The organism is Nocardia sp. NPDC056952 (assembly GCF_042674185.1).
In the GTDB taxonomy this organism is placed as follows: domain Bacteria; phylum Actinomycetota; class Actinomycetes; order Mycobacteriales; family Mycobacteriaceae; genus Nocardia.
The window spans coordinates 1-57671 of the sequence record NZ_JBHURA010000012.1; the positions used below are offsets into that span (position 1 = coordinate 1).

Sequence of the window (57671 nt, forward strand, 5' to 3'; positions counted from 1 at the left end):
GTGCTTGCTCCTTCGTCGCCTACGCACCGGCGCCTGACCGGCGGCCCGGCCGCGGACCGGCCACTTCGTGGCCGCCGCTCCCTAAGGGTCGCGGGTGCGGGGGTGGGAGTGCGGTCATGGCGGATTCGGAGTTTGACCACGGTGTGGCTGGTGGGGCGGGTGGTCGGCCCATGGTGGCGGGTGTGGCTGGTAGCGCGGTGGTCGGTCAAAATATGTGGGGATGGCTGGTGATGCGGGTGGCCGGCCCTGGGCGTCGGTGGTCAGCGGGGATGGCTGGCCTGGGGTTTGTGGGTGGCTGGGAGGTCCTGGGTACTCCGGGGATGGGGCTCGCTGACGTACCGGTGATGGTGATCTACCGCGGCGGGACTACTCCTGGCTGATCGGTTTCGGGGGGCGGCGACTTGGGTGTGGCGGGCTGTGACGGTGACACGTCGGATCCGGGAACCGGGCCGGTGACGCCGGGCTGGCCGCCTGGGTCGGACATGTCCGGCATGCCTGGCAGCGGAAGTGGTTGTGGCGCTTGGCGACCGGGTGGTGCCGGTGAGGCCGGTTGTTCCGAGGTCGGTGCGGGGGCTTCGGTCGGCCGCGGGGTTTCCACGGTTGGGGGCTTCGGTGCCGGTGGATTCGAATCCTGCTGTGTCGGTAGCTGATTCGGCTGGGTGGGCAGGGGAGCGGGTGCCTCGCTGGGCGCACTCGTCGGCGGAACGGTCGGGCCTTGGCTCTGTGGAGCGGGTTGTTCGGTCGATGGCGCTGGCGCTTCGGTGGTGGGTGCAGGCGGCTCGGTCGTGGGAGCGGGCGCTCCGGTAGACGGTGCGGGTGCCTCGTTGGGGGAACTCGTCGGCGGAATTGTCGGGCCCTGAGTTTGCGGAGCCGGCTGTTCGGTTGGCGGCGCCGGCGCTTCTGAAGTGGGTGCGGCTTCGGTAGACGGCGTTGGTGCCTCGGTTGGCGGTGCGGGCGCTTCAGAAGTGGGCGTAGGTGTTTCGGCAGGCAGCGCTGGGGGCTCGGTCGTGGGAGCGGGCGCTTCGGCGGTGGGCGGCGCGGGTGCTTCGGTAGACGGCGCTGGCGGCTCGGTGGTGGGTGCGGGCGCCTCGGTCGAAGGCGCCGGCGCTTCGGAACTGGGGGCGGGGGTTTCAGGCGACGGAGGCTGTGGAGTGGGGCTCTGGCCTTGGGGCGCAGGGCTTTCCGATGGTTCGGGGTCTTCGCCTGGTGTCACAGTGGCGCCGGGTGCCGGTGCAGCACCGGGCTCCGCGCCAGATTCCGATTCCTGGGGCGATTCCGGTGAATTGCCTTGTGGCGCGGAGGGGCTCGTGCCGGGGCTGGGGGTCGACCCGTTGCCCGGCGAGGGTGAACCGCCTCGGCCCGAAGGCGATTCGGTCTCCCCTGGTGCGATGGGCAGTGCTGGGACGCCCGTTCCGGCAAGCGAATACGCCGGCTTGTAGATCATGTTCATCGCCAGGACAGCTTCTTGGCGTAGCGCCTCGGCCGCCATCTGCGCGTCGATCACCTGCGCGCTCTCCAGCAGGCGGGCGATCGCCCCGATCGGGCCTGAACCGCCCGGCGCCACGACGGCCAGCTTCACGGCTTCGGCGGCCGCGGCGACACCGCCGAGGCGGGCGCCGACCTCGGCCATCACCGCGGCCAGTTCGTCGATGGAGGCGGCGAAGCTGCGGGTGCTCGCGGCGGCGGCATCGGCGGCGGCGCCGGACCAGCCGGTGTCGTTGATCACCCGGTCGGCGCCGGATTTGGTCAGCGGCATCGAGGTGGTGAGGGTGGTGGCGGTCTCCAGCCAGGTCATCGATGCGCCGAGGATGGCACCGGCGTCGATCTGCTGGGCGCGCGTGTAGATCTGTTCGTGCGGCATGGATTCGAAATGTTCCATCGCACTGATGTAGGTGGGGTCGGTGCTCATCCGCGCACCCTCGTATCGACGGCGCGCAGGGCGGCGGCCGCGGCGGCATCGGCTTCCTCGTAGAGGCCCGCGCTGAGCAGGAACGCCTCTTTCATCCGGTAGGCCGCCTCGATGTAGCGATCGAGCAGTTCGGCGGCGTCGCGTGCCTTGTGCGCGAAGCCCGCCTGCAACTGCTGGGCGGAGACGAAGCCGCCGAATCCCTCTGCCTCGGCAGCGTTCTCGAGCCCCTGTCGCAGCTGGGCGAGATGCTCGGCCTGCTGTTCGTAGAGGTCGGCGCACCGGCGCGCGGCATCGGGGTCGAATGTCAGTGTCCCCGCCACGGCGGCGCTGCGGAACCGGGAGATCTCGGCTCTGCTGCTCTCGATCGTCATCGCGTCTCCCCTCCAGATGATGCGGTGGAGTCCAGGTTAGCCGGACCTTCTGCTGTGCGAACTGTGCGCCGGCACCAATCTGCGCTGCAATTGCGCGGCCAGTTGCCCAGTGGATGCGGGCACCACGTGCACGGTTTCGCCCGCTCGCAGCAGGTAGCGGCCGTCGTTGGCCACGTCGATCCAGCTGTAGTGCACCGGTGGGTTCGGCACCGGACGGTCGAGCCCGGTTTCGATGCGGATGTGGCCCTCGGCGGTGTGCGGTCTGCGCAATAATCGCTGGATGCGCGGCACGGCGGGATGGGTCGCGAGCACGGTTTCCTCGTCGCGCACCGCGTCGGTCGCGGCCTCGCGCGCGGGTTCGCGTCCGGGTGGGGTATCGGGCAGGCAGGCGGTGACGCGTGCGCCGATTCCCGCGGTGTGCCCGATCGAAACACGTACGCTGCCACCGTAATCGGGCCGGGTACTGGGTTCCTGCACTACCAGGACCGCGTGGTCGTAGACCGCGCAGGCCAGTAGCCGGATTTCGCTGCCGGGAGTATGGGCGCCGCCGACCAGCACGATCCTGGCGTGCGGTTCGGCGATGATCCGCAGACAGGCGGCGAGGTCGGGGTCGCCCCCACGTAGTCGATCGTCGAGTCCCGCGCGCAATCGGGCCGCGTCGTTCTCGGTGCGCGGCGACTCGAGCACGCGCAGCGGAAACGGCATGCGATCCTGACCCGATTCCCGCCAGACGTGCGCGAATTCGTCAGCGGTGAAGGTCCATCCCATTGCCGATCCCATCCTTACCGAACCAGGACGAGGACAGCCTAACCCGCGCTGTCCGATTCCGGCGTGCCGATCGAGCCTCATACCTCCGAACGGAATCTTTTCCCGCTCCGCGTACCTCGGATGAATATTTCGGTGGACGTCGAGGTCGGCAGAACCCTTCTACGATCGCGGCATGGGCGGTCGGACCTCTCAGTAACCGCGCGCGGTGTCGATGATCGCGTCCAGCGGCTCGCCCGCGACGAACCGCGCCACATTCGCGCCGACATGATCGGCGAACGCCGCCAACCGCAACTGCGGTGGGTTCGAATCGTGCGGGGTGATGATCGCGTTCGGCAGTGTCCACAGCGGGTGCCCGTCGGGCAGCGGTTCCGGGTCGGTGACGTCGAGTCCGGCGCCTCCGATCACCCCACCGGTCAGCGCGTCCACCAGCGCATCGGTGTCGATCAGGCTGCCACGGGCCACATTGATCACCCACGACGACGGCTTGAGCCTGGACAGTTCGTCGGCGCCGATGAGGTGGCGGGTCTGTGCCGTCGCCGGTGCCGCGACCACCACATGATCGGTGTGCGACCACACCCGTGCGAGCTGATCGGTCGGCACCGTCTCGACATCGGCGGGAATGCCGGGCCCGGTCACCGGACGTCCCGACCGGTTCACCGCGATCACATGGGCGCCCAGCGGCGCCAGCATCGGGATCAGCGCGCGACCGATCCCGCCGGCGCCGACGATCGTCACGGTCTTGCCCCGCAACGATCCGACGTGCGGGAAGAACTCTCGCTGCTGCCACGACGTCGCCCGCAACTGTTCGGGCAGGTACCGCACACCGGCCAGCAACAGCATCAGCGCGTGTTCGGCGACACTGTGCGAGAACGCCCCTGCCGCGGAGGTGAACACCACCTCTGGATGCGCGGTGAACACGCCCGCGTCGAAGAAGTCCTCGATCCCCGCGGCGGGCAACTGCGCCCAGCGCACCGACGACGGCAGGGTCGCCGGAAAATCGCTGGGTTTGCCGGTCCAGATCAGTGCGTCGGCCTCCGCCAGCTCACCCACCCGAGCGCCCGCTCCGACGACCGCTTTCTCGAGCAAGCGCGGCGCCGGCTGATCCGGGGCGATCGCGATCGTGGTCGCGGATTCCTGCACAGAGACCTCCTGGGTCGATCGGCTGCCGGTGCCGCACTGCGGCTCGAGCGCTGTCCTGGGCACCGCACGCGGTACCGGACTCTGATTCTTCCTCGTCGCTGTCGACGGCGCCCCCGCACCCTCCCGGTCTCGCGAAGTGGTCCGGGACTGCTCACTATTCGTCGAGGTCGACGAGTTCCTCGACGCCGTGCCGGTCGGCCAGTTCCAGCAGGGGCGCGATATCGAAGACGGCGTTGTCCATGTCGGCCTGGAGGTCGCCGAGTTCGGCATAGCGGGCAGGCACGGTCTGGATGGTGAAGTCGCGGGGCACGATGTCGTCGATCTCGGTCCAGCGAACCGGGGTCGACACGGTGGCCTCCGGCACGCCGCGCACGGAGTAGGCGGCGGCGATGGTGTGGTCGCGCGCGTTCTGGTTGTAGTCGACGAACAGCTGCGCGGGATCGCGGTCCTTGCGCCACCAGGCCGTGGTGACATCCTCGGGCGCACGCCGTTCGATCTCCTGCGCGAACGCGAGCGCGGCCCGGCGAACCTCCTGAAACCCGTACTCCGGCGCGATCCGCACGTACACGTGCAGTCCGGACCCACCGGAGGTCTTCGGCCAGCCGACCGCGCCGAGCTCGTCGAGCACCTCGTGCACCACCCCGGCCACCCGCTGCACCCGCGACCACGGGCAGTCGGGCATCGGATCGAGGTCGATGCGCCATTCGTCGGGCGACTCGGTATCGGAGGCCCGCGAATTCCAGGGATGGAACTCCACGGTGGACATCTGCACCGCCCAGATCACATCGGCGAGCTCGTGCACGCAGAGCTCGTCGGCATGCCTGCCGTAGCGCGGAAAATACACGCGCACGGTCGGGAGCCAGTCCGGCGCGCCCGCGGGCACCCGCTTCTGGTGCACCTTTCCGCCCGGCAGTCCCTTGGGGAATCGGTGCAGCATGCAGGGCCGATCCCGCAGGGCGTTGACGATCCCGTCCCCGACGCTCAGGTAGTACTGCGCGAGGTCGAGCTTGGTCACGCCGAGCTCGGGGAAATACACCCGGTCGGGATTGCTGACCCGCACCGTGTGCTCACCCACCGGTAGTTCGACCGCAGGCGCCGCAGACTTGGCCACCCGCCCAACGATAGACGAGCAGGCCCGCCCCCACTGGGGAGCGAGCCTGCGTCGGTGTGGCCGTTACCAGCGGCTGTGCTCCGTCGGTGGGGTGTAGTAGCTCTCGGCGTAGGAGTGCTCTGCCCAGCGGGACTTCGCGTCCGCGTCGCTGTCACCACCGTGGCCGGGCCACCACGCGCGCCGCCCGAGCAGCGCGGTCACCGCGGGAGTGAAGAACAGCGCCATCACGAACGCGGCGATTGCGATGCCCACCGAGATGGCGAAGCCCATCTGCGACAGAGTGCTGTTGCCCGCCAGCATCATCGAGGCGAAGGTGCCCGCCAGGATCAGTCCGGCCGCCGCGACGGTCGGCCCGGTGTGCCGCACGGCCAGCGCCGCCGCTTCGCGTGGCGTGTGCCCCTCGCGGGCTTCCTCTCGCAACCGGGCGACCATCAGGATGTTGTAGTCGGTGCCCAGCGCGACGACGAACAGGTACATGATCACCGGCAGCGTGAAGATCAGGCCGTTCTCGCCCTGGATCTGCTGGAACACCAGCACCGTCGCGCCCAAGGTCGCGGCGAAGCCGAGGAACACCGAGGCCATCAGGTACCACGGTGCGACGAGACTGCGCAGCAGCAGCGCCAGCACGAGCATGATCAGGATCGCGGCCACCGGGAAAACGATCGCGTAGTCGTGGTTCATCGCGTCCTTGAAGTCCACGAACACCGCGGTCATGCCGCCGACCGCCGCCGTGGCCCCCACGGGCGCCGCTTGGTGGGCGACCGTACGCAGCGGACCGGCCACCGTGTCGAGCGCGGCATCGGATTCCGGTGCGTTGGCGAGCGTCACCTGGAAGTTCGCGATCGTACGATCCGGTGACAATTGCGCCTGCCCGACCTGCCCGACGCCATCGACCTGGGTCAACGCCGTTCGGTAGGCCGTGAGCTGGTCCTCGCCCAGCGGTCCGCCGGGCGAGTGCAGCAGCACGTCGGAGGGCTGGGTGGCGCCCGCGGGCATCCCCTTGAGCAGCTCGGTGGTGAAGACCACCGACTCGGAGGCGTCGGAGGTGGAACCCGAGCTCAGATCGAAGGTCGGGTTGAAGCCGACCGCGAACACCCCGAGCGCCACCAGCACTGCGCCGGAGGCGACGGCGAACACGCCGGGCCGCCTGCCCATCGCCGCGCCGATCGCGCCGAACCGTGCGCCTCTCGGCTCGACCTGCCACGCCTTCGACGGCCAGAACACCTTGGTGCCCAGCAGGGAGACGATCGCGGGTACCAGCGTGAGACCGGCCAGCAGCGCCACCGCGACGGCGATCGCCAGCGCGGGGCCCATCGCCCGGAACATGCCGAGGCTCGACAGGGTCAGCGCCATGAACGCGATGATCACGGCGGCTGCCGCCGAGGTGATGGCCTCACCGACGCGGGCCACAGCGTTGATCATCGCGGTCTTGGGATCGTCGCCCGCTCGCAGCCGTTCCCGGTAGCGGAACATCAGGAACAGGATGTAGTCGGTGCCGACGCCGAACAGTACGACCAGCAGGATGGCGCTGATCGAGGTGTCGATGTCGAGGTCGAATGCCTTGGCCGCCATGGCGATCAGGCCGCTGACGGTGCTCGAGATCGCGCCGATGGTGAGCACCGGCAGCAGGGCGATGACCGGGCTGCGGAAGATGATCAGCAGCAGCACCAGGATCAGCACGATCGTGGCGATGCCGATGATCGCCATGCCCTTCTCGCCCTCCTCGGTCTGATCGAGAGTCTGTGCCGCCGTGCCGGTGATGCCTGCCTTCAACCCGGTGTCACGCACCTGTTCCTTCAGCTGTTCGCGCAGGCTCTTCACCGCCTCCCCCTGCGTCTTGTCGGCGGCGTCGGTGAGCTTGGTCATCTGCACCGCGACGACCTGAACCAGGCGATTCTCCGACGGTGGTGTCACCTGAATGCCGGTGACCCCCTTGATATTGCGTGCGGTGAGCGCTGCCGCTGCCGCGTTGACCGTAGTCGTGTCGTCATCGGTGAGTGCCGCGCCGTCCGCGCGGACCATCACGATGAGCGCGGCGGGGGCGGAATGCTGCGGAAATGCTTGCTCCTGCAACTTCATCGCCTGGATCGACTCGTAATGCGAAGGCAGGAACTCGGATTGGTCGGTCGTCGCGGTGAGCGTCGGCGCCGTCGACAACACGGCGACGATCGCGAGCACCCACAGCCCGATCACTTTCCAGGGATGGTGGACGACGACGCGTCCCAGTCTGGCGAACATGTTGGTAGGTCCTTTCCCGGCCCGGCCGGTCAGATGTCGAGGTCGTGGTTGCGCGGGTGCTGGACGCGGTCGACGATCATCAGGTGCACCTTCGGGGAGACCAGTGGGCGCAGCGCGTCGAGCGAATCGACCACCTCGGTGGTGTAGTCGCCCCAGCTCTGCTCGCCCTTGCCGAGGATCGAGCGCCAGTTCTTCCAGTCCACGGTCCAGTCGCCGAGCTCGTTGTAGTCCGACCACGCGGAGGTCTGCTTGTGCACCAGGAAGTTGCCCTTGCGGGTCAGGTAGACGCGGACCGTTTCGATGGCCTTGTGGGTTACCCGGCGTGACTGGCCGACCTGTCGGCCGGTGAAGCGCTGGGTGCGGCCGCCACCTGGACCGACCTTGACGAGGACCGGGGCGAAGCCGTCGTTGTCGGTGTTCGGCTCGGTGGTGTCTACGGCGGTGTCGTACGCGGGTTCGATGGTCATCGATTGCTCCGATTCGATAAGGTAGTGCGCATGTGGGCATGGGTATACGAGCGGCGTGCCCTGTGTTCCGGGCCGTCGTTGTGGGTCTGTGTTCAGTTGTGCGGTAGCAGTACTCGTTCCGTCCGACTCACTATAAGTAGATGTATACGTATAGAGCAAGAGGTAAAAAAGTCCGCACGGATCGACTCCGTGCGGACCGCTGCGTGCGGGGCGGAACTACAGCTCGTAGACGCCGAACGCCCGATTCTGGATGCACATCGGCATCACGTGAACCCGGTCGGTCCATTCGAATCTCGCTGCCGCCTCGACGGTTTCGCGTTCGGCGACGCACACGCTCGCGGTGCCCGGCATCGTCAACGGATTGAGCACCGCCAAGGGGATGCCGGCGTGGACGCCGCTGTAGAGGCCGCCGCTGAAGCACAGCGGAGTGATGGCGATGCCGCGGATCGCGCTCTCGCGGTCGGCGGCGGCCTGGGCGCCGGGGACGCCGGCGCAGTCGAGCGGGTTCTCGTTCGACGCCTGGGCGGGAACGGTCAAGAGGGTGAATCCGGCCGCACAGCCCGCGGCAACGGCCATCAGGGTTCGAGCAAATGTGGTCCTGGTCATAGGCGCATTCAAGCACTGGTGGTGATGGGTGCCCACAATCTGGGCGGCGTGTTGGGCGGTGTTTTCGGCGCGCCGGGCGCGCGTGTTCGCGGCCCCGAGCGGCGACCGGACGCCCATCCTCGGGGTCGGGTCGCTCCGGCCGGGTCAGGTCGGGGTGGCCAGGGCGAAGGGGAGGACCGCGTCGGCGCCGCTGGTGCGCAGGGCATGGGCGGCGACGGTCATGGTCCAGCCGGTGTCGGTGAGGGTGTCGACGAGCAGGATCGGTCCGTCGACCTCGGAGAGGTCGGGGATCTCCCAGGAGTCGAACAGCCCGGCGACCCGATGGGCCGAGTTCGCCGCCGAGACCGGGGGACGGTCGGGTCTGGTGCGGAGGGTGCCGAGGTTGTCGAGTCGGCCGATCTGGGCCAGGCGTTCGGCGAGACTGGTGGTGAGCTGGGGGTATCGGGGGGATTCGAGAGCCAGCACCGAGGTGGGACGGGTGGTCCAGGTCCAGTCGCGCAGTACCGCGACGCAGGCGTCGAAGACCGCGTCGGGGACCGGTGCGTCGGGGGCGTCGAGCAGGGCGCGCAGCCGCATACCCCAGCCCAGGTCGGTGAGTCGGCCGAGGACACGGCCGGTCTCGGAACCGCTGGAGATCTTGCCCGACAACGGGATCCCCAATTTCGCCATGCCGCTGGGCCACTGTTTGCGCGGGGCGAGGTCGAGGCCGGGGCGGTCGAGCCGGGCTCGGGTCGCGGCGATCGCGGCGTCGTCGACGGTGGTGTCGGCGCGGGTGCCGGTGCAGTTGTCGCAGCGGCCGCAATCCAGATCCGCTGTCGCGAGCCCGCCAAGGCCGGGGTCGTCGAGCTGGCGGCGCAGGAAGGTCATCCGGCACGACGCCGTCGACTGATAATCGATCATCGCCTGTTGTTCGGCGTCGCGTGCCGCGGCCAGGCCCTCGTAGCGCTCGGTGTCGTAGGTCCAGTCCTGGCCGGTCGAGAGCCAGCCGCCGCGCACCCGGCGCACGGCGCCGTCGACGTCGAGCACCTTCAGCACCATCTCGAGACGCGATCGGTTCAGCTCGACGAGCGGTTCGAGCGCCACCGTCGACATCGCCCGGTCGGTGTCCAGCGCGGCGAGCACCGAGCGCACGATGTGTTCACGCGGGAAGGCGACGGAGGCGAAGTAGCTCCAGATCCGCGCGTCCTCGGGGCCGGGCAGCAGAACGACCTCGGCTCGTTCGGTACCGCGACCCGCACGACCGACCTGCTGGTAGTAGGCGATCGGCGAGGACGGCGCACCGACGTGCACGACGAATCCGAGATCCGGTTTGTCGAAACCCATGCCCAGCGCCGACGTCGCGATCAACGCCTTCACCTCGTTGTTCAGCAGCGCGGCCTCGAGCACCTCGCGTTCGGCCGGGTCGGTCTGGCCGGTATAGGCGGCGACGGTGTGGCCGTGTGAATTCAGCAGGTCGGCCAGATCGTTGGCCGCCGCGACCGTGAGGCAGTAGATGATGCCCGAGCCCGGCATCCGATGCAGCTGTTCGCCCAGCCACGCCGTGCGTTGCACCGCGTCGTCGAACCGCACCACCGACAGGTGCAGTGATTCACGATCCAAAGTGCCGCGCAGCACCAAGGTATCGGTGCCGATCTGTCCGGCCACGTCGGTGACCACCCGGTCGTTGGCGGTTGCGGTGGTCGCCAGGACCGGCACCTCCGACCCGAGGTCGGCGATCAGCGTGCGGATGCGGCGGTAGTCGGGCCGGAAATCGTGGCCCCAGTCCGACACACAGTGCGCTTCATCGATGACGACGAGCCCGGCGTCGGCAGCAAGGCGCGGCAGCACCTGATCGCGAAAGTCGGGGTTGTTCAACCGTTCCGGGCTCACCAGCAGCACGTCGACCGCACCGTCGGCCACCTGCTGATGGATCTCGTCCCACTCGGTGACGTTGCCCGAATTGATCGTGGCCGCCACCACCCCGGCCCGCTCGGCGGCCGCCACCTGGTTGCGCATCAACGCCAGCAACGGCGACACGATCACCGTCGGCCCACGCCCCGCCCCGCGCAGCAACTTGGCCGCGATGAAGTACACCGCCGACTTACCCCACCCGGTCCGCTGCACGACCAGCGCCCGCCTGCGCTGCACCACCAGCGCTTCGATCGCGATCCACTGATCCTCCCGCAACCGCGCATCGGGTCCGGCGAGCTCGCGAAGCAGCTGTTCGGCTCGTTCGCGCAGGTCAGGAGCCGTCAGGTCGAGCACATCGTTGCCTGCGGGTGAGGTCATGCGCCTATCGTGCCGTACACCTCCGACAGGTTCGATGGGCAACACAGACGATGGGGCGCGGCAGGGTCGTGTCGCGCTATCGCTCCTACTGGTCAGCGCGCCGGCCGGGTTCGCATCAACGCATGGCTACGCCTTCGTCGTCGGGCTGCTGCTAGTCGGCGCGGATGTGGCGGGCACCCTCTGCCGACGATGAATCAACACACGACCGTGTCCCGATCGACTTTGTATGGCAAGCCGTACCGGTGTCGTTGAAGTAGTACTCAACCCGGAAATACCCGAAGTCGCGTATGCGATCGGCCTGCTCCAAACCGATGGATCGCACGAGGGAGATCTGAATGGGAAGGGGCGCATCTCGCTCGAGCTTGCTGTCCGAGATGAGAGCGTTCTGACGCATCTAGCGGCAGCGCTTCCGTGCTACTCATCGATTGGTCATCGAACCAGGGCGACGAATTTCGCGGCTCACTCGGAAACCGCCACGCTGCGGTTTTAAGACCGTGCCACAAGGCGAGCGTTCGCGGAGCTCGGGGTTGCAGTCGGTCGCAAGGCTACGGAGATTCGCCCGCCGCTGACGCCATATTCGGAGGCCGACTACCTGCGTGGACTCTTGGATGGTGATGGTTCCATCGGATTCACCCGGAAGGGCGAGCCATTCGTAAGCTTTGTAACCGCCAGCCCGTCAGCTGCGGAATTCTTCTGCCGCGCCGTGCGAAAAGGCTGCGGGGTGGAGCGGAGCTGTCGTCCGAATCGGCGGGATGGCGTTGCCAACGTGATGGTCCTCAATCACGCTGCCGCGCGGCTCGCGGCATGGACGTGGTACTCGCCTGATGCCATAGGAGTCGAGCGCAAGCGCATCGCCGCAGCTCGCGTTGCTTGTTGGTCCCCGCCGCCGGAGAGAGCTGGGCGTTACGGCGCCCTGCGGAAACGGTGGACAGCAGCTGACGACAGCGTCGTATTGGAGATGGGTCGGCGGAAGCGGCCGAACTGCTGGGCCGCACGGTTTCCAGTGTTTCGGCGCGGCGCTGGCGATTGCGTAATGGTGCAGCTTGATCGCGGTGGCTTGTTCGGTCACTGGGCGTGCAGCGCTGCCGCGATCTCTTCGCGATTGGGGATCGCCGAGCTCGCTCCGAGTCGGGTGGTCGCCAGAGCTCCGGCGGTATTGGCCCAGCTCAGCGCGGTAGGCAGGCCCCGATCCCAGGTTGCGACCAGCGCGCCGGTGAACGCGTCGCCCGCGCCTGTCGTGTCGAGAACCTCGACGGTGCGACCGCCTACGGATCGCTCGTTTCCGTCGGTGTCGCGATAAACCGCGCCGTCCCCACCGAGCGTGCGCACGAGATGCGCGACGTGCGTCAGCTTGTCCGAATACTGCTCGGACTCCAGGGAATTCACGATCGCGAGGTCGACGGCCGCCCATAGTTCCTCGGGTAGCGGCTGAAACGGGGACGGATTGAGCGCGACGACGGTGCCCGACGCGCGGGCGTGCTGTGCTGCGGCGAGCACCGTGTGGATCGGAATCTCCAACTGGCACAACAGGATGTCGGCTTGCGCGATCGCGGCGAGTTCGGCTGCCGTCAGATCGGTCACCCGCCCGTTGGCCCCCGCCACCACGATGATGCTGTTCTCGCCTGCCTCGTCGACAACGATCGAGGCGATCCCGCTGGCGCCATCGACCCTGCGTAGCAAAGTGATGTCGACGCCTGCCTCCGACAGTGTGGCAGCCAGGTCCGTCCCGAACGCGTCGTCGCCGATCGCCCCGAGAAATCGCACCCGCGCCCCGGATCGTGCGGCCGCGATCGCCTGGTTCGCCCCCTTACCGCCGGGCACGGTCGCGAAGTCGCTCCCGAGCACCGTCTCACCCGGCGCGGGCCTGCGCGGGACCGTCGTGACCAGGTCCATGTTGACGCTGCCGAGCACGACGACGGTCGGCGAACCGGTGCGATCCATGACGCCGAATCTAGCGGCGACGGCGTTGCTGTGGACAACTTTGTCGACGGCGTCGCCGAACCTGTGCACAACTCGGTCCCGGTGCCGGTCGGAGGGCTATTCCGGGTCCCGGGTGGCGTCGAGCGCGCGAGGCGGCCTGCGTAGGCTGATATCCATGACGGTAGAAGTGACCCCCGAGCTGGACATCCGCGCAGCGGTGCACGACGCCGCCCGCAGGGCTCGCGTCGCGTCCCGTGTGCTGGCTCAGCTGACCACGGCGCAGAAGAACGACGCCCTGCACGCGGCGGCCGACGCCCTGCTCGCCGCCGCCGATCGCGTACTCGCGGCCAACGCCGAGGACATCGCGACCACGCAGGCCGCCGGTACCGAGGAGAATCTGCTCGACCGGCTGCGGCTCACCAAGGCCCGCATCGACGGCATCGCCTCGGGTCTGCGGCAGGTCGCCACCTTGCCCGACCCGGTGGGTGTCATCGTGCGCGGTTCCACGCTGCCCAACGGCCTCGAGATCCGCCAGACCCGCGTCCCGCTCGGTGTGGTCGGCATGGTCTACGAGGCGCGGCCCAATGTCACCGTCGACGCGTTCGGTCTCGCTCTCAAATCGGGCAACGCGGCGCTGCTGCGCGGGTCGTCCTCGGCGGCGAACTCCAACGCCGCACTGGTCGAGGTCTTGCGCGAAGCCCTTGTCGCCCAGGACGTTCCGGCCGACGCCGTGCAACTGCTGCCCAGCAACGACCGCTCCAGCGTCACTCACCTGATCCAGGCGCGCGGTCTCGTCGACGTGGTGATCCCGCGCGGCGGTGCGGGCCTGATCAACGCCGTCGTCCGCGACGCGCAGGTGCCCACGATCGAGACCGGCACCGGCAATTGCCACGTCTACGTGCACTCGGCCGCCGATCTGGACATGGCAGAGGCCATCGTGCTCAATGCCAAGACCCGCCGACCCAGCGTCTGCAACGCCGCCGAGACCGTACTCATCGACGCCGCCGTCGCCGAGACCGCGCTGCCGCGGCTCAGCAAGGCGCTCGAGGACGCGGGCGTCACCATCCACGGCGACCTGCCCGGTCAGGTCCCGGCCACCGATGCCGACTGGGGTGAGGAGTACCTCACCCTCGATATCGCGCTGAAGGTGGTCGGCGACCTCGATGCCGCCGTCGACCACATCAACACCTGGGGGACCGGCCACACCGAGGCCATCGTCACCGCCGATCTGGCGGCCGCTCGCGAGTTCACGGCCCGCGTGGACGCCGCCGCGGTGATGGTGAACGCGTCCACCGCGTTCACCGATGGTGAGCAGTTCGGTTTCGGCGCCGAGATCGGCATCTCCACCCAGAAACTGCACGCCCGCGGCCCGATGGCACTGCCCGAACTCACCTCCACGAAGTGGATCGTGTGGGGCGACGGCCAGACTCGGCCGGTGTGATCGTGACTCTCGTACAGGAACCGATCTTCACGTCGGTAGACGATGTCATCTCCCGGCTCGCCACCACCGGATACCTGGCCGACAAGGCAACGGCCACCTCGGTCTTCCTTGCCGATCGGCTGGGCAAACCGCTGCTCATCGAGGGCCCGGCCGGTGTCGGCAAGACCGAACTCTCGCGGGCGGTAGCCCAGGTCGCCGATGCCGAACTGGTCCGCCTGCAGTGCTACGAAGGCGTCGACGAGGCTCGCGCGCTCTACGAGTGGAATCACGCCAAGCAGATCCTGCGGATCCAGGCGTCGAGTGAAAACGATTGGGCCGAAACCAAAGCCGACGTCTTCACCGAGGAGTTCCTGCTCTCGCGCCCGTTGCTCACCGCCATCCGCCGCACCGAGCCGACGGTGCTGCTGATCGACGAGACCGACAAGGCCGACGTCGAGATCGAGGGTCTGCTGCTCGAAGTGCTCAGCGATTTCGCGGTGACCGTCCCCGAACTGGGCACCATCACCGCCACCCGCAAGCCGTTCGTGGTGCTCACCTCGAACGCCACCAGGGAACTGTCGGAGGCGCTCAAACGCCGCTGCCTGTACCTGCACTTGGACTTCCCCGACGAAGATCTCGAGCGCCGCATCCTGGCCAGCCGCGTGCCGGAACTTCCGAGCACCGTGGCCGAGCAACTGGTGCGGGTCGTGCACGTATTGCGCGGCATGCAACTCAAGAAGCTGCCCTCGGTCGCCGAAACGATCGACTGGGGCAACACCTTGCTCGCGCTGGGCGCCGCCGACCTCGACGACGCGACCGTGCGCGCCACGCTCGGCGTGGTGCTCAAGCACCGCAGCGATCACCAGCGCGCGCTGGCCGAGCTGAAACTGGCCTGATCGTGACCGCGCCAGCACCCCACGGAATCGGCGGCCACGTCGCCGGTTTCGTCGGTGCGCTCCGCGCCCGTGGCGTGCCGGTGGGACCCTCGGAAACCGTCGACGCGGGCCGGGTACTCACCGTGCTGGATCTGCTCGATCGCGAAGCGGTGCGCGAGGGGCTGGCCTGTGCGCTGTTGCGCAGGCCCACCCATCGCGCCACCTTCGACGGCTTGTTCGATCTGTGGTTCCCCGTTGCCGTGGGTGATCGCACCGCCGAGACCCCGGACCTGCCACGCACCCCCGACGGCCAGATCGACCTGGCCGCCCTCCGTGAGCAGCTCGCCGAAATGCTCGCCGCCGAGGACGGTGGCGAGCGGTTACAAATGCTGGCCGGACAGGTGGTCGAGCAGCTCGGGCAGTACCAGTCCGCGCGCGGACCATCGTTCTCCGCGTACCAGGCTCTCAAAGATCTGGCGCCCCAGTCCTTGCTGGCCAAGGTGCTCGCGGGTCTGTCCCTCCCACCGGACGCGAGCGACCGTGACACCGAGGTTGCCCGCCGCGTTGCGCGGGAACGCATCGCGGGGTTCCGGGCCAGCGTGGAAGCCGAGACCAATCGGCGCGTGGCAGAGCAGATCGGCCGCGATCGCGTCGCGACCTACGGTGTCGCGCGCCAGGCCGAGGACGCCGACTTCCTGCGTGCTTCCGAACGCGAGCTCACCGAACTGCGGCGCGGCACCCAGCGACTGGCCCGGATCCTGGCCTCCCGGCTGGCGGTGCGGCGCAAACGAGCGCGGCGCGGCGAAATCGATCTGCGCAAAACTCTGCGTGCCTCGATGTCCACCGGTGGGGTGCCGATCGACCTGGTGAACCGCAAGCCGCGCCCCGGTCGACCGGAACTGGTGCTGCTGTGCGATATCTCGGGCTCGGTGGCCGGGTTCAGCAACTTCACACTGTTGCTGGTGAGCGCACTGCGGGAGCAGTTCTCCCGGGTGCGGATCTTCGCGTTCGTCGACCGCACCGACGAGGTGACGAGCTTCTTCGAGCCGTACGCGGGTCTCGACGATGTGATGACCCGGATCTTCACCGAGTCGCGCATCATCGACGCCGACGGGCACTCCGACTACGGCTACGCGCTGACCAGCTTCGCCGAGAACTTCGGTGAGGCCGTCACCAGCCGCAGCTCACTGCTGGTTCTCGGCGACGGCCGCACCAACTACCGCAACCCGCAGCTGGACACCCTGCGCGAACTGGTGGGCACCGCCCGGCACGCGCACTGGCTGAATCCGGAACCGAAGAACCTGTGGGGGACAGGCGATTCAGCGGCGCGCGACTACGGTTCGGTGATCGAGATGCACGAATGCCGATCAGCTCGGCAGCTCACCGAGGTGGTCTCCCGATTGTTGCCCGTCTGAAGGAGCTGACGATGAGTGTCGACGTCTTGGCTTACTGCCTGGCCAAACCGGGCGCCTGGGAAGACGAGCCGTGGGAGGGCGACACCGTCGCCAAGGTCGGCGACAAAGTCTTCGCGTTCCTCGGCGCGGGCACGTCGATCGGGCTCAAGTGCGGGCGTGACCGCACCGAAGCCGACGAGCTGGTCGACATCTACCCCGACGACGTCACCGTGTCGGCCTATATCGGCCGCTACGGCTGGAACAGCATCCGCGTCGGCGGCGCGGTGCCGGACGACGAACTATGCGAATTGATCGACGCCTCCTACGACGCGGTCGTCGCCAAGCTCCCGAAGTCGAAGCGCCCCACTGCCTGAGTACTTCAGCCGACGTTAAGCGGCTCACATGGCACGGCTACCAAGATCACGCCCATGCTGGCAGGGGCGTCGCGCGACGACGAGCGATCCGATCGACGGATATCGGATGCAGTGATGGTTCTGCCGGGCTGTGCGCTCGCGCGGTCGGCGAGCTCCGCCCGGTGAACGATGCGTTCGCGAACGAGAACGATGCGCTCGGAGAAGAAGAACCTCACCTTCCGCCTGCCGGTGGCCTCGAGGTGGGTTCGGCCAGAGCAGGACAGGCCACGGCGCTCGCGGCAGGTTCGTTCGGCGCGGATGCCCGTCCTCTCGCGCCGGGTTCAGGGGCGCGGGCGGCGCGGCGGCTGGCCGGTATCGCCGCCGCTCGGCTGGCGGACGCTCCCTCGGCAGCGGAGGAGCAACTGCGCCGGGCCCTGGTTGTCGGCGCGGGTGAGCTGGCCGGGCGCGAACTCGCCGCGATGCGCACGCAGCTGGTGACCGCGGTCGCCGCCCAGCCGGGCCGTGACCGCGACGTGGCCCGCGCCGCCGCCTCGGCCGCTGCCTGCTGGCAGCCGATCTCGTGTGCGGACTCGGTCCACCTGTGGCTGGTCGCGGGTCGAGCCTGGCATCGTGCGGGGCGGCACGGCGAAGCGGTGGTCGCCTTCGACCGACCACTGCTCACCGGCCCCGTCGGCTACCCATCTGCCGAGCTCGCGCTGGTACGCGCCCAGTTCGCCGAATCGCTGAACCACGTCGGTCGCTACCGCCAGGCCGCCTGGCAGTTCACCGAGGCGGCACGGCTGATCGCCGGTACGCCCTCGTTGCGCCGCCGCCATGCCGATCTGGTCTGGTCGGCCGCGGTCGCCCGGGAGTGCTGTGGGCAGGAGACCGAGGCGCTCGGCGGCTACCTGCGCGCCGCGGGACTGTGGGGCGAACAGGACAAGATCGTGCCGCGGGCCCGCTGCCTGCGTGCCGCCGCCTGGTTGCAACTGCGTGGACCGCAGGGGCGTGTGCGTGGGCCTTGGTGGGTAACGATCGATGTGTTGTTGACCGAGCTGGACCGCCGGGTAGCCGCCGAGCCCGCGGCGCACCTCGTCGAAGAGCTGAAACGCACCCGTGCCCAGTTCGCGCAGATGTGCGCGCAGGCGTCGGGACCTCGCGAGCGCCGCGATGGCGCGGAGTAGTCCGGTCCGCCCCGATCCCACGGGCCGGATTAAGCTCAGACCTCATGCACGAAACAGCTCGGCCGCGCCGCAAGCTCGGCGTCATGGGCGGCACCTTCGACCCGATCCACCACGGCCACCTGGTCGCGGCGAGCGAGGTCGCGAACCGGTTCGAGCTCGACGAAGTGATCTTCGTGCCGACCGGCCAGCCGTGGCAGAAGGTCAACAAGCAGGTCAGCCCCGCCGAGGATCGCTATCTGATGACGGTCATCGCCACCGCGTCCAACCCGAGGTTTTCCGTCAGCCGGGCCGACATCGAACGCAACAAGGTCACCTACACGGTGGACACCCTGCGCGAGATGCAAAACGCGCATCCCGACGCGGAGCTGTACTTCATCACCGGTGCGGACGCGCTGGCCAACATCCTGACATGGCAGGATTGGACCGAACTGTTCGAACTGGCGAAGTTCGTCGGGGTGAGCCGACCGGGTTACGAACTGAACACCGATCATCTCGAGGAGCATTTGCGGGACCTTCCCGCCGACGCCGTGACGATGGTCGAGATTCCCGCGCTGGCCATCTCGTCGAGCGAATGCCGCCGCCGCGCCGCGGAGGGTCGGCCGGTCTGGTACCTCGTCCCCGACGGCGTGGTGCAGTACATATCGAAGCGGCACCTCTACGTGCCCGCAGGAACGGAAGGTAGCTGACGTTGAGCCACATGAGCGAGGGTCTGACCCCGCAGGAGGAGACCGTATGAGTGCCTCTACCGAAGCGATCGAGATGGCCACGGTCGCCGCACTCGCCGCCGACGACAAGCTGGCCACCGATGTCGTCGTCCTCGACGTCTCCGAGCAGCTGGTGATCACCGACTGCTTCGTCATCGCGTCGGCGCCCAACGAGCGCCAGGTCAACGCGATCGTCGACAACATCGAGGACAAGCTGCGCGAAGCCGGCCACAAGCCGGTCCGTCGCGAAGGCACCCGTGAGGGTCGCTGGGCGCTGCTCGACTACGTCGATATCGTCGTGCACGTCCAGCACAACGACGAGCGCAACTTCTACGCACTCGAGCGCCTGTGGCGTGACTGCCCGGCGGTTCCCGTCGAAGGCATCGCCGCACTCCCGACTCCGGCCGCGGACGACGACGCGCAGGTAGAGGGAATCAACGAGTGAGCAAGTACGCCCATGTGCGCAACCTGATCCTGTTGCGGCACGGGCAGACCGAATGGAACGCGGCCGACCGGATGCAGGGTCAGATCGACACCGATCTCACCGAACTCGGTCGCCAGCAGGCCAAAGAGGCCGCGCGTGAACTGGGTTCACGCAACGCCATCGCGATCCACGCCTCCGATCTGCGTCGCGCCAAGGAAACCGCGCAGGCACTCGGTGACATCAGCGATCTGCCTGTCATCACCGATCCGCGGCTGCGCGAAACCAACCTGGGCGACTGGGAAGGCCTGACTCACCTCGAAGTCGACGCCGACTACCCCGGCGCGCGCGTGCAGTGGCGTCTCGATGCCACCTACACACCGCCCGGCGGCGAGAGCAAGCTCGAGGTGGGTGCCCGGTCCCTGCCTGTGGTGCGCGAACTGTACAACGAGCGGCAGGATTGGCCCGGTCGGACTATCATCCTGGTTGCGCACGGCGGGCTGATCGCTGCTCTGACGGCCGCGTTGCTGGAACTGCCACCGGAGAACTGGCCTGCCCTGGGTGGGCTGGCCAATACCAGCTGGGTGCAGCTTTCCAGCCACGGCCCGGACATCGATCGACCCGGCTGGCGCCTCGATGTGTGGAACGCAGCGGCGAAGGTAGCTCCCGATGTCCAATGAAGAGCCCGACCGATCAGTACCTGATGAGATGTTCCAGCAGGTGACGGCCAAAGCCGGACGGCAATTGCCGGACGCGCTATTCGGTCCGCCACCCGCTCGGCCCGCGCGCGCAGAGCGCGAGGAGCCGATCCGTTCGGTACCGGACGAGCTCTTCAAGCAGGTCACCGCGCGCAGCGCACGATCGCTGCCCGATGCCCTGTTCGGCCCGGTGCCCCCGCCGGTCGTCGCAGAACCCGAGCCGGTCGACTCGGCGGCGGACGCCGTCGAGTCCGGCTCGGGGACAGCGGATTCCGAGTCCCCGGCCGCCGATGTTTCCCCAGACGGCAGTGTTAGTGCGGTGACCTCGATCGGTGACGATGCCGAGGTCGCCGGCGGCGCTGTCGACGTCGCATCCAGTTCCGCTGTGCAGGAAGCAGACAGTGAGACTTCCGGTGCCACGGCATCGGTGGACGTTGTCGCAGATGACGGTTCGACAGACGAACTCGGCGATGCGGATTCCGGTGCTGCACAGACCGATACCGCCGAGTCCACTGCGGATATCGCCACGGCTGCTGCGGATGCGGTATCGGCTGTCGGCAGCGACAAGTCCGCGGAGCAGTCCGTCGATGACCCGGCCATCGCCGAGTCGATCGTGGATGCCGCCGGATCTACGGATACGGCTGCGCCGCAACCACTCCGACCGGAGGCGACTGATCCGGTTCAGGTCGACGCCACTACCTCGCCCGAAGTTTCTTCGGCTGAGGTGACGGCCGCCGTCGAAACCGGTTCTGCTGACGCGCAGGTCGATCCTCCCGCCGCACTTCCGGACGTGGACCTCGATACCGCGGACAGCCTGCTGACATCTTCGGCAACCCCCGTCGCGGATACCGCAGTCGAGGCGTCCGCGAATCCTGCTGTCTCGCACGGTGAATCGGTCGTTGCGGAGACGGTCGGTTCGCTGCTCGTCGAGGAAGCCGTGTCGCCCAGACCGGTCGAGTCGGCCGCACCGCGTCCAGTGCTGCTCGTGATCGCGGACTCGCTCGCCTACTACGGGCCGAAGGGCGGGCTGCCCGCCGATGACCCACGGATCTGGCCGAATATGGTTGCCGCGGAACTGGATTGGGATGTCGAGCTGATCGCCCGGATCGGCTGGACCTGTCGCGATGCCTACTGGGCGCTGATCGGAGACCCTCGCGTGTGGGCCGCGGTGCCGCGCGCCGGGGCGGTCGTGTTCGCCGTCGGCGGCATGGACACGCTGCCGTCCCCGCTGCCCACCGCGCTGCGGGAGATGATTCGCTACATCCGTCCGCCGCGTCTGCGCCGTGGCGTGCGGGCGTCCTACAACTGGTTGCAGCCGAAGCTGTCGAAACTCGGTCGCCCGGTTGCCCTTCCGCCGAAGGTGAGTGTGGACTACCTGGAGCAGTCGCGGACCGCGCTGAACCATCTGCGTCCGGAGCTGCCTGTCGTGGCGGTGCTGCCATCGGTCCACAAGTGCGATGCCTACGGGCGGGTCCATCGGGGCAGGGCGCGGGCGGTCAAGGCCTTGCAGGCATGGTCGGGCCGCACGTCGGTGCCGCTCGTCGACCTCGGCGAGGCCGTGCGCGACGACATCGAGTCGGGATCGGCGAACCCGGATGGCATCCACTGGGGCTGGGCCGGGCACGCGGCGGTGGCGACGGCGATGACGAAGGCGCTGCAGGAGGTCCGGTAGGCCGTGGCCGTTGTGGTGGTCACCGATTCGGCGGCGGGGTTGTCCGCCGATCTCGTCGCCGAGCTCGGTATCGAAGTGGTGCCGTTGCACGTGCTCGTCGGTGAGCACGAGGTCCGGGAAGGCGTCGACCCGATCGAGATCGACTACACCGCCGACTCGGTCACCACGTCGGCCGCCTCGCCCGGAGAACTGCGCGAAGCCTACGAACGAGCGCTGAGCCAGAGTGACGGAGACGGTGTCGTGGCCGTCCATCTGTCGCGCCGATTGTCGGCGACGTGGGAGTCGGGCCGCCAGGCGGTGCGCGACATGGGCGCCGAAGATCGTGTGCGCGTTGTCGATTCGCTCGGGGCCGGCCTGGCGACCGGTCTGCCCGTGCTGGCCGCCGCGCGTAAGGCGAGGGCAGGCGAGGCATTGAACGATGTCTACGAGCGCGCGGTGTCGGCCGCGACCCGTTCGCGTACGTTCATCCTGGTCAACCGCACCGAGCAACTCCGCAAGGGTGGCAGGCTGAGCAGCGCCGCAGCGTTCTTCGGCAGTGAACTGGTGACGAAACCACTGCTGCAACTGGTAGAGGGCAAGCTCGAAATGCGCGAGAAGGTGCGAACCAGATCGCGCGCCTACGCCAAGCTGGTGGCTGCCGCGGTGGAGGCGGCCGCATCCGATGGTGCGGCCCTCGGCATCCAGCATCTCGGTGCCCCCGATGCCGCCGAAAATATCGCGGCGCAACTGCGTGAGCAGCTGCCGGAGGTGCAAGAGCTCTACGTCGCCGAGTTCGGCCCCGCACTCGGCGTGCACCTCGGTGTCGGCGCACTCGGCGTCGCGGTGTTGCCCGGCGGATGCGTCTGATCTCTGCCGGTTCAGAATCTCGCTGAGGGCAAACAGTCCGGTGACGATGATCCGGTGCCTACCGTGGTTGTCATGGTTGGCAACACTTCCCCACAGACCGACGTTTCGCCACGAGTGCTCGTGGTCGAGTGGGACGACCCGGATGCCGAGTCGCTGCGTGCGGAGATGTCGGCCGAGGTCCGTCCCCGCTACGCCCACCTCGAGCTCGCCCTGCGCGGTCCTTCGCCGATCGCGGTCGACCACGCGACCGTGCACCAGACGTTCGTCGCGTACGTGGGCGCGGAGCCTGTCGGGCACGCCGCGGTGCGCTGGAACGCCGGTGACCTCGAACTCAAGCGGATGTTCGTGCGTCCCGCCTACCGTGGCACCGGAACCGCGACCGCGCTGTTGAACGCCGCCGAAGCATCCGTGCGCGCGGCCGGCCGGCCCCGGATGATCCTGCAGACCGGGCACCTGCAGCCGGAAGCGGTGCGCTTCTACGAGCGCAGTGGCTATCACCGGATTCCGCTGTTCGCGCCATATCACGTCCTGCCGCAGTCGAACTGTTTCGCGAGGAACCTGGACTGAAGTGGTGATCGCGGGGGGATCTACGATTCCCCGATGACCGGATACGACGACTTCGACCACCTCGACGCCGCGAGCCTGCCTCCCCGCAGACAACACATCCTGGCCGTGATCAGGGATTCGGTGCTCGCCCACGGCTACGCGCCGAGCACGCGGGAGATCGCCGACGCGGTGGGCCTGCGCTCCACATCCACGGTCTCCCAACACCTGAAGGCGTTGGAGGAGGACGGGTTCCTGCGCCGTGCCGCCACCATGACCCGCCCCATCGACGTGCGCCTGTTCCTGCGTGGCGCGTCCGCCACCGACTCCGACGCCTCGGTGTCGGTGCCCGTCGTCGGCGACATCGCGGCCGGCACTCCGATCCTGGCCGAGCACAACCCCGACGACGTCATGACCCTCCCGCGTGAACTGGTCGGCCGTGGTGAGGTTTTCGGCTTGCGAGTGCGTGGCGACTCCATGATCGATGCCGCGATCTGCGACGGCGACCTCGTGGTGGTCCGCAGTCAGCGCGAGGCCAACTCCGGCGATATCGTCGCGGCGATGATCGGGGAGGAAGCCACGGTCAAGGTGTACCGCCGCCGCAACGGGCACGTCCAGCTCGAACCGCGCAACCCCGCCTACTCCGTGATCGACGGTGACGAAGCCGTCATCCTGGGCCGCGTCGTGTCGGTGATGCGCCGACTCTGAGGTCGCTACGCCGGGCCGAACCAGTCCAGCGACTGGCCGTGCGGCCCGGCGAAAGCCAATGGCTCGTCGTCGAGGGCGAGCACCAACCGGGCCACTGTGCTCTCGCGTGGGGGCAACCGGTCGGCCAGCGTGCTGAGAACCCCGGTGCCCTCTTGCGAAACCCAGTGGCAGGGCAGGTCCCGCACCGTCGCCCGGAAGTCCGTCCGCGCCTGAGGCGAGAGGTAGCTCAGCACAGCACTGTGGAAAACCACCACGGTGCTGGCGCGTGGTGCCGCGAGCACGAGCTCGGTGACCTGCTCGTTCAGGTCGCCGGTGACGATCGTCGGTGGTTCCGCTGCCGCGATCGCGCAGGCCGAACGCAAGCGCGACAGCCGCTCGTCCTGACCCGGCCAGACCAGCGCGGACAGCCACCGCCGGTCGTCGCTGTTGCCGGCATCGAGCGGGTTCAGATCTACTCCTGCGCGGTGGACGACCCGGGGGAGCCGGTCCGGGATCGGTACCGCTCCGGTTGTCTTGCAGGTCAATACAACCGATGACGGACCGTCGGCCGGATCCAGCGCGGCGGTGTTGTAGCGATAACTGAAACGGTCCGGGTACAGGCACAGTCCGGCCGATGCTCCGACCTCGATGAGCGACAGGGGGCCGGGCAGGCGGGCCAGCACCGGCAGCAGGGTTGCCGCCCGGCCCGCCTCGTTCGTCTGTGTACGTCTGCGCAGTGCGGTCGCGGAGATCGCCGGCCAGTTCTCGCGCAGCTGGTCGCGGAACTCGTGATAGGGATCCGCGGTCGCGCCGTGCACTCGCGCGGCGGCCAGGATCAGGTTGGGTTGCTGTTTGTCCGTGGGCAATTGAGCGATCAGCGCCAGCACCTCCGCGTCCACGCTGATATCCAGCGCTCGTCGGTGATAGAGCGGGGAGTTTCCGAGCGCTTCGAGGAGCGCGAAGTCGCGGAATCGTTGTGCGAGTTCCATGGTTTCCTGAGTACTTCGAATCGGCCATGAGCGCACGGTATCCATTCGGGCAGACGAGATCCCGGGTGCGAAGTCCCGCTGACCGGTGAGTTGTCCACAGGTGCGGAGTTATCCACAGGTTTCTTCGAAGCCCAGGTCGGCGGGGGTTTGTCAGGTCGTCGTCGGCCTAGCGTCGTTGCCATGTCACGACACGAAGAGCACGAGCGAGTACGGCAGCGGCTGGGCGGGCTCGCGGTCCGCGAGCGAGCACGATCGAGTAGTCAGCCGCTGCACGCGTCCGGGATGGAGGCAGGGAACAGTGCTGCGCTCTCTGACGACGGCGAAGGACAGTGGGACGATGACGAACTCGCGCCGCAGGCCGGACCGGCAGGTCCAGTGGGGCCACCCGGGTGGCTCGACGATGGTGGATCGGGTCGGCGAAACCGCCTGGTACCAGCGCGCTTCCGGGACGCACGGCTGGATCCGGGTCGTCGCGGCGCGCTGGTACTCGGGCTGGTCGGGGTCATCGCTGTGGTGCTCACCGGTGTGATGGTCCTGCGAGATCAACCGGTGGCGCGGGCGGTTCCGCCGGTGCCTGTCCTGCGGGCGGAAAGCGTTGCCGTACAGCCCGGCCCGACCACCGCCGTCGCTGCCGTGTCCGGTTCGGCCCCGGCCTCGAGTGCCGATGTCGTCGTCAGCGTGGTCGGTTTGGTCGAACGAGCCGGGCTGCACCGATTGCCGGACGGTTCTCGGATCGCCGACGCCTTGGAGAAGGCAGGAGGGATTCGTGACGGTGCCGACCTGGCAGGTCTGAACCTGGCACAACGGCTGGCGGACGGGGACCAGGTCATAGTCGGAGCCACGGATCCTCAATCCGGTCAACCACGCCTCGGCAGCATCATGATCGGCGCTGGTCGCGCGCCTGTGACCCCGCCCGGCCTCGGCGGCTCGAACACCGCGAGCTCGAAGCAAGGAGGCTCGAGTACCGCCGGCCTCAGTGGCGCTGTCTCGTCCGGCAATTCGCGCATCGATCTGAACACCGCAACCGAAGCCGAGCTGGACGCACTGCCCGGCGTAGGACCGGTCACCGCCAAGGCAATTCTCGCGTGGCGCACCACCAACGGACGCTTCACCGATGTCGCTCAACTCGGCGAGGTAGACGGCATCGGCCCCGCCCGGCTGGCTCGACTCCGCGACCTGGTGACGGCATGACCCACGCGAAGACGTCCTGCGTGGAGGTGATCGCGTGACCTGCCCAGTGTGGCCGTGCGCACGGCTCGGAACCAGGCCCGCCACAGAACAGCCCACCGAAACGGTGGAGGACCGCGCGCCGGGATCAGGCGAGCTCCGTCGACTGACATGTCCACTCGGATCGGGCGAAAATCCTTGTTCTGCGGACGATGTGGTTGACCTGGGCAGCGGTACGCCCCGACCTGACGACACGGCAGGCGGATGAGCCACGCGCCGGGCGAGGGAGCGGTTCGGGAGGAGCAGCGTCGGCGAACGACAGCCGTTCAGCATGTAGGGAAGATGCCGGGCGATTCGAACCGGCGTGGGTGGCCAGGAACGGCTGAACGCGACAGCGCTTCGCAGGAGCGGTCGGGTCGGCGTCGAAGGACGCGAGCAGCAGAGCTCTGGGAGTGGGTGGTGCGGGGACCGGGACGCCGGGTTGGCGTGGGGCGACAAGGAGTGACGGGCGAGGGGGAACCAGAGCTGCAGGTACTCGATATGCGGTTGGTTCCTGCGGCGTTCGGGTGCTGGGTGGCGACGATTGTCGCGGTGACCGCGGGGTGGGTCGCGGGGTTGGTGCTGGCTGTTGCGTCGGTCGTGGTCGCGATCGGGTTGTGGGTTTTGCTGCTGTGGGCGATGGTGCATCGGCGGGAGCGGTGGCGGGTTGTCGCGGTGACCGGGTTGGCGACGATGCTGCTCGGTGCGGGGTTCGCGGCGGCCGGGGCGTGGCAGGAGCACCATGTTCAGGCACATCCGCTGCGAGAGTCGTTCGGCCGGTCGGTGAACGTGCTCGCGGTGGTCACCGATGACGCGAAACCCCTGCGCGCCGGTGGGTTCGGCGGTGAGCGGCGGTGGATTGTTCGTGCGGGTCTGCGGGAGTTCGGTCATGGCCCGGTATGGACGCAGGCCGGCGGTTCGATTGTGGTGCTCGCGCAGGGTAGTGAGTGGGCCGAGCTGTCGCCCGGGCAATGGGTGCGATTCCGGGCCGAGGTCAGCGAGCCGAACCGGGCCGATCTGACCGTCGCCACCCTGCACGCCGCCGACGCGCCGAAGCGGATCGGTGAGCCGCCGTGGTGGCAGCGGGTCGCGGCGAGCATGCGAACGGATCTGGTGGACGCGTCCGCCAAGGCACTGCCACCTGCTGCGGCCGGGTTGCTGCCCGCGCTCGTTGTCGGCGACACCGTCGCGCTGCCGGAACAAGTGCGTGACGCATTCGAAATTGCCGGGTTGCAGCACCTCTGTGTGGTCAGCGGAGCCAATTTCACAATTCTGTTGACGGCCCTGTTGGCGTTCACCCGCCTGCTCACGGCCGGCCCGCGGACCAGTGCCGCTGCGGCGGCGGGGGCTGTCGCGCTGTTCGTCGTGATCGCCCGCCCCGACCCGAGCGTGCTGCGCGCGGCGGCGATGGGCTCGGTGACAGTGCTCGCCCTGCTCACCGGCAGACGCAAGCAGGCGCTGCCGGCACTGTGTGCGGCGGTGATCGGATTGCTGGCCGTGGCACCGCAATTGGCGGTGAGCGCGGGATTCGCACTGTCGGTGCTCGCGACCGCGGGGCTGATCTTGCTCGCGCCCAGCTGGGCGGACTGGTTGCGGGCGCACGGTTGGTGGCGCGCACCCGCGGAGATCGTCGCGGTGTCGGCGGCCGCGTTCGTGGTCACCGTGCCGCTGATGGTTGCCCTGTCGGGGCGGGTGAGCCTGGTGGCGATCGTGGCGAACGCGCTCGTCGCACCGGTGGTCGGGCTGATCACGGTGATCGGCGCGGTGGGCGCGGCCGTGGCCTGCGTCCGGGGTGATGCCGCGGTATGGGTGCTGTGGTGCGCGCGGCCACCGATGTGGTGGTTGCTCGGCGTCGCCGATCGTGCGGCTGCGGTGCCGGGCGCCACGATCACGGTGCCTGGCGGCGTGGTCGCAGGATCGGTCGCGGCAGTGATCGTCGTCGTGGTCGTGGCGGCACTGCGCTGGTCGCACACCCGCAGACTCCTCGCGGTGGTGGTGCTGGGGGTGTCGATCGTGCTGCTCCCGGTGCGCTTCTTGCAGCCAGGATGGCCACCGTCGGGCTGGGTGCTCGCGATGTGTGACGTTGGGCAGGGCGACGGCCTGGCTCTGTCTGTTGCTCCCGGTGCCGCGGTCGTCGTGGACGTCGGCCCGGACCCACGCCCGATCCGGACCTGCCTGGACCGCCTGAAGATCACCCACATCCCGCTACTGGTCCTCACTCACCCCCATGCTGATCACATCAACGGACTCGCCGGCGCTCTCCGAGACCGCACCGTCGATGCCATAGCCACCGCTCCGGGTGAACTCCGCTCAGCGATCGCCGAAACCTGTGCCGCCGCAGACCGCACCGCGGGTCCGACGCCGCCCACATTGGCGACCCCGCCCAGCCTCACCCCGTCGAACGGAACTCCTTCGCATCCGACAGAAGTCGCGGGATACCCATCGCGACCAGTGGAATCGTCACCACGTGCACCGGGTGTAGTCGCCGTGCAGGTGCCCTCTGTGGATTCGGCTGTCCCGCCGTTGCATCCGGACGGCTCGGGCGGAACACCGTCGCGCTCGGCGACACCGACCGTGCCAGGGAGTCCGCAGCCGACGGCAACCTCACATCCGCTGGAGCGATCGTCGACGGTGCGCGCTGAGGTGCGGCTGACGGGAGATGATCATGTCGTGTGCCCGCGTGGGACGCCGGGGGAGAGGCTGGCGAAAAGTGATGGCCGGTCCACGGAACAGACTGTTTTCCAACGAGAATCGCATAGCCACAGTGACGACACCGAGGGAGTCGAGCGGGTGACGGAACTGGCTGGTGCGGCTGGTATCCCGTTGATGGAACTGCACACGGGGCACGAAATGACCTTTGGCTCAGTCGAATTACGCGTGCTGGCACCGAGCAGGGACATACCGACGTCACTGGCGGCCGACGAGGCCAACGATCGGTCACTGGTGATGCGAGCACGCACTCCAGCCGGAACGATCCTGTTCACCGGTGACATCGAGGCCGAGGCGCAGGCCCGGATCATGCGCGGTGGTGATGTCCGGGCCGACATTCTCAAGGTGCCTCATCACGGATCACGCACCACCACACCGGAATTCCTGCGTGCCGTCGGCCCACGCCTGGCGTTGGTCAGTGCCGGGTCGGACAACACCTTCGGTCATCCGCACCCCACGGTGACCACGACCCTGGCCGCGCTCGGCACCACCGTCGCGCGGACCGACCTCGACGGCGACGTCGTGGTCGTGGGAGCGGCCGCCGATCTGCGGACCGTCACGTCTCGACGACGTGCATGGCAGGCGCGGCACACACCCACGCCTCGATGGCATCGAGGAACTCGATCTGGGGCCAGGCACAGCAGAGCGACGGTGCTCGGCGACATGCACGAGGTCGGCGCCCCGGGGTGTCGGTGGGCGTACGTAGGATCGCCTGGTGAGCGAACGCCCTGCCTCGGTGCATCTGGTCCTCGGCGACGAGGAACTGCTGGTCGAACGTGCGGTTGCGATGGTGACCGCGCAGGTGCGGGCCTGTGCGCCCGATCCGGATTCGGTACCCGTCGACCGATTGCGCGCCGGTGACGCCAGCACCGCTGAATTGGCCGAGTTGCTCAGCCCCTCGCTGTTCGCCGAAGACCGGGTGATCGTGCTCGAGTCGGCCGCGGAAGCGGGCAAGGATGCGGTCGCGGTGATCACCGAGGCCGCGGCCGATCCGCCCGACGGTGTGGTGCTCATGGTTCTGCACTCGGGCGGCGGACGGGCCAAGGCGCTGGCACCCGCACTGCACAAGAAGGGCGCGACCGTCCACGAGTGCACCAAACTCAACAAGGGCGCTGAGCGCGTGGAGTTCGTGCGGGGCGAGTTCCGGGCCCTCGGGGTCAAGGTGTCGACCGAGGTCGTGCAGGCCCTGCTCGAATCCGTCGGCTCGGAGCTGCGTGAATTGGCCGCCGCCTGTTCACAATTGGTGTCCGACACCGGTGGCAAGGTCGACGCGAACGCGGTCCGTCGCTACTACTCCGGCCGAGCCGAGGTCACCGGCTTCGACGTCGCCGACCTCGCTGTCGCCGGCGACCGCCCCGGCGCGATGGAAGCCCTGCGCTGGGCCACCGACCGCGGCGTTCCCCACGTCCTGCTCGCCGACGCGCTCGCCGACTCGGTCCATACCATCGCCAAAGTCGGCTCGGCAGGCCGCGGCGACCCGTTCGCCCTCGCGCAGAAGCTCGGCATGCCCCCCTGGAAGATCAAGAAGGCCCAAGCCCAAGCCCGCGGCTGGAACCCCACCACCATCGGCACCGCCCTACAGGTGGTAGCCACCCTCAACGCCGACGTCAAAGGCGGCGCCGCCGACGCCACCTACGCCGTAGAACACGCCCTCGCCCGCATCCTCGACCTCCGCGCCACCGGCTGACCCAGCGGGTCACCTCTGCGCATTTTCTCCGGCCGTCGGTATTCTCTCCCACTGAGCAGGCGCGCCGCACCGCCATCCAATCGGGATCCAATCGCGATGTCCGGTAGCTCTCACGGCTGGCACAGTTGATCATGAGATGGTTGAGCCGAGTGGTAGCCGGGATGGACGAGGCGGGCGCGGTCGACGCGGTCGGGGATCGGCGGGGCGGGTAGCTCGGCGGGTGGTGCAGGTGGTCGCGGCGGTGTTGTCGGCCGCGGTGGTGGTGGTCACGGCATATGGGTGGTCGACGGCGGGGAGTTTCGATGCGGGGTTCCTGCGGTCGCGGGCGATCGGGGACGACGCCCCGCACTCACTCGGGGGCGATCTCAACATCCTGCTGATCGGGTTGGATACCCGGCGCGATCAGAACGGCAACGAGCTCCCGGCCGAGGTCCTCGAGCAACTGCACGCCGGCGACGGTGACGAAGGCGGATACAACGCCAATACCCTGATCCTGGTGCATATTCCGGCCTCGATGGACAAGATCGTCGCGGTGTCGATACCGCGCGACGACTATGTGCCGGTCACCGGGATCCCGGGCTACACCCACGCCAAGATCAAGGAGGCGTACGGGTTGAAGAAGGCGGCCGTGCAGGACCAGTTGATCGCGCGGGGCGTCACCGATCAGCGGAAGCTGGAACAGGCGGGCAGGGAGGCGGGGCGGGCCTCTACCGTGGCCGCGGTCCGGGATCTGACAGGCGTGCCGATCGACAGGTTCGCCGAGGTGACCCTGGCGGGCTTCTACGATCTGGCCGCTGCGCTGGGCAGCGTGGAAGTGTGTCTGAACAAGCCGGTCCAGGACTCCGAGTTCTCCGGCGCCGATTTTCCCGCCGGGCGCCAGCAGCTGAATCCCGCGCAGGCGCTGGCCTTTGTTCGGCAGCGCCACGGGCTGGAGAACGGCGACCTGGATCGAACCCACCGTCAGCAGGCGTTCCTGACCTCGGTGGCCCGCCAGCTTCGTAGCGCGGGCACCCTCACCGACCCGGGCAAGCTCTCGGCACTGATGGATGTGGCGCATCGCAATATCGTGCTGTCGGACGGCTGGAACATGACCGAATTCGTCCGTACCCTGGGCGCCGCCGAGGATCCCGAGGTCGAGTTCCGCACCTTGCCGGTGCTGCGCTACGACGTGATCAACGGCCAGGACGTGAACATCGTCGACCGGTCGGCGATCCGCCGCGAGATGGCCGCGGCCTTCGGTATGCCGGTCCCGGCCTCCACTACGGCCAGACGCACCGGACAACGCACGGAACCGCCTGCCGCCTGGTCGTCGGAGTCGACAGCGGGCGCTTGGCAGACCAGCACGACCGCGTCGGAGCCACAGACTCCCGACGCGGGCAGGCCGGTCCGCAGCGACATCACCTCGGGTCAGGTGCCCTGCGTGAACTGACTACTCGCCGGCGACGACCAGCGAGACGTCGACATCCTCGTCGTCGTCGAGGTCGTCGTAGCGTCCCTCCCACTCGTCGTAGAGGGGAACCTCGTCCTCACGGGTGACGATCCACGCGGCGCCGTAGCCACCGTCCTCGTCGGGCACCATCACGTTTTCGACCTTGAGACCGATACCCAGGATCTCCGCCGCGCGGATCACCTCGGCCAGGTCATCGCCTCGTACCACCGTCTGATTCGCGTACACCGTCAACATGGCGCGAATGGTAGCCGGTGGAAGGGAACGACAAAAGCCGCCGTGGTCATCGAGGCCACGGCGGCTGCGTCTTGCGAAGTATGCCAGCGAGCGCCAGGCTCGCCGTCGATCAGATCTTGTTCAGAGCCAGCGCGAGCGCGGACTTCTTGTTGGCCGCCTGGTTGGCGTGGATGACGCCCTTGGACGCGGCCTTGTCGAGCTTGCGGCTCGCGAACTGCAGCTGCTCAGCAGCCTTTTCCTTGTCGCCGCTGGAGGCAGCTTCACGGAAGTTGCGGATCGCGGTGCGCAGCGCGGACTTGACCGACTGGTTGCGCTTGCGCGCTTCCTCGTTGGTACGGATCCGCTTCATCTGGGACTTGATGTTGGCCACGCCTGTATCCTCTGGTTTCCTGTCGCTGGGTGGTATTCCTTGAAAGCTCGTCGGGCGCGCGCCCACGATGCAGCAGATGGTGCTGAACTACGGGTAACACCGCGCCGAAGATCGAGGTTACCAGCTCGCCACCCCCCGGCGAAATCGGCCCTCATCCGGTCGACCGGGGAGACGACGCCGATTTCACCCGTTTCAGGTGATGCAAAGAATTTACCTGTGTCACACACGACCCTGCTGCCGGGTGATGCACAGTTTTTGTCATGACCTCCACCACTGCGCCGAGTACGGCTCGATCTGCATCACCGGCGATGGTGAGAACGAACGGCCATCCGGCAGCCACCCACACCGGATTGTTCGAGGGATATGGCCCCGGCCGCTTCGCCGACGCGTTCGACGAGATGTTCGACGCGTCGGGAAAGGTCCGGGCGCCCTACAAGGGCATCCACGCCGCGATGGCGGCCAATGACGTCGATGACCTGGCCAAACGATCGGACGCGCTGGACCGCGCGTTCATCGACCAGGGCATCACCTTCTCCCTGTCGGGCCAGGAGCGCCCGTTCCCGCTGGATCTGGTGCCGCGGGTGATCGCCGCCGCGGAGTGGGCCAAGCTCGAACGCGGCATCAAACAGCGGGTCACCGCGATGGAGCTGTTCCTGGCCGACGTCTACGGCGAGCAGAACATCCTGCGTGATCAGGTGATCCCCAAGCGTCTGGTCACCTCGTGCGAGCACTTCCACCGCGAGGCTGCCGGGCTGGTCCCGCCCAACGGCGTGCGCATCCACGTCTCGGGCATCGACCTGGTCCGCGACGAGAAGGGCGACTTCCGGGTGCTGGAGGACAACCTGCGGTCGCCGTCGGGGGTGTCCTATGTGATGGAGAACCGGCGCACGATGGCCCGGGTCTTCCCCGATCTGTTCTCCTCGCATCGGGTGCGCGCGGTGGGCGACTATCCGGGCCACCTGCTGCGCGCGCTGCGGGCCTCCGCGGCGCCCAACGAGGTCGACCCGACCGTGGTGGTGCTCACGCCGGGCGTGCACAACTCCGCCTACTTCGAGCATTCGCTGCTGGCCCGGCAGATGGGTGTCGAGCTGGTGGAGGGTCGCGACCTGTTCTGCCGCGACAACGTCGTCTATATGCGCACGACGGCGGGAGAGCGTCAGGTCGACGTGATCTACCGGCGCATCGACGACACCTTCCTCGACCCGATGCACTTCCGCCCCGATTCCGTGCTCGGCGTCGCCGGCGTGCTCAACGCCGCCCGCGCGGGCAATGTGGTGATCTCGAGCGCGGTGGGCAACGGTGTCGGCGACGACAAGCTCATCTACACCTACGTGCCCAAGATCATCGAGTACTACCTCGGCGAGAAGCCGATCCTGCCCAACGTCGACACCTTCCGCTGCTGGCTGGACGACGAACGCGAGGAGGTGCTCGACCGGGTGGGTGAACTGGTGGTCAAACCGGTCGAGGGTTCCGGTGGCTACGGCATCGTGATCGGGCCCGACGCCTCGCCGCGCGAGCTGGAGGCGATCAAGCGCAAGATCAAGGCCGACCCGCGCGGCTGGATCGCCCAGCCGGTGGTGCAGCTCTCGACGGTGCCGACCAAGATCGGTGACGATCTCGCGCCCCGCCACGTGGACCTGCGCCCGTTCGCGGTCAACGACGGAGACGACATCTGGGTGCTGCCCGGCGGTCTCACCCGGGTCGCGCTGCCGGAGGGCTCGCTGGTGGTGAACTCGAGTCAGGGCGGCGGCAGCAAGGACACCTGGGTGCTGGCCGGGCGCGCGGGGTCGGTCGACCGGGAACTGGCCGGACCCGAACTGGTCAGTGAACCGCCGCAAGCGGATTCGTTCGAGCTCGGGCGCGAACTCAGCACGCCGCAGGCCAATCAGCAACAGCAGCAACAGCAGCAGACACAGCGGTTGATCGGGGAATAGAGACATGCTTGCTCGAAACGCCGAATCCCTCTACTGGATCGGCCGATACGTCGAGCGCGCCGACGACACAGCGCGCATCCTGGACGTGGCGGTGCACCAACTGCTCGAAGACGCCACCGTCGACGCGGACCGCACGTCTCGCGTGCTGCTGAAGGTGCTCGGGATCGAACCGCCCGAGGGCCTTCGCCTCGACGTGTGGTCGGTCACCGATCTCGTCGCCTACAGCCACGACCACGGCGTCTCGATCAGTGACTCCATCACCAAAGCCCGCGAGAACGCCCGCGGCGCACGCGAAGTCACCTCGAGTGAGATGTGGGAGTGCCTCAATGCCACCTACAACGGCATGGCCGCGGCGGAGCGGGCGGCACGTGGCCTCGGTCCACACGAGTTCTTCTCCTACATCAAGGGAAGGGCGGCGATGTTCACCGGACTGACCGACTCGACCCTGAGTCGTGACGACGGCTACCGCTTCCTGCTGCTCGGGCGATCCATTGAACGCGTGGACATGATGGTGCGCCTGCTGCTTTCGCGCGCCGGTGACAAGACCTCCTCGCCCGCCTGGGTGACGGTGCTGCGCTCGGCGGGCGCGCACGACACCTACCTGCGCACCCATCGCGGCGCCCTCGACGCCGCCAGAGTCGCCGAGTTCATCCTGATCGACCGCCTGTTCCCGCGTTCGGTGTTCCACACGCTGCGCGTCGCCGAGGCCTGCCTGACCGAGCTCGATCAGCGGCCGGGCAGTCGCGTCGGCGCGCGGCACGAGGCGCAACGAGTGCTCGGACGCGCGCGCAGTGAACTCGAGTTCTTGCCGCCGGGAGTGTTGTTGGAAGATCTGCAGAGCCGCCTGCTCGCCCTGCAGAAATCGTGCCGTGAGCTCAGTGAAGCCGTGTCACGCCAGTACTTCCATGCCGCCCCGTGGGTGGCGTGGACCGACGTGCGCAGCAAGCAGGACAGCCGCGTGCAGGTAGAGGGAGAGCTATGAGTTGGCGGATCAGGGTGGTGCACACCACCGGTTATGTCTACGACGCGCCTGTGACGCGCTCGTTCAACGAGGCCAGGCTCACCCCGCGCGCCGACAGCAGGCAGAACGTGATCCTCAATCGCGTCGAAACCGTGCCCGCCACAAGGGCTTATCGCTACACCGACTACTGGGGCACCGCGGTCACGGCCTTCGACCTGCACGCACCGCACACCGAACTCGAGGTGACCGGGTCCTCGGTGGTCGAGACCGAACCGTTCGCCGAGCCCACCGAGGAACTGAGCTGGGACGAACTGCAGGGTGGGCGGGTCGTCGACCGGTTCGACGAAATGCTCAGTCCCACCGCCTATGTGCCGCGCGATCGCAAACTGTCGACGGTGGCGCGTCAGCTATCGCGCGGTGAGGAGCCGGCCAAGGCAGTGGTGCGCGCGGCCGAGTGGGTGCACAAGGAGATGGACTACATCGCGGGCACGACCTCGGTGCACACCTCGGCGCTGCAGGCCTTCGCCGAACGTCGCGGTGTGTGCCAGGACTACGCCCACCTGACGCTGGTGTTGTTGCGCAGCATGGGAATTCCCAGTCGCTACGTGTCCGGCTACCTGCATCCGAAGCCGGGTGCGGCGATCGGCGAAACAGTGGCGGGCCAGTCGCACGCGTGGATCGAGGCGTGGACCGGGCAGTGGTGGGGCTACGACCCGACCAACAATCTCGCCGTCAACGAGCAGCACGTGTCGGTCGGCGTGGGTCGTGACTACGCCGATGTGCCGCCGTTGAAAGGCGTGTTCTCCGGCGGCGGCTCGACAGACCTGGAGGTCGTTGTGGAGGTCACCCGGCTCGCGTAGTGTCCGAGAGGCTCGTGCGGACCCCGCTCGCCGCGGGGTTGATTCCTCCCGGAGAGGTGGCGGCCGATGTCTCCCACTGCACAGGAACTCGTCGAAATCGAAGTCGTCCCGGAGCCGAAGAAGTGGGCGGCCGAGGGGCTCGGCACTTTCATCCTCGTGATCTGTGGCGTCGGCACGATGGTGCTGACGGGCGATCGGGTGGGCCCGCTCGGTGTGGCCTTCGCCTTCGGCCTGTCGCTGATGTTCCTGGTCTACGCGATCGGGCCGATCTCGGGCTGCCACGTCAACCCGGCTGTGACGCTCGGGCACATGTTGCTCGGGCGGATCAGCGCGATCGGTGCGGTCGGCTATGTGATCGCCCAGCTGGTCGGCGCGTTCCTCGCCGGCCTCGTGTTGTTCGCGTTGGCGAACAACCTGCCCGCCTACGACCGCCCGGTCGACGGTCTCGGCGCCAACGGCTGGGGTGCGCACAGTCCGTCGGCGGTGACCGGTCCGCTCGGTGAGGTGGTGGTGCAGAACGGGTACGGCTTGGCGGCCACCATCATCATCGAGGTGATGCTCACCGCGCTGCTGGTATTCGTGGTGCTGGCCTCGACCGATCAGATCTCCGACGTGCCGCTGGCCGGGCTCTCGATCGGCGTCACGCTCACGGTGATCTACCTGGTCTCGCTGCCGATCGACAACACCTCGGTGAACCCGGCGCGCAGCTTGGGTGTCGCGCCGTATCAGGACGGGGCGATGGGGCAGATATGGGCGTTCATCGTGTTCCCGCTGATCGGCGGGGCGCTGGGCGCACTGCTCTACGGCCTGATCTTCGGCCGCTCCAAGAACGTGCACGCCTAGCTACGAACACCATCGAACCCCGATCCGGATGCCCGGATCGGGGTTCGATGGTGTTCAGCTCCAGCTGTATTCGGCTACCAACCGGTGCGCGACCAGGTCGAAGGTCTTGCGCTCGACGATCGCGCCCTCGCGCCGGATGCCGTCCTCCGGCACGTCGAGTACCCGGTCCAGCCGTACCCAGCTCGGCCTGCCGTCGTGATCCCACGGCCCGGTGCCGATGCCCACCCAGTTGCGGTCGTGGGCTCGGTCGGCCTTCGACGACAGCATCAGTCCGAGCAGAGTCTTGCGGTCGCGCCCGACCACCAGCACCGGCCGGTCCTTGCCATTGGTCGGGTCTTCCTCGAACGGCACCCAGGTCCACACGATCTCCCCGGGGTCGGCGCGTCCGTCGAGCTGCGGGCAGTAGACGATCTGGCGGGCGCGATGCGCCGTCGGCACGGGGGTCGAGGCCGTCGGGCGTACCGCGACGGCGGGTCCCGGCTTGGTCGCCAGTGCGTCCACCAGCTTCTCGAGCAGTCGTGGCCCCTGCTTGCGCACGATTTTGGGCCCCTGCTCCTTGGCGATGACGCCGAGCTGCTTGCCGAGACTGTTCCAACTGCTGGCCATCTGTGAAATATAACGCCGACTCGCACTTCGGTGCACCGGTGACAGGGCCCGGGTTCGGCGGAATGACGAGGTCTACTCACGGTCGGGTGCACCGGTGCGAGTGGTGTAGCTGGGCGCATGGGACGATGGGCGCAGTTCGCCTATACCCCGCGAGGAGTGGAGTGGCTTCCAGTTTTGCCGATACGACGTTCACCGATCCGTCCCGGATCCGGAACTTCTGCATCATCGCCCACATCGACCATGGCAAGTCGACCCTGGCCGATCGGATGTTGCAGCTGACCGGTGTGGTCGAGGAGCGGGCCATGCGTGCCCAGTACCTGGACAGGATGGACATCGAGCGTGAGCGCGGCATCACGATCAAGGCGCAGAACGTGCGGTTGCCGTGGCAGGTCGACGGCACCGAGTACGTCCTGCACCTGATCGACACCCCGGGCCACGTCGACTTCACCTACGAGGTCTCCCGCGCGCTCGAGGCCTGTGAGGGCGCGATCCTGCTGGTCGACGCCGCCCAGGGCATCGAGGCGCAGACTCTCGCGAACCTGTATCTGGCGCTGGAGAAGGATCTCACGATCATTCCCGTGCTCAACAAGATCGACCTGCCCGCCGCGGATCCCGATCGCTACGCCGCCGAGCTGGCCCACATCGTCGGCTGCGAGCCGGGCGACGTGCTGCGGGTCTCGGGTAAGACCGGCGTCGGCGTGACCGAACTGCTGGACAAGGTGATCGAAGCCGTGCCCGCCCCCGTGGGCGACGCCGACGCACCGGCCCGCGCGATGATCTTCGACTCGGTCTACGACACCTACCGGGGCGTGGTCACCTACATCCGCGTGGTCGACGGCAAGATCTCCCCGCGCGAGAAGATCAAGATGATGTCGACCGGCGCGACCCACGAGCTGCTGGAAGTCGGCATCGTCTCGCCCGAACCCAAGCCCACCCAGGGGCTGGGCGTCGGCGAGGTCGGCTATCTGATCACCGGCGTGAAGGACGTGCGCCAGTCGAAGGTCGGCGATACCGTCACCAGCGCCCGCAACGGCGCCACCGAAGCCCTCACCGGCTACCGCGAGCCGCGACCGATGGTCTACTCCGGTCTGTACCCGGTCGACGGCTCCGACTATCCGGATCTGCGTGACGCGCTGGACAAGCTGCAGCTCAACGATGCCGCGCTCACCTACGAGCCGGAGACCTCGGTGGCGCTGGGCTTCGGCTTCCGCTGTGGCTTCCTCGGTCTGCTGCACATGGAGATCACGCGCGAGCGGTTGCAGCGAGAGTTCGGGCTCGAGCTCATCTCCACCGCACCCAACGTGGTGTACCGGGTGGAGATGGAGGACGGCACCGAACACGTCGTCACCAACCCGTCGTACTGGCCGGAGGGCAAGTCGCGGCACGTGTACGAACCCATCGTGAAGTGCACCGTCATCTCGCCGAGCGAGTTCATCGGCTCGATCATGGAGCTGTGCCAGCAGCGTCGCGGCGAGCTGGGCGGCATGGACTACCTGTCCGAGACCCGCGTCGAGCTGCGCTACACCATGCCGATGGCCGAGATCATCTTCGACTTCTTCGACCTGCTGAAGTCGCGCACCCGCGGCTACGCCAGCCTCGACTACGAAGAGGCGGGCGAGCAGGAAGCCGATCTGGTGAAGGTCGACATCCTGCTCCAGGGTGAGGCTGTCGACGCGTTCAGCGCGATCGTGCACCGCGACGCCGCGCAGGGCTACGGGCACAAGATGACGACCAAGCTGCGCGAACTGATCCCGCGTCAGCAGTTCGAGGTGCCGATCCAGGCCGCGATCGGCGCGAAGATCATTGCCCGCGAGAACATCCGGGCGATCCGCAAGGACGTCCTCGCCAAGTGCTACGGCGGCGACATCAGCCGCAAGCGCAAGCTCCTCGAGAAGCAGAAGGAGGGCAAGAAGCGCATGAAGACCATCGGTCGCGTGGAGGTCCCCCAGGAAGCCTTCGTGGCGGCGCTGTCCTCGGATTCGGACAAGCCCAAGAAGTAGGTAAGTCCCAGAACGACCGCTCAGGCGCCGGTGCTCACCGGCGCCTGAGCTATTTCCACCCGCAGGCGGACGCCGCCGAGCGGGCTGTGGGCGAGTTCGGCGGTACCGGAATGCAACTCGGCCTGCTGGCGAACCAGTGCGAGGCCGAGACCGGAGCCGGGAGAGCCGGGGCGTTTGGCGAAGCGGTCGAAAGCGGTGGGGGACAGGTGTGCCGGTATGCCCGTGCCGTTGTCGTCGATGGTGATCTCGGCGCCGCTGCCGGTAGTCCGTGCGGCGACGGCGACCTCGGTGGCCTGGCCGTGCAGCACCGCGTTGGCGACCGCGTTGGTCACGATCAGCATGATCCCGCCGGGCAGCCCGTGTACCGGGACCGGATCGCAGGCGGTGAGGGCGACGTCGACGCCGGGATTCGCGCGGCGGGCGTTCTGCACCGCACGGTCGAGGGTCTCGCACAGTTCGAACGGTTCGAACGCGCCGTGATCGGTGAGATCGCCGACGGCGAGGCGTTCCAGATCGGTGAGGGTGCGCTCGATCTGGCCCTCGGCGGCCAGCACATCGGCGAGGACGATGCCGCGCTGGTCGGCGGGCAGTTCGGTGCCGGACAGCACCTGCAGGTCGGTGCGCATGGCGGTGAGCGGAGTGCGGAGCTCGTGGGCGCAGACGGCAGCGAAGTCGCGGGCACTGGCCAGTGCCTGCCGGGTCTCGCCGTGTGCGGTCTCGAGGCGTGCCAGCATCCGGTTGATCGCGTCGGAGAGTTCCTCGGCCTCCTTGGCGCCGCGCCCCGACAGCGGCGGCAACTCGTCGAGTGTGTCGATCTCGTGGGTGGCGGTGGCGAGCCTGCGCAGCGGGCGGGCGGCGAATCCGGCCAGCACCCAACCCAATACGGCGGCGACGATCACCCCGGCCACCCCGATGCCGAGACCGATCAGCTGGCTGCGGGTGATGGCGGCGTTGACGAGGTCGCGATCGGGATCGAGCCGGACCAGCATTCCCGGGGCGCCCTGGACCTGGGCGAGCGCGTCATCGGGTGGGGCGCCGGGGACCACGAGGGTGCGCTCACGCGGTATCCCGGTGGCGGGCAACGGAACCGGGGTCCAGGGTTCCTGAAGTCCGGGTGGCTCCGCGGGCGCGCCGTCGTAGCGCTGCGCGATCTGTACCCGCATGCTGGACACGGTCTGATCGAGCTGGCTCGTACCCGTCACCTTCAGCAGCGCGGCGTAGGTCAGTCCGAGGGTGACCGCGACCAGTGCGGCCACCGCCGCCGACACCAGCGCGACCCGAACCCGCAACGACCACGAGGCCTTCACGGCTGATCCCGCAGCACGAACCCGACCCCGCGCACGGTGTGCACCACCCGCGCGACACCGTCGGCCTCCAGTTTGCGGCGCAGATACGAGACGAACACATCGACCACGTTGGTGTCGGTGCTGAAGTCGTAACCCCAGACGGTCGACAGGATCTGCTCGCGCCCGAGCACGATTCCGGCATTGCGCGCCAGCATCGCGAGCAGCTCGAACTCGCGTTTGGTGAGCTCGACCGGTGCCGAACCCGCGTGCACCCGATGTCCGCTCAGATCGATCATCACCTCGCCGACCTGGATCGTGTCGGTCGACGAGGCGGCGGTGACCGGTCTGCGCCGCAACAGCGCGCGCAGCCGCGCGACCAGCTCGCCCAGATCGAACGGCTTGGTCAGATAGTCGTCGGCACCACGCTCGAGCGCGGCGATCCGGTCGGTGACCGCGCTGCGCGCGCTGAGTACACAGATGGGGATGTCGTTGCCCATCGCGCGCAGGGCGGTGACCACCCCGACGCCGTCGAGTTCGGGCATGTTCACGTCGAGCACCATGGCGTCGGGAGCAGCGGTTCCCACCAGGGAGAGTGCGCGAGCGCCGTCGGGCGCGGTGATCACCTCGAAGCCTGAGAGCTCGAGGCCGCGCCGCAGCGACGCGAGCACGCGGACCTCGTCGTCGACGACCAAGATCTGCTGTCCCGTCATGCACTCACCCTAGTGTTTTCCGCTGTTTATGCTGGTCAGAACGGTTGTGCGGGCTGGGTATCGGCAGAACCGGTCGCCGGGGCCGGGACGACGTCGGCGAAGCCGCCGGGCGCGGGGACGATGGTGCGCTCACCATCGGGGTGGATCCGCTGACATTCCACGGGACCGTCCATCGACGGTGCGGGCCTGCCCGGGGCCGCGCGCTCGATGTGGATCCGCCCGGTTTCCTGGCCGGGCGCGCCGGGAACGGTGCGTTCGAGACGGATTCCGGGCTCGGCGGGCAGCGGGGGTAGACCGGGCACGTCCCCGCCGCCCGGCGCGGTGCAGATGATCGTGGTTGCCCGGCCGTCGTCGGGGCGCTCGCCCGGATCGGCGGACGCGACACCCGCCACAGTGGCGGTGATCACGGCGGCACCGCCGAGTAGTGCGGCGGCCTTGACGCGGTGACGGGTGGAGAGTGCGGTCATGATCGGGCTCCTGACTGTGCGTTTCACCGACCTTCTCGGTCGACCGCACCGACGCTAGGGTTCCGATCTTCACGCTCCGTTGAGCATTCGTTAGAGTTCTCTTGGGATCGTGCGCGCCCCTGATTCCCCGGGCTCGCCGAAAGATGTTGCTCGCCATAAGGTGAGCGGGGTACCAACCGGCCTGCACGAAATGACAGGCCGATGTCCGGGAAATAGTGTTGGATGGGCCTCACTTCGCCGCTGTTTGTGGTGGGGAACCACAGCGATGCGAGTGTTGGAGCTTTGATGACGCGTGATCTGCCTTTCGATGACGGTGCCGCGCGCGCAGAGGGGTCGGAGGGGTCGGACACGGCCTACCGGATCGCCAACGGCGTAGCCCGGGTGGCCAGGGCCGGCGCCTATGTCACCGGTGGCGCGTTGGTTGCGGCCAACGGGACCACGCGCGAGCCGGGCACCAGCAATGCCGACAGCAGGTACGCGGGCTGGTCGCAGCAGACCGTCTCCACCGATCCGAGCCCGGACGCACCGAGCCCGATCGTGACCTTCCCCGACTTGGCCGTCGAGCCCCCGCCTGCCCCGGTGATTCCGCACACGGCATTCGCCGCGCCGCCCAAGCCCGACGTGTCGATGGTCGCGGCGACGGACGAATCCCCCCGGCGCCCAGAGGTTCCCGGCTCCGACGGTGATCGTGAATTCCGGATCCCCGGCAGCGACGAGCCGTCCAGCGGTATCGGCATACCGGGCTACGGGCACACGCCCGCCGGACCGGGGTACCACGACACCCCGAACCCGCTGCCCGGCACCACCCCGGATCCCGGCTTCGATCTGCCCGGTTTCGAAGGTCTGCCGGGCCACGGCAACCTTCCCGGGTTCGAGCTACCCGGCACCGGCCACGGTCTGCCCGGTTTCGACGGTCTGCCCGGCGGCGGTATCGGCATTCCGGGCTACGACGGTCTGCCCGGCAACGGGGTCGGCATCCCCGGCTACGACAGCGTCGGGTTGCCCAGTGGCGATTCGGCCGGCGCCGGCGCGCCCGGCGGCATATTCGACGGGATCGGCAACCTCGGCGGGGCGTTCGACGGTATCGGTGGCATGTTCGACGGCGTCGGCGCGATGGTGACCACCGACTGGCAGGTCGACGTCCACGTCGGGCTCGACGGCGTGTGGGCCACCTCGCAGATGAAGGTCGACGTGCAGGTCGGCCAGGTCGGCGATCAGCTCGACGACTACGGCCAGTGGCTCGGTGACGGGCTGAAGGTCCCCGGTGACACCGCAGGCACCACGCCGGCCGGGTCCGGCCTCGGCACTTCCTCGTCCGGCGGAACCGGTCTGGGCAACTCGTCGTCGGGCGCTCCCGGCCTGCCCGGTTCGTCCTCGTCGGGTGTCGGCCTGCCCGGCACGACGGCGCCCGCTGCGCCCGCCCCGGCGCTCGCGGCGCCCGCACCGGCCATCGCGGCTCCCGCACCCGCCCCGGCGACACCGTTCGCGGCGGCTCCCGCGCACGCGCCTGCCCCGATCGCCCCCGTGCCTGTCGCCCCCGCCGCGCCCGCGCCGGTGGCGGTCAACCCCGTGGTCAGCACGCCGTTGCAGACCACCATTCAGCCCGACGCGGCCTCCACCCCGATCGCGAATGTGTTCGGTCATCAAGCCGTGTCGCCGCTGACCGCGCCCGCGGCCTCGGTGCCCGCGCTGTTCACCCCACCCACCCCGACGAAACCCGTTGTGCTGCCCGAAGTCTCCGGTGGCGGCCACACCCCGACGACCGTGCCGGTGACGGTTCCCTCCAAGGTCCCGACTGTCGACCTCGACACCCCGACGACGGTGAAGGTGCCCACGGTCACGGCGCCGACCGCGCCCGACGTCACCACGGTGCCGATCACCGTGCCGCCGACCGGCCACACCGGCTCGACCGCTCCGACCAAGCCGACCACTCCCGACGACGACCTCACCACCAAGCCGGGGACCAGCACCGGCGGTGTGACGACCCCCTCGACCGGGGGGAGTACGCCGACCGTCGATGTGCCCAGCCAGACCACCCCGCACACGAGTGCGTCGGTGCCCACCCAGCAGCCGACGGCGCCGACGAAGCAGCCGACCATCGATCCGCCGACCAAGCAGCCGACCGTCGACATCGACCCGCCGACGGTGGTCACCCCGCCGCCGGTCACCGTGCAGCCGACCGTCGCGCCGGTAAAACCCCCGGTCATCGAGACCAAGCCGATCGCCGCCGAGTTCGACCAGCACGACAGCGGCTACCATGGCGTTTCGGCCGGATTGTTCGATACGGGCTTGGGTGGCGGTGATTTGCACGCAGCCGCGTTTCCCATCGAGCACCACGGGTATGACTTCGTGGTCTGACACGACGATTTCGGCCGTGTCGATGCGACGAGAGTGAGGAACAGGTGTCTGCCGCAGCCGGACTGCAGACCGCGACGGTGAAGCATCCGGATGTGATGGCTCCCGTTGTCGCGCTGGTCGACGAACTGCGGGAACTGGTCCGCTCGGGCGGCCGTAACGACCTCGATGCCCGTCTCGGCATGGTGCGGGCCAGGCTCAGCGATCCGCGGGTCCGGATCGTCGTCGTCGGCGAACCGCAGGCGGGGATGAGCACGCTGGTCAACAGCATGGTCGGGTCGCCGGTCAGTGCCACCGAGGGCAAGCCGAGCGTTCCGGTGATCGTCGAATACGGCCAGGCGCCGAAGGCGACGCTGGTGAAGTCGGCGCCGGGTGGCCGCGTCGAACGGGTGCCGGTCGACCCACTGAATCCGCTTCCCGCCCTGACCGCACTCGGTGTGTTGCGCGCCGAGTTCGCCGAGCCGAGTGGGCTGCTGGCCGATGGTCTCGTCGTGATGGACGCGCCCGGCTCGACCGCGCATGAGGCGGCCGCCTGGTCGATGATCGCCGCCGCCGATGTCGTGCTCTACGCCGCCGACTCCGCCGCCGAGCTCACCGAGGCGCAGCTGGACTACCTGCGCCGGGTCGAGCAGGTGTGCCCGTCGGTGGTCTGCGTACTCACCAAGATCGACCGCAACCCGCACTGGTCGCTCACCCAGCGACGCAATCGCGCGCTGCTCGACGGTGCCGGGCTGAACTTCGCGGTGGCTCCCGTCTCCGGTCTGCTGCATCGAGAGGCCGCCGAGCGCGGCGACCAGCAGCGTGATGCCGAGTCAGGCGTACCCCAGCTCATCGATCACCTGCGGGAATACGTTGTCGCCCAGGCCGATTCGGTGGCCGTGACGGCCGCGGTGCGCGATATCGCGCTGATCACCGACCAGCTCACCGTCACCCTGCGGGCCGAGTCGGACACGCTGCGCGACCCGCGCAGGCGTGCCGAGATCACCCAGCGCCTCGCCGCCGCGCGCACGACCGCCGATCAGCTGCGACAGCGCACCGCCACCTGGCAGGTCACCCTCGTCGACGGCAGCTCCGAGCTCAGCGCCGACATCGAACACGATCTGCGGCACCGGTTGCGCACCTTGGTCCGCGAGGCCGAGGCCGAGATCACCCGCACCGACCCTGCCCGCAAGTGGTCCGATTTCGCCTCCGAACTGGACGCGCGGATCTGCGAGGCGGTCGAGGAGAACTTCGTGATGGCGCACTACCGCGCCGTCGAGCTCACCGAGCAGGTGGCCTCGAAGTTCCCGCCCGACAACCGAACCCCGCCGCTGCCCGAACTGCGGCTGACCAACCCCGGCGAGGTCCTCGAGCCGGTGCAGCCGCTGGAACCCCTCGAAAGTGCCAAAGCCGGTGTGGGACAGCAGCTGCTCACCGCACTGCGTGGCTCCTACGGCGGCATCCTGATGGTCGGTCTGGCCACCAGCCTGCTCGGGATGTCGCTGGTGAACTGGTATTCCGCCGGCGCGGGTGTGCTGCTCGGTGTGAACGCGCTGTGGGACGACCGCAAGAACCGCAAGCATCGCAGGCAGGCCGAGGCCAAGGTGGCCGTCGCGCGGCTGGCCGACGACGTGATCTTCCAGGTGGGCAAGGAATCGCGTAACCGCCTTCGCTCCCTGCAACGTGTGCTGCGCGACCACTACACCGAGATCGCCGCCGAGGTGGGCCGCACCGCCGACGAGGCCCTGCGCGCCGCCGAGGAGACGGGCCTGCGCTACGGCGACCATCGGGAACTGCGTATCACCGAGATCGACGCGGGCCTGCGCACGGTGGCGGGGATACGCGCCCGCGCCGAACGCCTCGCCTACTGAGCGGGCGCCGGGTGGGCCGAAACACTGTGTCCGGCACCGGGCGAAGACGTCGGCGACTCCGGTCTCATGATCGGTGCGAAGGCGAGTGCGCGGGCTGGAACTGACCCGCGTTGCGCTGGTCCTCGGCCCGGATCACGTGGGTCACGGCGTTGATCAGCGCCAAGTGGGTGAAGGCCTGCGGGAAGTTGCCCAGGTGACGTCCGGTGCGTGAGTCGATCTCCTCGGCGTAGAGGCGCAGCGGGCTGGCCAGTCCGAGCAGCCGCTCACACAGATTGGTGGCCCGTTCGAGTTCGCCGATCTCCACCAGCGCCGAGACCAGCCAGAACGAACAGATCGTGAAGGTGCCCTCCTCACCTTCCAGACCGTCGTCGGTGGTCTCGGTGCGGTAGCGCAGCACCAGTCCGTTGACGGTGAGGCGGTCGGCGATGGCGAGCACCGTCGCGCGGATACGCGGATCGTCGGGCGGCAGGAAACGGGTCAGCACCACCAGTAGCAGCGAGGCGTCGAGCGTGTTGCCACCATAGGTCTGGGTGAAGATGCCCTCCGGGCTGACGCCGAATTCGAGGACGTCGTCGCGAATCTCCTCGGCGATCTCGAACCACTCGGCCGCGCGCTCGTGCTGGCCGTGCAACTCCGCCAGCCGGGCACCGCGATCCAGCGCCACCCAGCACATCACCTTCGACGAGGTGAAGTCCTGCGGTTCGCCGCGGACCTCCCAGATCCCGCGATCGGGTTTGCGCCAGTTCGCGATCGCCGCGTGCACGGTGCGTTCGAGCAGCGGCCACAGCGATTCCGGCACCTGCCCGCGCGATTTCACATGCAGGTACACCGCGTCGAGCATGGTGCCCCAGATGTCGTGCTGGTCCTGGTCGTAGGCGGCGTTGCCGACGCGGACCGGGCGCGCGCCGTCGTAGCCGGACAGATTCGGCAGCTCGTATTCGGTGATCTGCCGTTCGCCGCCGATTCCGTAGAGCACCTGCAGGGGGACCGCGTCCCCGTTCTCGCCGGTGGTGACGTCGTCGAGGAAGGCGAAGAAGTCGTTGGCCTCGCGGTCGAGGCCGAGGGTGTACAGGCCCCACAGCGCGAAACTCGCATCGCGCACCCAGGTGTAGCGGTAGTCCCAGTTACGTTCTCCGCCAGGGGTTTCCGGAAGTGAGGTGGTGGCGGCGGCGAGGAGCGCGCCCGTCGGCGCGTAGGTGAGCCCCTTGAGCGTGAGTGCGCTGCGCTGCAGGTAGCTGCGCCACGGATGGTCGGGGAAATCACCCTGGGTGATCCAGCGCCGCCAGCACTCGGTGGTCGCCCACATCTTCTGCGCGGCCTCGTCGTAGGTGGCGGGCGCGGGGAGCTCCGACCAGGTGAGCGCGACGAACACCTGGTCGCCCTCGGCCATCCTGGTGCGGGCGCGTGCCTCCCTACCCTCCAGGCCGAGGCGCAGATCGGTGGTGAGAATCAGCGACGGCCCACTGTCGGGATCGCTCGACGCCCGCGCGGTCGCCTGCTCGTAGACCTTGCCGGTGTACTCCCACTTGGCCCCGCTCTGGTGATAGTCGAACGAGGGCTGGCAGCTCATTTCGAGCTCGACGGTGCCGCTCACACACTTGACGGTGCGCAACAGGATGTGTTCGGCGTCCCAGTCCATCGGGGTGCGCCGGTGGGTCTTGGACCGGGCGTTGTTGTTGTGCCACGGGCCGAGTACCAGTGTGTCGCGCACGATCAGCCAGCCGGTTTCGGTCTGCCAGGTGGTTTCCAGGATCATTCCGCCCGGCAGGTAGCGCCGCGCCGCGGGCACGTTCGTTCCGTAGGGGCCGATCCGGAAATGCCCGGCGCTGCGGTCGAGGATCGCGCCGAAAATGCTGGGGGAGTCCGGGCGTGGCACGCACATCCACTCCACCGAACCGCTGCTGGCGATCAGGCAGCTGGTTTCACAGTCGGACAGGAAGGCGTAGTCGTCGATCGGGGGAAACGCGCCGCGACGGCCGCTGGAGGACACCGGACTCAGAATCGGCAGGCTGTCAGCGCTGGAAGACTCCATACCCCATCATCACGGCGGTGTGGGCGCGCGTCCACCGCTCGGGGCGGCGATCTCGGCGTATCGGCCGGTCGCGGCCGGGAATTCGCCCGCGGCCGTGCGGACGGCGAGGGCGTTCACGGCGACCGACTAGGCTGGACGGCGTGCAACGCATCGCAGGTTGGTGGGACGGGTTCGAACTCTGGGTAGCCGGGCTGCCCTTCATTCCGCAGTTTCTCGTGGTGCTGGTCGGTATGGTCCCGATCAGCTTCGCCATCGCCTTCCTGCTCGACCGCAGCCTGCGCATGGCCTTCCGCCTGCTGCGCCGCGACGATCGCATCGAACCGCCGATGCCGGTCACCCTCGCCGAACGCCCGACCGTCGGCAGCGGTGCCCGCTGATGCCACGTTCTCGCGTCCAGCTCGCGCTCATCGCCCTCTTGGTCCTGGTCGTCATCGCGTGGTTCTTCACGCGCTAGTCGGCGCGAGCACCAGCCCGCGCCGACCCGGCGGCTAGTTCTTGCGCCAGTCGTCGAAACGTTTGCCCAGGTCGGATACCGTGCGGCCGACTTCCTGACCCACCGTGTTCACCGCCGAGCCCACGTCGCGGCCCAGGTCGCGCACCGTGCGGACCAGCAGGTCCTCGGACTGGTCGAACGACTCGCGGTAGTGCCGGGTCGCCTCCTTGACCTCGTCGCTAATCCGCGCGTTCTTGTCCTGCTCGCGACGCGGATAGCTGCCGCCGAGCACCCGCTCGTACTCGCCGGACTGGATCCAGCGGCGCAGCTCGGCCGCGCGCAGCACCGAGAACGGGTGCGACTGCAGTTCCAGGTTGAGCAGCTTGAGCACGCCGTCGCGCAGGTCGCCCGAGCGCATGTAGTCGTCGGCCTGGTCGAGGAACGCGCCGTGGTTCATCTCGTGCAGCCACGCGCCGCCCGCGGTCTTCATGTGCACGCGCACCGAAGCCTCCACGTCCTGGCAGCACAGCAGCCCCGCCCGGTCGCCGGACAGCTCCGACTTGCGGCTCCATTCCATCAGCGCTGCCACGATCGCGCGCAACGCCCAGCCGCCCACCGGCATCCAGCCGACCGAGGCCGACAGCCGCATCAGGTGCATGAGCATCGTGCGATACACCGCGTGCCCGGACAGCGCGTGGCCGAGTTCGTGGCCGACCACGAACCGCAGTTCCTCGGTGTCCATCAGTTCGAGCAGGCCGGTGGTGAGCACGATGAACGGCTTGTCCATCCCGATGGTGAACGCGTTCACCGAAGGGTCCTGGAGCACGAACATCTCCGGGGTGGATTGCGCGTCGAGCACGCCGACGCAGTCCGCGCGCAACTGGTGCAGGGTGCGGAACTGCCGATCGTCGACCCGCACGGCGGTCGCCAGGTACATCAACCGGTGCTGGCGCTCCCGCAACAATCCCGACAGCGCCCGCAGCACCGTATCGAAGCCGCTCAGCGAGCGCAGCGCCACGAGCGCGGTGCGGTCGGCCGGGTGTTCCCAAGCGCGCGTGCTGATCTCCGGAAAACGCGTGCGAACCCGGTCTGGAGCCATGGTCATAGGATGAAATCCCCCCTGGTTAGAGAACTCTCGTCGATTGCGATCATCATGGCGCAATCTGCTACAGTCTGCCTGTGTCGTCGAGTGTCGCCCCGCAGATCCGCCATGAGTTGGCGTTGATCGCTGTCGGCAACCTCGCGGTCGCAGACATTCTCTGTCGATGATCGGCCACCGGACTCGGCTGCGCGTTCTTGCCCAGTAGACTGGCGCGCGCTTTCCTTTCGCAGTCGTAGTCCGTCACTCCGGGGGCCGTTGGGCCCGAGTCGCGCCAACTGTCGTATATCCACGTACGACAGGTCTACCGATCGACACGATCTTCCCTGCCGCCACGAAAATCGTTGCGCCGCAGGTCCTTTCCCGAAAGGTACACCCCGATGTCTCGCAACACCTGGATCGGCTCGCGCCGTCGCGCCGCCGCCATCGCTCTCACTGCTGTCGCCGCGGTCGCCCTGACCGCCTGCGGCGGTGGCGCCAGCGACTCGACCGACGGCGGCGCTACCGTGGCCGACGGCAGCGGGGGCACCCTCAACCTCTACGCCTACGCTGTCCCGAAGCCGGGATTCGACAAGGTCGTGCCCGAGTTCAACAAGACCGACGCGGGCAAGGGTGTACAGGTCCAGGCCTCCTACGGCGCCTCGGGCGATCAGTCGCGCAAGGTCAAGGACGGCGCCGAGGCCGACGTCGTGAACTTCTCCGTCGAACCCGACATCACCCGCCTGGTCGACGCCGGTCTGGTCGAGTCCACCTGGAACGCCGACGCCACCAAGGGCATCCCCTTCGGTTCGGTCGTCACCCTGGTGGTGCGTAAGGGCAACCCCAAGGGCATCAAGGACTGGGACGACCTGCTGAAGCCGGGTGTCGAGGTCGTCACCCCGAACCCGTTCAGCTCGGGCTCGGCCAAGTGGAACCTGCTCGCGCCCTACGCCGCCAAGAGCGACGGCGGCAAGAACCAGCAGGCCGGTCTGGACTACCTGTCGCAGCTGGTCTCGCCTGAGCACGTGAAGGTGCAGCCCAAGTCGGGCCGTGAAGCCACCGAGACCTTCCTGCAGGGCACCGGCGACGTGCTGCTGAGCTACGAGAACGAGGCCATCTTCTCCGAGCGCAACGGCGACCCGATCGAGCACATCAACCCGCCCACCACCTTCAAGATCGAGAACCCGGTCGCGGTGCTGAAGAACTCGAAGAACCTGGCCAAGGCCACCGCGTTCCGCGACTTCCTGTTCACCGCCGAGGGCCAGAAGGCCTGGGCGCAGGCCGGCTTCCGCCCGGTCGACCCGAAGGTCGCGGCCGAGTTCGCCAAGGACTTCCCGACCCCGGCCAAGCTGTGGACCATCGACGACCTCGGTGGCTGGAAGGCTGTCGACAAGGATCTGTTCGCGCAGGGCACCGGCAAGGTCGCCGTCATCTACGACAAGGCCACCAAGTAGGCCGTGACCCGGCTCACACGCGATACTGGACAACTGTGACTGACAGCAGTGGGCCCGCCGGGACCGGGGATACCTCCGATCCCGGCGGCGCCGTGAAACTGGACAAGAAGCCGCCGACCTCGCGCGGACCTCGCTGGGCCTGGCTGCGCGTCACCGGGTCGGTGGGCCCGTTCGGCATCGGTGTCGCCGTGCTGTGGCTCAGCCTCATCGTGCTGCTGCCGCTGGCGGCGCTCACCGTCAGCTCCTTCGAAGACGGCTGGTCCGGCTTCTGGGACGCGGTCACCGCGCCCTCGGCGCTCGACTCGCTGAAGGTGACGATCGGCGTCTCGGTGATCGTCGCCGTGATCAATGTCGTGATGGGCACGCTGATCGCCTGGGTGCTGGTTCGTGACGAGTTCCCGGGCAAGGGCATCGTCAACGCGCTGATCGACCTTCCGTTCGCGCTGCCCACGATCGTCGCCTCGATCGTGTTGCTCTCGCTCTACGGCCCGAACAGCCCGGTCGACATCCACCTCAACGCCACCCAGCCCGGTCTGGTGGTGGCGCTGGCCTTCGTCACGCTGCCGTTCGTGGTGCGCTCGGTGCAGCCGGTGCTGATCGAGGTCGACAAGGAAGTGGAGCAGGCGTCGCTGTCGCTGGGCGCGAGCAACTGGATCACCTTCCGGCGAATCGTGCTGCCCACCCTGGCGCCGGCGATCATCTCCGGCGGTGGCCTCGCCTTCGCCAGGGCGATCGGTGAGTACGGGTCGGTGGTGCTGATCGGCGGAAATATCCCGCGCGAGACGCAGATGACCTCGCAGTACATCCAGCAGCAGATCGAGGTCGACCGGCCGGTCAACGCGGCCGCGGTGTCGGTGGCGCTGCTGGTGATCTCGTTCGTCAGCCTGCTCGTGCTGCGGATTCTCGCCGAACGCACCTCGCGCAAAGAAGAGGCGGCCCGATGAAACTGTCCGCGTTCACCAGGATCTCGCTGCGCACCATCGCGCTGGGCTACCTGCTGATCTTGCTGGTGCTGCCGCTGGTGATCATCCTGCTGCGCACGTTCGAGCGGGGGATCGGCGCGTTCATCGACTCGATCACCACGCCCGCGGCCATCTCGGCGTTCCAGCTGTCGATGATCATCGTGATCATCGTGGTGCCGCTGAACGTGGTGTTCGGTGTGGTCACGGCGCTGGCGCTGGTCCGGAGCAAGTTCCCGGGCCGCAGTCTGATGCAGGGCATCGTCGACCTGCCGTTCGCGGTGTCGCCGGTGGTCGTCGGTGTGTCGCTGATCCTGCTGTGGGGCGCGGGCGGCTGGTTCGGTGGGCTGGAATCGCTCGGCTTCAAGGTGATCTTCAGCCTGCCCGGCATGGTGATCGCGACCATCTTCGTCACGCTGCCGTTCGTGGTGCGTGAGGTGGAGCCGGTGCTGCACGAGATCGGTGACGATCAGGAGCAGGCCGCGGCCACCCTCGGCGCCTCGCGCTGGCAGACCTTCTGGCGCATCACCCTGCCCGCCATCCGCTGGGGCCTGACCTACGGCGTCGTGCTCACCGTGGCCCGCGCGCTGGGCGAATTCGGTGCGGTGATCATGGTCTCCACGGCGCTGCCCGGCAAGTCCCAGACGCTCACCCTGCTGGTGCACGGCCGCTATATCAACGACCACAACACCTTCGGCGCCTACAGCGCGGCCACCCTGCTGATGGGTATGGCGCTGATCGTCCTTCTCCTGATGACTCTCCTCGAACGCAAGCGGGGCACCGAATGATCACCGTGACCAACGCGCGCAAGAACTACGGTTCCTTCGCCGCCCTCGACGATGTCAGCATCGATATCCCCTCGGGCGAACTCACCGCTCTGCTCGGCCCGTCCGGTTCGGGCAAGTCGACGCTGCTGCGCTCGATCGCCGGGCTGGAATCGCTCGACTCGGGCGTGGTGATGATCGCGGGTAACGACGTCACCCACGTGGCGCCGCAGAAGCGCGATATCGGCTTCGTGTTCCAGCACTACGCCGCGTTCAAGCACATGACCGTGCGCGACAACGTCGCTTTCGGCCTGACCATCCGCAAGCGGCCGAAGAAGGAGATCGACAAGCGCGTCGACGAGCTGCTCGGCATCGTCGGACTCGACGGTTTCCAGCACCGCTATCCCGCGCAGCTCTCCGGCGGTCAGCGTCAGCGCATGGCACTGGCCCGCGCGCTGGCCGTCGACCCGCAGGTGCTGCTCCTGGACGAGCCGTTCGGCGCGCTCGACGCGAAGGTGCGCACCGATCTGCGGCAGTGGCTGCGCAGGCTGCACGACGAGGTCCACGTGACCACCGTCCTGGTCACCCACGACCAGGAGGAGGCGCTGGATGTGGCCGACCGTATCGCGGTGATGAACAAGGGCCGCATCGAGCAGGTCGGTTCGCCCGAGGAGGTCTACGACCGGCCCGCCAACGAGTTCGTGATGTCGTTCCTCGGCGCGGTCGCCCGGCTCAACGGCCATCTGGTCCGCCCGCACGACATCCGCGTCGGGCGTGATCCGAGCATGGCGATGGCCGAACACGAGGGCACCGCCGAATCGGCGGGCGTCACCAGGGCCACGGTGGAGCGGATCGTGCGCCTCGGTTTCGAGGTGCGCCTGGAATTGCGCAATGCCGCGACCGGCGACCAGTTCGCCGCCCAGGTCACTCGCGGTGATGCCGCGGCGCTGCACCTGACCGAGGGCGAGACCGTGTACGCCCGTGCCACCCGGATCCCGGACCTTCCCCTGGCCTGATCCTCCAGCGACAACCGGGGCCCCGCGACATCTGTCGCGGGGCCTCGGTGCGTTGTCGAGGGGTTCGCCGGCGGTCCGTGCGCGGTTCGACTGATGTGGATCGGCGCAGGTTAACCGGTACCGGCGGTCCGTAGGCCGGTTCGACGCGCTCGCCGGACAACTATTTTTCGTGTCTCGCCGCGGACCCCCGAAGACTGTGCATGACGCAGTGTCACAGGTAGAGGCATTTTTACTGGCGAGTAGCTTCCTCAACAGGGCTTTCGCCACGCCGGACACGAGAAATTCGGCATGGCATGGAGTTGACGTGACTCGGTGTAGGTGTAACCATTGGAAACAGTAAACGTCCCTAGAGGAGAGGCAGTGACGACGATGTCTGCGCCCACCACCCCTGACGTCGATCCTGTAGTCGCAGAGGCTCAGGCGTACGCCGAGAAGTTGCTGATGCTGTCCGAGGCATCGGTCGATCGCCACTTCGACCCGTTCGAGGACATCGACTGGGACGCCCCCGACTTCGATCCGAACTGCAAGCCCGAGCGCTGGGTTCTGGTCACCTCGGCCGACCCCATCGGTCGCCACCCCTGGTACCAGGCGCTGCCGCTGGACAAGAAGATCGAGATCGGCAAGGTCCGCCAGGCCAATGTGGCCAAGGTCGGCCTGCAGTTCGAGGCGATCCTGATCATCGGCATGATGCAGCACATCTTCAACCTGAAGAACAACGACCCGGAGTTCCGGTACTGCTCGCACGAGATGATCGAAGAGCACAACCACACTCTGATGTTCCAGGAGATGGTGAACCGCGTCGCCGACGTGCCGGGCATGAACCCGCTCGTGCGTCAGCTGCGTCACCTGGCCGCCCCGGCCGGTGCGCTGTTCCCGAACTTCTTCTTCATGGCCGTGCTCGCCGGCGAAGAGCCGATCGACCACATCCAGAAGGACATCCTGCGCTCGGGTGACGACATCCACCCGATCATGCGCGGCGTGATGGCGATCCACGTGGCCGAGGAAGCTCGCCACATCTCCTTCGCCCACGAGTTCCTGAAGAAGAACGTTCCGGCCCAGCCCGCGCTCAACAAGGCTGTGCTCTCGATCGCCATGCCGATCGTGATGTTCATCCTCGGCCGCGCCATCGCGACGCCGCCGAAGACCTTCTTCAAGCAGTTCGACATGCCCGCCGAGGTCCGCAAGGATCTGTTCTACGGTTCCAAGGAATCGAAGCGGACCTTCGCCGACTACTACGTCGACGTGCGCGCGCTGGCCGAGGAGATCGGTCTGATGAACCCGGTCGCCCGCAAGGTGTGGAAGCTGCTCGGTATCGACGGCCCGTCCAGCCGGTACCGCTCGGAGCCCAAGCGCTCCGCGAAGCACGCTGCCTGAGACGATAGCAATATGCCATACGTTGTCACCCAGTCATGCTGTAGTGACGCCTCGTGCGTCTACGCGTGCCCGGTCAACTGCATTCATCCCACCCCGGATGAGCCGGATTTCCGTACCGCAGAGATGCTCTACGTCGATCCGGCGGCCTGCGTGGACTGTGGTGCCTGTGCCACCGCATGCCCCGTCGATGCCATCACCTCGTCGAAGAAGCTGACCGACGAGCAGAAGCCGTTCATCGAGATCAACGCCGACTTCTACCGCGTGCAGCGGGATCGGCCGACGTTGGCCGCGCCGGTGATGCCGCCCGCGATCGACACGCAGCGCTCCCCGCTGCGCGTCGCCATCGTGGGATCGGGTCCCTCGGCGATGTACGCCGCCGACGAGCTGCTCACCCAGCCCGGTGTCGCGGTCACGATGTTCGACCGCCTGCCGCAGGCCTACGGTCTGGCGCGCCTGGGCGTCGCGCCCGATCACAAGCACACGCGTAAGGTCGCCGACCTGTTCGACATCATGTCGAAGCAGGACGACTTCGGTACCTACCTCGATGTCGAGATCGGCAAGCACATCAGCCATGCCGAGCTGCTCGAGCACTTCCACGGCGTGATCTACGCCGTCGGCGCGTCCTCGGATCGCAAGCTGGACATTCCCGGCGAAGGCTTGGCGGGCAATGTGTCGGCCACCGATTTCGTCGCCTGGTACAACGGCCATCCCGACCACGCCGAGGATCGGTTCGACCTGAACCAGAAGCGGGTCGTGATCGTCGGCAACGGCAACGTCGCGCTCGACGTCGCGCGCATCCTGACCGTGAATCCGGCGCTGCTCGCCGACACCGATATCGCGCCGTACGCGCTGAAGGCATTGCGCGAGAGCAAGATCGAAGAGGTCGTGATCCTGGGCCGTCGTGGTCCGGCCGAGTCGGCGTTCACGGTGCCCGAGTTCGTCGGCCTGCTGGCCGCCGATATCGACATCGCGATCGACGGCGAGCTGCCCGCGATCACGCCGGATCTGCCCTACAAGGTCGAGCAGAAGCTGCGCCTGCTGCACAGCGTCGCGAATCGCCCGTTCGGCGAGCGCAAGCGCATCGTGTTCCGCTACCTGTCCTCGCCGGTGGAGATCGTCGGCACCGACACGGTGACCGGGGTACGGGTGGAGCGCAACGAGCTCGTCGCCGATGGTGAAGGTCGCGTGGCCGCCACGCCGACCGGTGATACGACACTGCTCGAGGCGGGTGTCGTGCTCACCTCGGTCGGTTACCGAGGGGTCCCGACCGTGGATCTGCCGTTCGACGACGCCCGTGCGGTGATCCCGAACGACGCGGGCCGGGTGCTCACCGCGCCCGGTGGCGAGGTCTTCCCCGGCACCTATGTGACCGGCTGGATCAAGCGCGGCCCGACCGGTTTCATCGGGACCAACAAGTCGTGTGCGCAGGAGACCGTGCAGCAGCTCGCCGACGATTTCAACAGCGGCAAGCTGCGTGAGCCCACCCGCGCCGCGGCCGAGTTCGACCGTCTCGTTCGCGCCCGTCGCCCGCAGGCGGTCGCCCGCGGCGCCGCGGTGCAGAGGGAACGTTCGGTGAAGCGGCTGTTCGCTCGCAGCTGATCGAAAAGCGAAAGGCCCGCAACGTCACTGGGAGACGTTGCGGGCCTTTCGTGTGCCTACTGCGCGACCGGCTGAGTCCGACGACGGCGTGCTCGGCGACCACATACGGCGCCACGTGCGCACATCGGCGTCGACGGTGACATCGGTCGCGACGAACAGCGCGCGGCCGCCTTGGCGATGCCGGAGCCGGCGCCGTTGACGAGTACGACCTGGTCGGCGCATCGAGTGGGCATGCGTAGTGCCTTCTTTCCCTTGGTTTTTCGAACATCCGGTCGGTGTCTCTCCGTCCTTTCGGTCAACCGGCGTGCGCAGGGGTCGCGCGGGCGGGATTCGGTCGCTGCGTTGACGTGTCAGTGAAAGCGGGCCAACTTCGAAATGGGGGAATGTAATTCGCTACCAGTGAAATCGTGTTGGTAGTAAATGAATTGGTTACCAGCCGGTAAGTGCGCTGAATGTCCGTGATAACAAACTCGAAGAATGTATTCAGTGGGCGCTCTGTCCGATTACTCGCAGGTAGCTGCTTCTCGGCGTCTGCGAATCGCGGGGTGGGTGTTCAGGGGGGTGGATATTTAGGCTTCAACGATCTCACCTGCGCGAATCGCCTTGTGGTGACGCATGGTTGCGGTTTCCGTATCAATCCGGCAGCAATTCGCGGACGCGCCAGTTAATCTAGGCGAGCTGTTTGGAAGACGACCGCGGCCACATGGTGCGCTCGCGTGCTGGACGTGGTCACGGTGCGTTGACGGGATAGCAAAAACATGACCAGAGGTCTGGGCTTGAGTATCGGTGCGGTCAATGCGATTTCGGCGGTAGTCGCCGACGATCCGGCCAAGCCGACGGTGCGCACACG

General features: G+C 68.0%; 51 protein-coding genes (1 of these 51 running past the window's edge). 32 read left to right on the forward strand and 19 right to left on the reverse strand.

Annotated features, from left to right (window positions below):
• Window positions 1–352 precede the first annotated feature (352 nt).
• The 10 genes from ACFTS5_RS29560 to ACFTS5_RS29605 all read right to left on the reverse strand — a co-directional run bounded on the left by ACFTS5_RS29560 (window position 353) and on the right by ACFTS5_RS29605 (window position 12819).
• Window positions 353–1909: a hypothetical protein gene (locus ACFTS5_RS29560; protein ID WP_378637373.1), complete on the reverse strand. Its 1557-nt coding sequence runs from the start codon at window positions 1907–1909 to the stop codon at window positions 353–355.
• A complete protein-coding gene (locus tag ACFTS5_RS29565; RefSeq protein ID WP_378637375.1) occupies window positions 1906–2280 on the reverse strand; it encodes a hypothetical protein in 375 nt (124 codons plus the stop codon). Before ACFTS5_RS29565 ends, ACFTS5_RS29560 begins: the two co-directional genes overlap by 4 nt.
• Window positions 2281–2316: 36 nt before the next feature.
• Window positions 2317–3048, reverse strand: coding sequence for an ESX secretion-associated protein EspG (locus tag ACFTS5_RS29570; protein WP_378637377.1), 732 nt, complete (start codon window positions 3046–3048; stop codon window positions 2317–2319).
• Window positions 3049–3237: 189 nt separating this feature from the next.
• Window positions 3238–4188, reverse strand: a complete 951-nt coding sequence (locus ACFTS5_RS29575) for a D-isomer specific 2-hydroxyacid dehydrogenase family protein (RefSeq protein ID WP_378637378.1) — start codon at window positions 4186–4188, stop codon at window positions 3238–3240.
• A 154-nt stretch (window positions 4189–4342) separates the two neighbouring features.
• A complete protein-coding gene (ligD, locus tag ACFTS5_RS29580) occupies window positions 4343–5299 on the reverse strand; it encodes a non-homologous end-joining DNA ligase (protein ID WP_378637380.1) in 957 nt (318 codons plus the stop codon).
• A 63-nt stretch (window positions 5300–5362) separates the two neighbouring features.
• On the reverse strand, window positions 5363–7537 hold the full coding sequence (locus tag ACFTS5_RS29585; protein WP_378637382.1) for an MMPL family transporter: 2175 nt from the start codon (window positions 7535–7537) through the stop codon (window positions 5363–5365).
• Window positions 7538–7566: 29 nt separating this feature from the next.
• Window positions 7567–8004, reverse strand: coding sequence for an EXLDI protein (locus ACFTS5_RS29590; RefSeq protein WP_378637385.1), 438 nt, complete (start codon window positions 8002–8004; stop codon window positions 7567–7569).
• 216 nt (window positions 8005–8220) lie between these two features.
• Window positions 8221–8610, reverse strand: a complete 390-nt coding sequence (locus tag ACFTS5_RS29595) for a hypothetical protein (RefSeq protein ID WP_378637387.1) — start codon at window positions 8608–8610, stop codon at window positions 8221–8223.
• A 144-nt stretch (window positions 8611–8754) separates the two neighbouring features.
• Window positions 8755–10878, reverse strand: a complete 2124-nt coding sequence (locus ACFTS5_RS29600; protein ID WP_378637390.1) for a RecQ family ATP-dependent DNA helicase — start codon at window positions 10876–10878, stop codon at window positions 8755–8757.
• A gap of 1065 nt (window positions 10879–11943) precedes the next feature.
• On the reverse strand, window positions 11944–12819 hold the full coding sequence (locus ACFTS5_RS29605) for a ribokinase (RefSeq protein ID WP_378637393.1): 876 nt from the start codon (window positions 12817–12819) through the stop codon (window positions 11944–11946).
• Window positions 12820–12973: 154 nt separating this feature from the next.
• On the opposite strand from ACFTS5_RS29605, the gene ACFTS5_RS29610 reads away from it, so the two are divergent.
• From ACFTS5_RS29610 to lexA, 12 genes are all read left to right on the forward strand, one after another.
• Complete coding sequence (locus ACFTS5_RS29610; RefSeq protein WP_378637397.1) at window positions 12974–14239, forward strand: glutamate-5-semialdehyde dehydrogenase; 1266 nt, start codon at window positions 12974–12976, stop codon at window positions 14237–14239.
• Window positions 14236–15114, forward strand: a complete 879-nt coding sequence (locus ACFTS5_RS29615) for a MoxR family ATPase (RefSeq protein ID WP_358071885.1) — start codon at window positions 14236–14238, stop codon at window positions 15112–15114. Before ACFTS5_RS29610 ends, ACFTS5_RS29615 begins: the two co-directional genes overlap by 4 nt.
• A complete protein-coding gene (locus ACFTS5_RS29620) occupies window positions 15111–16508 on the forward strand; it encodes a VWA domain-containing protein (RefSeq protein WP_378637737.1) in 1398 nt (465 codons plus the stop codon). Before ACFTS5_RS29615 ends, ACFTS5_RS29620 begins: the two co-directional genes overlap by 4 nt.
• 11 nt (window positions 16509–16519) lie before the next feature.
• Complete coding sequence (locus tag ACFTS5_RS29625; RefSeq protein WP_378637400.1) at window positions 16520–16861, forward strand: MmcQ/YjbR family DNA-binding protein; 342 nt, start codon at window positions 16520–16522, stop codon at window positions 16859–16861.
• A gap of 161 nt (window positions 16862–17022) precedes the next feature.
• A complete protein-coding gene (locus ACFTS5_RS29630) occupies window positions 17023–18024 on the forward strand; it encodes a hypothetical protein (RefSeq protein WP_378637403.1) in 1002 nt (333 codons plus the stop codon).
• 44 nt (window positions 18025–18068) lie between these two features.
• Window positions 18069–18710 (forward strand): nicotinate-nucleotide adenylyltransferase, encoded by a 642-nt coding sequence (nadD, locus tag ACFTS5_RS29635; RefSeq protein WP_101463962.1) that lies wholly within the window; start codon window positions 18069–18071, stop codon window positions 18708–18710.
• A 46-nt stretch (window positions 18711–18756) separates the two neighbouring features.
• On the forward strand, window positions 18757–19173 hold the full coding sequence (gene rsfS, locus ACFTS5_RS29640; RefSeq protein ID WP_056821472.1) for a ribosome silencing factor: 417 nt from the start codon (window positions 18757–18759) through the stop codon (window positions 19171–19173).
• Complete coding sequence (locus tag ACFTS5_RS29645; RefSeq protein WP_101463961.1) at window positions 19170–19829, forward strand: histidine phosphatase family protein; 660 nt, start codon at window positions 19170–19172, stop codon at window positions 19827–19829. The genes rsfS and ACFTS5_RS29645 overlap by 4 nt, the downstream gene beginning before the upstream one ends.
• A complete protein-coding gene (octT, locus tag ACFTS5_RS29650) occupies window positions 19819–21519 on the forward strand; it encodes a diglucosylglycerate octanoyltransferase (protein ID WP_378637407.1) in 1701 nt (566 codons plus the stop codon). The genes ACFTS5_RS29645 and octT overlap by 11 nt, the downstream gene beginning before the upstream one ends.
• Window positions 21520–21522: 3 nt before the next feature.
• Window positions 21523–22365 carry a DegV family protein gene (locus tag ACFTS5_RS29655; protein WP_378637410.1) on the forward strand — a complete coding sequence of 281 codons (843 nt, stop codon included), beginning with the start codon at window positions 21523–21525 and terminating at the stop codon, window positions 22363–22365.
• 72 nt (window positions 22366–22437) lie between these two features.
• Window positions 22438–22932 (forward strand): GNAT family N-acetyltransferase, encoded by a 495-nt coding sequence (locus ACFTS5_RS29660; RefSeq protein ID WP_378637412.1) that lies wholly within the window; start codon window positions 22438–22440, stop codon window positions 22930–22932.
• Window positions 22933–22965: 33 nt separating this feature from the next.
• Window positions 22966–23616: a transcriptional repressor LexA gene (lexA, locus tag ACFTS5_RS29665; RefSeq protein WP_378637414.1), complete on the forward strand. Its 651-nt coding sequence runs from the start codon at window positions 22966–22968 to the stop codon at window positions 23614–23616.
• Window positions 23617–23621: 5 nt separating this feature from the next.
• On the opposite strand, the gene ACFTS5_RS29670 is transcribed toward lexA, so the two are convergent.
• Window positions 23622–24584: a DUF2332 domain-containing protein gene (locus tag ACFTS5_RS29670; protein WP_378637416.1), complete on the reverse strand. Its 963-nt coding sequence runs from the start codon at window positions 24582–24584 to the stop codon at window positions 23622–23624.
• A 180-nt stretch (window positions 24585–24764) separates the two neighbouring features.
• Between ACFTS5_RS29670 and ACFTS5_RS29675 the strand changes: the two genes are divergently transcribed.
• From ACFTS5_RS29675 to ACFTS5_RS29690, 4 genes are all read left to right on the forward strand, one after another.
• Entirely contained in the window at window positions 24765–25775 is a 1011-nt protein-coding gene (locus ACFTS5_RS29675; protein ID WP_378637418.1) for a helix-hairpin-helix domain-containing protein, read from the forward strand.
• A 516-nt stretch (window positions 25776–26291) separates the two neighbouring features.
• Window positions 26292–29360 (forward strand): ComEC/Rec2 family competence protein, encoded by a 3069-nt coding sequence (locus ACFTS5_RS29680; protein WP_378637420.1) that lies wholly within the window; start codon window positions 26292–26294, stop codon window positions 29358–29360.
• Window positions 29242–30186, forward strand: coding sequence for a DNA polymerase III subunit delta (gene holA / locus ACFTS5_RS29685; protein WP_378637740.1), 945 nt, complete (start codon window positions 29242–29244; stop codon window positions 30184–30186). Before ACFTS5_RS29680 ends, holA begins: the two co-directional genes overlap by 119 nt.
• 220 nt (window positions 30187–30406) lie before the next feature.
• Complete coding sequence (locus ACFTS5_RS29690) at window positions 30407–31615, forward strand: LCP family protein (RefSeq protein ID WP_378637422.1); 1209 nt, start codon at window positions 30407–30409, stop codon at window positions 31613–31615.
• On the opposite strand, the gene ACFTS5_RS29695 is transcribed toward ACFTS5_RS29690, so the two are convergent.
• Window positions 31616–31870 carry a hypothetical protein gene (locus ACFTS5_RS29695; protein ID WP_378637424.1) on the reverse strand — a complete coding sequence of 85 codons (255 nt, stop codon included), beginning with the start codon at window positions 31868–31870 and terminating at the stop codon, window positions 31616–31618.
• A gap of 109 nt (window positions 31871–31979) precedes the next feature.
• Window positions 31980–32240, reverse strand: coding sequence for a 30S ribosomal protein S20 (gene rpsT, locus ACFTS5_RS29700; protein WP_056821462.1), 261 nt, complete (start codon window positions 32238–32240; stop codon window positions 31980–31982).
• A 308-nt stretch (window positions 32241–32548) separates the two neighbouring features.
• On the opposite strand from rpsT, the gene ACFTS5_RS29705 reads away from it, so the two are divergent.
• The 4 genes from ACFTS5_RS29705 (at window position 32549) to ACFTS5_RS29720 (ending at window position 36838) form a co-directional block, all read left to right on the forward strand.
• Window positions 32549–34174 (forward strand): circularly permuted type 2 ATP-grasp protein, encoded by a 1626-nt coding sequence (locus ACFTS5_RS29705; RefSeq protein ID WP_378637741.1) that lies wholly within the window; start codon window positions 32549–32551, stop codon window positions 34172–34174.
• Window positions 34175–34178: 4 nt separating this feature from the next.
• Complete coding sequence (locus ACFTS5_RS29710; RefSeq protein ID WP_101463949.1) at window positions 34179–35156, forward strand: alpha-E domain-containing protein; 978 nt, start codon at window positions 34179–34181, stop codon at window positions 35154–35156.
• On the forward strand, window positions 35153–35995 hold the full coding sequence (locus ACFTS5_RS29715) for a transglutaminase domain-containing protein (RefSeq protein ID WP_378637428.1): 843 nt from the start codon (window positions 35153–35155) through the stop codon (window positions 35993–35995). Before ACFTS5_RS29710 ends, ACFTS5_RS29715 begins: the two co-directional genes overlap by 4 nt.
• Before the next feature lie 66 nt (window positions 35996–36061).
• The gene (locus tag ACFTS5_RS29720) at window positions 36062–36838 is read left to right on the forward strand and encodes an aquaporin (protein WP_378637429.1); all 777 of its coding nucleotides are present in this window, start codon (window positions 36062–36064) and stop codon (window positions 36836–36838) included.
• A gap of 54 nt (window positions 36839–36892) precedes the next feature.
• Here ACFTS5_RS29720 and ACFTS5_RS29725 read toward each other — a convergent pair whose 3' ends face one another.
• The gene (locus ACFTS5_RS29725) at window positions 36893–37444 is read right to left on the reverse strand and encodes a type II toxin-antitoxin system PemK/MazF family toxin (protein WP_358187042.1); all 552 of its coding nucleotides are present in this window, start codon (window positions 37442–37444) and stop codon (window positions 36893–36895) included.
• A gap of 125 nt (window positions 37445–37569) precedes the next feature.
• Between ACFTS5_RS29725 and lepA the strand changes: the two genes are divergently transcribed.
• Entirely contained in the window at window positions 37570–39444 is a 1875-nt protein-coding gene (gene lepA / locus ACFTS5_RS29730) for a translation elongation factor 4 (RefSeq protein ID WP_378637433.1), read from the forward strand.
• 20 nt (window positions 39445–39464) lie between these two features.
• Here the strand turns inward: lepA and ACFTS5_RS29735 are convergent, their stop codons facing one another.
• Genes ACFTS5_RS29735 through ACFTS5_RS29745 form a run of 3 tightly spaced genes read right to left on the reverse strand, consistent with a single transcriptional unit; the run spans window position 39465 to window position 41907 of the window.
• Entirely contained in the window at window positions 39465–40751 is a 1287-nt protein-coding gene (locus ACFTS5_RS29735) for an ATP-binding protein (protein WP_378637436.1), read from the reverse strand.
• Entirely contained in the window at window positions 40748–41440 is a 693-nt protein-coding gene (locus tag ACFTS5_RS29740; protein WP_378637438.1) for a response regulator transcription factor, read from the reverse strand. The genes ACFTS5_RS29735 and ACFTS5_RS29740 overlap by 4 nt, the downstream gene beginning before the upstream one ends.
• Before the next feature lie 35 nt (window positions 41441–41475).
• Window positions 41476–41907: a hypothetical protein gene (locus tag ACFTS5_RS29745; RefSeq protein WP_378637441.1), complete on the reverse strand. Its 432-nt coding sequence runs from the start codon at window positions 41905–41907 to the stop codon at window positions 41476–41478.
• 285 nt (window positions 41908–42192) lie between these two features.
• Between ACFTS5_RS29745 and ACFTS5_RS29750 the strand changes: the two genes are divergently transcribed.
• Both ACFTS5_RS29750 and ACFTS5_RS29755 read left to right on the forward strand, forming a co-directional pair.
• A complete protein-coding gene (locus ACFTS5_RS29750) occupies window positions 42193–44265 on the forward strand; it encodes a hypothetical protein (RefSeq protein WP_378637443.1) in 2073 nt (690 codons plus the stop codon).
• A gap of 44 nt (window positions 44266–44309) precedes the next feature.
• Window positions 44310–46112 (forward strand): hypothetical protein, encoded by a 1803-nt coding sequence (locus ACFTS5_RS29755; protein ID WP_378637445.1) that lies wholly within the window; start codon window positions 44310–44312, stop codon window positions 46110–46112.
• Between the two features lie 64 nt (window positions 46113–46176).
• Here ACFTS5_RS29755 and ACFTS5_RS29760 read toward each other — a convergent pair whose 3' ends face one another.
• Window positions 46177–48144, reverse strand: coding sequence for a glycoside hydrolase family 15 protein (locus ACFTS5_RS29760; RefSeq protein ID WP_378637447.1), 1968 nt, complete (start codon window positions 48142–48144; stop codon window positions 46177–46179).
• Window positions 48145–48284: 140 nt separating this feature from the next.
• On the opposite strand from ACFTS5_RS29760, the gene ACFTS5_RS29765 reads away from it, so the two are divergent.
• The gene (locus tag ACFTS5_RS29765) at window positions 48285–48521 is read left to right on the forward strand and encodes a hypothetical protein (protein ID WP_378637449.1); all 237 of its coding nucleotides are present in this window, start codon (window positions 48285–48287) and stop codon (window positions 48519–48521) included.
• 111 nt (window positions 48522–48632) lie between these two features.
• On the opposite strand, the gene ACFTS5_RS29770 is transcribed toward ACFTS5_RS29765, so the two are convergent.
• The gene (locus ACFTS5_RS29770; protein ID WP_378637452.1) at window positions 48633–49682 is read right to left on the reverse strand and encodes a M48 family metallopeptidase; all 1050 of its coding nucleotides are present in this window, start codon (window positions 49680–49682) and stop codon (window positions 48633–48635) included.
• A 74-nt stretch (window positions 49683–49756) separates the two neighbouring features.
• On the opposite strand from ACFTS5_RS29770, the gene ACFTS5_RS29775 reads away from it, so the two are divergent.
• The 8 genes from ACFTS5_RS29775 to ACFTS5_RS29810 all read left to right on the forward strand — a co-directional run.
• Entirely contained in the window at window positions 49757–49846 is a 90-nt protein-coding gene (locus ACFTS5_RS29775; RefSeq protein WP_019045829.1) for an Ms4533A family Cys-rich leader peptide, read from the forward strand.
• 210 nt (window positions 49847–50056) lie between these two features.
• Window positions 50057–51109, forward strand: coding sequence for a sulfate ABC transporter substrate-binding protein (locus tag ACFTS5_RS29780; protein ID WP_378637454.1), 1053 nt, complete (start codon window positions 50057–50059; stop codon window positions 51107–51109).
• A 92-nt stretch (window positions 51110–51201) separates the two neighbouring features.
• A complete protein-coding gene (gene cysT / locus ACFTS5_RS29785; RefSeq protein ID WP_378637744.1) occupies window positions 51202–52053 on the forward strand; it encodes a sulfate ABC transporter permease subunit CysT in 852 nt (283 codons plus the stop codon).
• Window positions 52050–52856, forward strand: coding sequence for a sulfate ABC transporter permease subunit CysW (gene cysW / locus ACFTS5_RS29790; RefSeq protein ID WP_378637457.1), 807 nt, complete (start codon window positions 52050–52052; stop codon window positions 52854–52856). The genes cysT and cysW overlap by 4 nt, the downstream gene beginning before the upstream one ends.
• Window positions 52853–53848 (forward strand): sulfate/molybdate ABC transporter ATP-binding protein, encoded by a 996-nt coding sequence (locus ACFTS5_RS29795; protein WP_378637459.1) that lies wholly within the window; start codon window positions 52853–52855, stop codon window positions 53846–53848. Before cysW ends, ACFTS5_RS29795 begins: the two co-directional genes overlap by 4 nt.
• A 369-nt stretch (window positions 53849–54217) precedes the next feature.
• Entirely contained in the window at window positions 54218–55222 is a 1005-nt protein-coding gene (locus tag ACFTS5_RS29800) for a diiron oxygenase (protein WP_378637746.1), read from the forward strand.
• Between the two features lie 12 nt (window positions 55223–55234).
• Complete coding sequence (locus tag ACFTS5_RS29805; RefSeq protein ID WP_378637462.1) at window positions 55235–56821, forward strand: FAD-dependent oxidoreductase; 1587 nt, start codon at window positions 55235–55237, stop codon at window positions 56819–56821.
• Between the two features lie 758 nt (window positions 56822–57579).
• Window positions 57580–57671 carry the 5' portion of an Hsp70 family protein gene (locus ACFTS5_RS29810; RefSeq protein ID WP_378637465.1) on the forward strand. 2008 nt of this gene lie beyond the right edge of the window, so the window shows 92 of its 2100 coding nt (coding positions 1–92); it begins with the start codon at window positions 57580–57582; its stop codon lies beyond the right edge, outside the window.

Bases quoted from the DNA above. Each gene is read 5' to 3' on its own strand.
- ACFTS5_RS29560 (WP_378637373.1), bottom strand. From the start codon at position 1,909: ATGAGCACCGACCCCACCTACATCAGTGCGATGGAACATTTCGAATCC.
- ACFTS5_RS29565 (WP_378637375.1), bottom strand. From the start codon at position 2,280: ATGACGATCGAGAGCAGCAGAGCCGAGATCTCCCGGTTCCGCAGCGCC.
- ACFTS5_RS29570 (WP_378637377.1), bottom strand. From the start codon at position 3,048: ATGGGATGGACCTTCACCGCTGACGAATTCGCGCACGTCTGGCGGGAA.
- ACFTS5_RS29585 (WP_378637382.1), bottom strand. From the start codon at position 7,537: ATGTTCGCCAGACTGGGACGCGTCGTCGTCCACCATCCCTGGAAAGTG.
- ACFTS5_RS29590 (WP_378637385.1), bottom strand. From the start codon at position 8,004: ATGACCATCGAACCCGCGTACGACACCGCCGTAGACACCACCGAGCCG.
- ACFTS5_RS29595 (WP_378637387.1), bottom strand. From the start codon at position 8,610: ATGACCAGGACCACATTTGCTCGAACCCTGATGGCCGTTGCCGCGGGC.
- ACFTS5_RS29600 (WP_378637390.1), bottom strand. From the start codon at position 10,878: ATGACCTCACCCGCAGGCAACGATGTGCTCGACCTGACGGCTCCTGAC.
- ACFTS5_RS29605 (WP_378637393.1), bottom strand. From the start codon at position 12,819: ATGGATCGCACCGGTTCGCCGACCGTCGTCGTGCTCGGCAGCGTCAAC.
- ACFTS5_RS29610 (WP_378637397.1), top strand. From the start codon at position 12,974: ATGACGGTAGAAGTGACCCCCGAGCTGGACATCCGCGCAGCGGTGCAC.
- ACFTS5_RS29625 (WP_378637400.1), top strand. From the start codon at position 16,520: ATGAGTGTCGACGTCTTGGCTTACTGCCTGGCCAAACCGGGCGCCTGG.
- nadD (WP_101463962.1), top strand. From the start codon at position 18,069: ATGCACGAAACAGCTCGGCCGCGCCGCAAGCTCGGCGTCATGGGCGGC.
- rsfS (WP_056821472.1), top strand. From the start codon at position 18,757: ATGAGTGCCTCTACCGAAGCGATCGAGATGGCCACGGTCGCCGCACTC.
- octT (WP_378637407.1), top strand. From the start codon at position 19,819: ATGTCCAATGAAGAGCCCGACCGATCAGTACCTGATGAGATGTTCCAG.
- ACFTS5_RS29660 (WP_378637412.1), top strand. From the start codon at position 22,438: ATGGTTGGCAACACTTCCCCACAGACCGACGTTTCGCCACGAGTGCTC.
- lexA (WP_378637414.1), top strand. From the start codon at position 22,966: ATGACCGGATACGACGACTTCGACCACCTCGACGCCGCGAGCCTGCCT.
- ACFTS5_RS29670 (WP_378637416.1), bottom strand. From the start codon at position 24,584: ATGGAACTCGCACAACGATTCCGCGACTTCGCGCTCCTCGAAGCGCTC.
- ACFTS5_RS29675 (WP_378637418.1), top strand. From the start codon at position 24,765: ATGTCACGACACGAAGAGCACGAGCGAGTACGGCAGCGGCTGGGCGGG.
- ACFTS5_RS29680 (WP_378637420.1), top strand. From the start codon at position 26,292: ATGCGGTTGGTTCCTGCGGCGTTCGGGTGCTGGGTGGCGACGATTGTC.
- ACFTS5_RS29695 (WP_378637424.1), bottom strand. From the start codon at position 31,870: ATGTTGACGGTGTACGCGAATCAGACGGTGGTACGAGGCGATGACCTG.
- ACFTS5_RS29705 (WP_378637741.1), top strand. From the start codon at position 32,549: ATGGTGAGAACGAACGGCCATCCGGCAGCCACCCACACCGGATTGTTC.
- ACFTS5_RS29710 (WP_101463949.1), top strand. From the start codon at position 34,179: ATGCTTGCTCGAAACGCCGAATCCCTCTACTGGATCGGCCGATACGTC.
- ACFTS5_RS29715 (WP_378637428.1), top strand. From the start codon at position 35,153: ATGAGTTGGCGGATCAGGGTGGTGCACACCACCGGTTATGTCTACGAC.
- ACFTS5_RS29720 (WP_378637429.1), top strand. From the start codon at position 36,062: ATGTCTCCCACTGCACAGGAACTCGTCGAAATCGAAGTCGTCCCGGAG.
- ACFTS5_RS29725 (WP_358187042.1), bottom strand. From the start codon at position 37,444: ATGGCCAGCAGTTGGAACAGTCTCGGCAAGCAGCTCGGCGTCATCGCC.
- lepA (WP_378637433.1), top strand. From the start codon at position 37,570: ATGGGCGCAGTTCGCCTATACCCCGCGAGGAGTGGAGTGGCTTCCAGT.
- ACFTS5_RS29740 (WP_378637438.1), bottom strand. From the start codon at position 41,440: ATGACGGGACAGCAGATCTTGGTCGTCGACGACGAGGTCCGCGTGCTC.
- ACFTS5_RS29745 (WP_378637441.1), bottom strand. From the start codon at position 41,907: ATGACCGCACTCTCCACCCGTCACCGCGTCAAGGCCGCCGCACTACTC.
- ACFTS5_RS29750 (WP_378637443.1), top strand. From the start codon at position 42,193: ATGACGCGTGATCTGCCTTTCGATGACGGTGCCGCGCGCGCAGAGGGG.
- ACFTS5_RS29760 (WP_378637447.1), bottom strand. From the start codon at position 48,144: ATGGAGTCTTCCAGCGCTGACAGCCTGCCGATTCTGAGTCCGGTGTCC.
- ACFTS5_RS29770 (WP_378637452.1), bottom strand. From the start codon at position 49,682: ATGACCATGGCTCCAGACCGGGTTCGCACGCGTTTTCCGGAGATCAGC.
- ACFTS5_RS29780 (WP_378637454.1), top strand. From the start codon at position 50,057: ATGTCTCGCAACACCTGGATCGGCTCGCGCCGTCGCGCCGCCGCCATC.
- cysW (WP_378637457.1), top strand. From the start codon at position 52,050: ATGAAACTGTCCGCGTTCACCAGGATCTCGCTGCGCACCATCGCGCTG.
- ACFTS5_RS29795 (WP_378637459.1), top strand. From the start codon at position 52,853: ATGATCACCGTGACCAACGCGCGCAAGAACTACGGTTCCTTCGCCGCC.
- ACFTS5_RS29800 (WP_378637746.1), top strand. From the start codon at position 54,218: ATGTCTGCGCCCACCACCCCTGACGTCGATCCTGTAGTCGCAGAGGCT.
- ACFTS5_RS29805 (WP_378637462.1), top strand. From the start codon at position 55,235: ATGCCATACGTTGTCACCCAGTCATGCTGTAGTGACGCCTCGTGCGTC.